Raw genomic sequence first — 56,654 nt, 5'->3', positions numbered from 1 at the left:
ACAACTGCGCGGCGAAAAGATTGCGATGATTTTTCAGGACGCGATGAGTGCCTTGAACCCCAGTCTGACCGTCGGTACACAGATCTCCGAGGTCTATCGCCTGCGCCGTAAATGTAGTCATGCCGATGCCGAGCGCAAAGCTATCGAGCTAATGGACCGGGTTAAGATTCCCTCACCTAAGGCGCGGGTTGGCAATTACCCACATGAGTTTTCCGGTGGCATGTGCCAGAGGGTTATGATTGCCACGGCGTTGGCGCTGAACCCGCAGATTCTGATCGCTGATGAGCCAACAACCGCGCTGGATGTTACGGTGCAACGCCAGATCATGACATTACTGGCAGAGTTGCAGCGCGAAGATGGTATGGCGCTGGTGCTGATCACCCATGACCTCGGATTGGTGGCCGAAACGGTGGATCGGGCGATGGTTATGTATGCTGGGCGGTTAGTGGAAAGTGCGCCAGTGTCGGCCCTCTTCGAGGCCCCATCGCACCCCTACACTCGTGGATTGATCCAGTCGATGCCGCGGATCGACGGCGCCAGTGGTAAATTGCATGCAATCGGGGGAACGCCCCCCCCCGCCGCCGGACGGATGCCCAAGGGGTATTCCTTTCACCCGCGCTGTGAAATGCGCGCCGAGCGCTGTGGTATAGATCGTCCAAAGCTGCGGTCCGTCGCAAAAAACCACGCCGCTGCTTGTCAGCTAGCCGAGGAGATCCCCCATGACTGACACCCCGGTATTCGAGGTCCGCGACATTCGCCAGGAATATGTGCTTAGCAAACCTGGCTTTTTTGGGGGCAAGCTGCGCACATTGGCCGCGGTGCGCGATGTCAGCTTCACGTTGCGCCGCGGCGAAACTGTAGGTCTCGTTGGCGAATCTGGTTGCGGCAAATCGAGTCTCGCCCGCACCGTGTTGCGTCTCAATGAGCCGACTGGGGGGGGAAGTGCGCTATCATGGGCAGAATATCCTCGATCTGCCCAAAGCAGGAATGCAGAAGCTGCGCCGTCATATTCAGGTGGTGTTCCAAGATCCCTACAGTTCGCTCGACCCGCGTTTCACCGTACGCCGCATCCTGTCCGAACCATGGCAGGTCTTTCCTGAGATCGTATCCCCCGAGAAGCGCGAGGCGCGTGTAGCGGAACTGTTGTCTCTGGTCGGACTGAATCCCTCGGACGCCGATCGCTATCCGCATCAGTTTTCTGGCGGCCAGCGTCAGCGGATCGGAATCGCCCGCGCACTGGCGCTTGAGCCTGAAGTGATCGTCTGTGATGAAGCAGTCTCGGCGCTCGATGTTTCGGTGCAGGCGCAGGTGGTGAACCTGCTAAAGAATTTGCAGGACAAGCTGGGGCTAGCCTATCTTTTCATTGCACATGACCTGTCAGTGGTGCGACATATCTCAGATCGGGTGATCGTGATGTACCTAGGCCAGGTGGTCGAGGAGGGCCCGCCCGACGAAGTGTTTCGCAACCCCAAGCACCCTTATACCGTTGCCCTGCTCTCGGCCGTGCCCCTGCCCGACCCGAAACGGCGTAACCGCGAGGTGATTGTGCTGGAAGGCGAGGTGCTGAACCCGATCTTTCCTCCCTCTGGCTGTCCGTTCCATCCCCGCTGTTCCAATGCGCGCGACATCTGCCGGTCAACGCCGCCGCCGGTTCGCAAGATTGGTGAAATCAGCGCGCGATGTCATTTCGCAGGTGAAATGGACATGGTTGGAAAGTGCCGACGGTCGAACACGAAAGTTGAGCGCAAGCGCTTTGAATCACGAAGAGGTTGGCATCGGACAGGGAGTGTGCAAAATCTGGTGATCTCTGTTGCAAATTTTGCATTGGAAACCGATAGAAATCTATCGAGGTTATTACCACGTGTGGACGGCTTCCATTTAGCAAAGAGACCAGCGCATTGCCGCGCAACACCAACCGTGGCTTCGCATTGGTTGGCTATTCGCATGGGTTTGGCCAGAACAGCACTTTGTCCGGCGTTCTCAAAGTTGGGCAGGGCGATTTTGGCAATAAAGCCAAAGCATCTGTCAATGTCACATATGGCATGCGCTTCTAAGCCATAGATCGCTATAAAACAAAATGCCCCGGCGCTAAAAGCGCCGAGGCATAGCGGGTCTTGTCGCGTTTTTGATATGCTTTCGACTGCTGTGACGCTCATCATGGAAGCAGCAGCTGGCTTCCCATGGTGCGGCCGCTCTCCAAGTCCACATATTGACGGCGGTCTCTAGGGGGCAAAACAACTTAAACGTTGACCCCTTTCATGCCTTCAGCCGTATAACGTTCGCCATGCGCAGCACCAGACGGCACCAATCTGTCGAGCCGGTCAAGATCGGCAGTGGTTAGCGTGACATCAAGCGCGCGCGCGTTCTCTTCGAGATAGGGAATGCGCTTGGTGCCCGGAATAGGCACGATGTCTTTGCCTTGCGCTAAGACCCACGCGAGGGCGATCTGTGCAGCCGTGCAATCCTTTTCTTTGGCAAGCTGCTTTACATGGGTAACTATTGCGAGGTTGTTTTGGAAGTTCCCTTCCGCGAAGCGTGGATGCGCACGGCGGAAATCGTCATCGTCCAGATCATCCGTAGTCGTCATCTGCCCTGTTAGAAAACCGCGGCCTAAAGGAGAATATGGCACGAAACCTATGCCGAGTTCGCGGCACATCGCCAGCACACCATCCTCGGGATCGCGGGTCCATAGGGAATATTCGCTCTGCAATGCAGTGATAGGGTGAACGGCGTGGGCGCGGCGCAGCGTTTCAGTGCCGACTTCGCAGATGCCAATATGCAGTATTTTACCTTCAGCCACGAGCTTCGCCAATTCGCCCATTGGTTCTTCGATCGGGCGATTGGCTGCGACGCGGTGAATGTAGAATAGATCGATTCTGTCCGTTCCGAGCCGTTTGAGCGAGGCTTCGCAAGCAGAGCGTACATAGGCGGGATCATTGTTCAGATCACGGGCATATAAACCTTTTTCGCGCTGAATGCCAAACTTGGTGGCAATCGTCATCGCGTCGCGGCCACGCTCGGTGATTAGGCGGCTAATCAGCTCTTCATTATGTCCAAGACCGTAAGTGTCTGCTGTGTCCAGAAAACGGATGCCGAGGTCGAGCGCGCGATTAAGTGTCTCCATGGATTGTGTGTCATCGCGCGCACCATAGAATTCGCTCATACCCATGCAGCCGAGGCCAAGCGCAGATACCTGCAAACCACCATTAACGGAGCCTAGAGTGCGGCTAGGAAAAGATTGGGAAATAGGCATGTTTGGTTCCTCATTATTCATCATGAATGATACTTAGCATTGCGCTGAACGTTGTTGAACGTTCACTGGTGCACTGCTATCCTGCAAATATGCAAAACATGGATTGGAACCTTGTGCGCGATTTTCTTGCTGTTGCGCGAACAGGTAGCTTAAACAGAGCCGCGCAAAAGCTTGGCGTAAACGCGTCAACCGTTGGGCGGCGAATTGAGACGCTGGAGGGAACGTTGGGGGTTCATCTTTTCCAGCGCTCGCAGACCGGCTATGTGCTGACAGATGAAGGCGAAGGCCTCATCGCCCGTGCGGAGGCGTTTGAGGAAGCCAGCATAGCGTTTGAACGTCGGGCAGAAGCAAGCGGAAACGTGGAAGGGCGCGTATTATTGGCGACCACTGAGAACCTTGCAAATTTTTTGATCATACCCGCCTTGCCTGATTTTCGCGCACAGCACCCTAAACTCAGGCTCGAAATCTTAACCGACATTCGGGCCGTAAACTTGAACCGCCGCGAAGCCGATTTGGCGTTGCGAATGGTTCGGCCAACACAAGGCAATGTATCCATTCGTAGGCTCGGTACGATGCATAATGGCCTCTATGGATCAGTAGGTTACGTTGAGCGCAGGCAAGCCGAAAGCAAGGAAAAGGATAAGGGGCGTTTTGATGAAGATGAATTTATCTCATGGCCCGAACATTACGGCGACTTGCCCGCAGCGCAGTGGATTAATCGAGTGCTACAAGGACGAGCGCCTGCACTCGTGACATCGAGTTTGTACGCACAACTTGCTGCCGCACGAGCCGGATTGGGTTTAGCGGTTCTACCGTGTTTTATGGGAGATGCTGAACCTGTTTTGCGCAATGTTCCCAGTGATGCTGATGTAATCGTGCAGGAGTTTTGGCTCGCGATCCACACCGATCTTGTCAATTCAGCGCGCGTGCGCGTTGTCGCAAATTTTCTGACAGAACTTGTCCATAACAACTCAGCCAGGCTTTGAGCGTTGCAGGCCCCTAAAGAAACAAATCGTTTGCTTCATTAAGCGACTTCTTCGTCTGTGCGAAAATCAACATGGATGTGATTGCCATCGGGATCATACACATTGATTTGTACAATCTTGAAATCTGGCAACTCGCCACGGCGGTATTCTTCTCCGCGTGACTTGAGCTTTTCTTCAAATGCAGCAAGACCAGTTGCGCTGAGAGCAAAATGTTCAAGCTTGAGCAAGGTTTCCGAACCTGCACCGGCATCATTTTCAACGCCGATCAAATGTACCACAGCATTATCGCCTGCATAAATCCAAGCGCCAGGAAAAGGAAAGTCGGGCCTTGGCCCGCTTTTCATACCCAGAACATCGCAATACCACTTCACCATCACATCAAGCTGAGTGGTACGAATATTGACATGATCGAGCTTGGTAATATGCATTGGTGATTATCTTTCCGTGATATCTATTGGTTTATGCGCCGCAAGAAGCGCTGCAAACGCTCATCTTTGGGATCGCCAAACAATTGTTCAGGCGGCGCAGCTTCAACAATACGCCCTTCATCCATAAAGACCACGCGGTCAGCAATTTCTTTAGCAAATTGCATTTCATGTGTCACGATGAGCATGGTTTGTCTGCGCTCGGCAACACGGCGCATCAAGTCAAGCACTTCGCCAACCCATTCAGGGTCGAGCGCTGATGTTGGTTCATCAAACAACATGAGACTTGATTGCAAAGCCATCGCGCGGCCAATGCCAACACGTTGTTGTTGCCCGCCAGAGAGCGCCGATGGGTAGCTGTCTGCTTTATCTGTAAGCCCTGTTTCGGCAAGCACAGACATTGCGCGTTGTTCAGCCTCCGCTTCGGGCATTTTTTGCACCGTTACCAGTGCTTCCATAATGTTTTCTTTTGCCGTTTTGTTGGCAAAAAGAGCATAGTTTTGAAACACGAAAGCGGTACTGCGCTGTAACGCAAGAATATCTGATTTTGTGGCTTTCTTGGCATCGACTTGAAGATTGTCGATTTGAATTTGCCCGCTTTGTGGCCTGTCGAGAAAATTAATGCAGCGCAATAAGGTGGATTTACCCGTACCGGACGGGCCAATAATCACAACGCGTTCGCCATCTGCAATATCCAGATCAATTTCGTTCAGCACAGTTGTTTTATCAAAACGCTTTGTCAGCCCGCGAATGCTAATCATCGTGCATAAGCCTTGTTAAGAGAAATCTCCAACCGCTTTTGTCCTTGGCTTAAAACCTCGACCATAATCCAATAGATAACGGCAACCACGAGGAAGGCTTCGAAATATAAAAAGCTGCTGGCGGCCTCTTTTTGCGCAGCACCCATCATCTCTGTGACGCCCAATGTAAACGCGAGAGATGTGCTCTTAATCATATCAATAAAATAGTTGATCAGTGTCGGCGAGGCGACACGTGCTGCTTGCGGCAGAATAATCCGGCGCATCATCTGGGCTTGGGTCATGCCAACCGAATGAGCAGCTTCCCATTGGCTGCGGTCCACGCCGGTAATTGCAGCACGAATGCTTTCAGCCATATAGGCAGAAAAATGCAGCGTCAGGCCCAAAATTGCGGCTGTAACGCCGTTGATTTGCGTCAATACTGACAGCACTTGCGGCAAACCATAATAGAACAAAAACAATTGTACCAGCAGCGGTGTGCCGCGGAAAAAGCTGATGAAGAAAACAACAAACCAATCAAGAACCGGAACTTTGACCACACGCTCTACCGCCAACAAAATGGCCAAGGCAAGCGCGAGCACCATGCTGGCGGCGGCGATGCCGATAGTGATCGGCACATAGCCCAAAATCACCGGCACCAATTCGAACATGTAGTAAAGATCCAGTCCTTGCATATTTAGTCTACTCTTCTAGGCGGGTAATGTCTGTGCCAAACCATTTCATTGAAATTTCGGTCAACGTACCATTTTCGCTTAAGGTTGTCAGCGCAGCATCAACCTTATCGTGAAGTGCTTTGCCCTGTTCTGTTTTGGCAAAGGGAAGGGCGTTGCGCAATTCAGAAAATGGCTTGCCGGATAGGGCCAAAGGCAAAGGGCTTTCTTTGATAAGCTGTGCGGATGAGACACGGTCCATGACAAAGGCATCAACACGGCCAAGCGCTACGTCTTGAGCAATGTTAGATTCATAGGTGCGAATATTGATTTCATCTGCATAGGGCAGTTCTTTGAGCAGCTCTTCAAAGTTTGAGCCAAGATTTACCGCGACGGATTTACCGCGTAAGTCTTCGACACCTTTGATCGCATCATTGCCGCGCTTGACGACAACTTGTGCGCCATCAATCACATAGGCTTGGGTAAAGTCGAACTTGGCTTCGCGCTCTGGCGTAATGGTAATCTGGTTGGCGATTGTATCAATCCGGCCAACATCAAGCGCGCCAATAAGACCGGAAAATGACATTGTTTCAAACGCGATTTCTAATCCGGCTTCTTTGCCAACGGCGTTCATCACGTCCACTTCAAAACCTTGAAGCTCACCCTTTTGAACAAAGGTAAAAGGAAAATAGCCGCCGGACATGCCAACGCGTAGTGTTTTAGCATCATCAGCAAAAGCTGAGGTTGCCATTAAAACGGCAATCGCTGCCGCAGCTCCTAATTTCTTCAACATCGAATTATCCTTATGAGTAGAGGCCGCCCACAGTAAGGTCTGTTGTGCTGTGAAATGCCAGACTATGCGCAAGCTGTTTGTTTTAGTAGGGCGGCATATAGGTATTCGTTGCGGGCTGTAAAACCAGCTTAGAGAAGAAAATTAGATCATATATTCCGTTTGGGGATCTCAAGATGCCCAAACATAGCGAGCTTGAGACTTTCTGCAATGCGTTCTGCACGCTCCATGAAATAGCCGATTGCCTCATGTGATGGTGCTGTCTCTTCCAAGGTGCTGCGGAATAGCATGAGCCATCTGTCAAAATATTCCGGTGATATACCGCTCAATTTTTGATGCGCCGGAACGGGCCTGCCGGAATAGCTTCCGGAATTTAGTGCAACGGATGACCAGAATTGCTTCATCTTAGTTAGGTGTGGGCCCCAATCGCCTGTGATCTCGGCGGCAAATATAGGCCCCAATATTTCGTCTTTGCGAATGCGATTATAAAAGCTCTCCACAAGCAGTGAAATATAATCCTCATCGATGCCCAAAGAGCTGGCGCGCGCCTGAATCTCTGCGCGACGCTCTGCTGCCGTTTTGTGAACATAAGTTTGCATCAGGCAATCTCCTGAAAAAGTAGTTGCTTTAAATCATCATTGCCTTCGACGAGGTCTGCAATGTTGTGGTCATCAAGCACGGCTAGAAAAGCCAGTACCGCATTGTTGAGAACGTTCTTTAATTTGCAGGAGGGCGTAATAACGCATTTGTTGCATTTGCCGCCTTGGTGGCATTCAGCGACTGCGAAATCTGCTTCAATACTGCGCACGACATCACCAATGATAATTTGCTTAGCGGGCAGTTTTAGCTTTAGGCCGCCGGAGCGTCCGCGCACACTATGCACGAAGCCAGCTTTGCCAGTCAGATAGGCAACTTTGATCATGTGATTGTTGGATATTTCAAAATAATCGGCAATCTCGCGGATGGTGCAAAGCCGCTCACTATTAACGGCAAGATACATCAGCTGCCGCAAGGCGTAATCGGTTTGAACATTCAGTCGCATAATGTCACCCTATAAAGAAGTATATAATATATTGCTTTTAAAGTCGCTGCAAGCTATGACTGTGAAAATCTTCATGAAGTTCGTGAAAACCAATAGGTGGAACTGCGATGACAAAATTAGGCCAAATGCTACTTAATGCCTTTCTGTACCCAGGCGATCTCGTGCGACGTAAGGTTGGTATGACTGTCGAAGAAGACGGCGGTATGTTGAGATCAATTGTTAATATGATCGTGTGGGGCACATTGGTTTTGCTCGTCTGGTTTCAGTTCTTCGCATAATAGCAAACAACGTGCCATCTGCTTAAAAATCACTTGTCGCCAAACGGATATTCTGACAGAACTCTTTATATGGTTCTGCGTACCCTTAAACGGGCAGCAGATTAAAAGGGAACATGGTGAGGTGTAGCCAACAGGCGCTAAATCCATGACTGCCCCCGCAACTGTGAGCGGTGAGTAACCTTGAGTTTGACCACTGAAACAAATGTTTCGGGAAGGTTCAAGGGAGCTGAGACCCGCAAGTCAGGAGACCTGCCATGTCAGATCAATTCAACCTGGGCGGGGTGTCCCAGCAAGGAGCATGGACATGTATAACCGGTTCACCGGATCATCGTCAGTGATTACTTGCGCGCCTCCCGCTCATTGCGGAGGGCATCATGGCCCATTCAAAAAAATCAAATCATCGTATCACCGTTTGTGTCTCATGTAGACATAAAAATACAGATTGCCGGCCGGGCTACGAGCTAATTGAGCAATTGCGTAAAGCTATTGACGCTGCAGGCGATGCTGTATGTGAGGACTTTTCTGTTTCAGGCGTTGCCTGTATGGCGGGTTGTAGCCGCCCATGCACGGTCGCCTTTCACGGTTCGAAAAAAGCGACTTATCTTTTTGGCGATATAGATCCCAATGAAGATATCAACGATCTTATCGCATTCGCAAATCAATACGCACGTCTACAAGATGGATGGTGTTCTTCTACCGATAGGCCCGGAAAATTGCGCCATTCTACATTGGCACGTGTACCAGCGGCCATGATTGCGAATGAAGAGATGGAACAGGTTTTACAATGAGCGCAGCAAAGCTGAACGTTATCAACGCGTGCTGGAATACACGCCGCGGCGACCCAATTCTAAAGCCGCTCTCTTTAAGCTTGAATGCTGGGCGCGTTATGGGTGTTGTTGGCGCTAATGGCGCAGGTAAATCGACATTTCTGCGCTTGCTGTATCGCTATCAAAAACCGTCGCAAGGGCGCATTGAGATTGATGGACGCGACATCTGGGCATTGTCACCAAGGCTGGTTGCTCAAAACGTTGCCGCCGTATTGCAAGAGCAGCCGACAGACTTTGCGCTGACGGTAAGAGAAATCGTTGAATTGGGGCGCACGCCATACCGCAGCATATTATCAGCGAAGAACGAAAACGATTCTACCATTGTGGATTCGGCACTGCGTAAACTTGAACTTTCGGAATTCGCAAGTCGTCGCTTTGGCACTTTGTCGGGCGGCGAACGTCAACGCGCAATGGTGGCCAGAGCGCTCGCGCAAGAGCCAAATTTGCTTATCCTTGATGAGCCTACCAATCACCTCGACATTAGGCATCAGTTAGAAATCATAGAGCTCATTCGCGATCTGGATATGACCATTGTAACCAGTTTGCATGATTTGAATATGGCGGCAGGGGTCTGCGACGAGATTTTGCTTTTAAAGCAAGGTTCTGTGCTTGCATTCGGGCCGCCTGAAACGGTGCTGACCAATCAATCGGTTTCCTATGCTTTTAATGTTTCTGCACAATCCGAAAAGCTCATGCCTACCGATCGTCTTCATTTTACTTATACATTGATGGGAAGAACCTGACATGAATAAAGCTGTACTCAGCCTTGCTATATTGGCATTCACTTCAACGGCAGCGATTGCCGAAACGACCGTTCAAAGTTGTAACCGCACGGTTACTTTTGATGCGCCACCAAAGCGCGCAGTTTCACATGATGTCAATTTGACCGAAATGATGTTGGTGCTGGGCCTTGCAGATCGTATGGTCGGTTATTCAGGCATTTCCGGCTGGACAAAGTTGGATGAAGAAATGCGGGCTGGTGTTAAAGAATTGCCCGAGCTTGCAAAGAAATATCCAACAAAAGAGGTACTTATCGGCGCTGATGCGGACTTTCTTTTCGCTGGTTGGAATTATGGCATGAAGGTCGGCGGTGAAGTGACGCCAGACACGCTGGAGCCATTCGGCATCAAGGTCTACGAGTTGACAGAGAGCTGCATTCACATCGGTGAAAAACCGAAAGTATCTATGGATGACATGTATAATGACTTGCTCAATCTCGGTAAAATTTTCGAGGTTGAAGAGCGCGCACAAGAGCTTGTAGACGGCTATAAATCTGAACTTGAGGCAATTACCAAAACGTTGAAACAGGGTGCCACACCACCGCGCGTATTTGTATATGACAGCGGAGAAAGCACGCCGTTTACAGCGGGCCGATACGCCATGCCAACGGCAATGATAGAAGCCGCCGGCGGGGTCAATATTCTTGAAGACCTTGAAAAAAGTTGGACAACGATAGGCTGGGAAGCCGTTGTTGAGCGGAATCCAGAAATAATAGTGATCGTGAATTATGGCGATGTAACAGCCGAACAAAAGCACGAATTCATGATGTCAAATCCAGCCTTTGCCAATCTTGATGCTGTGAAAAACGACCGCTTTATTGTTCTGGAATATATTGAGGCAACGCCGGGACCACGCAATATTAAAGCAATTAAAAAGCTCGCTTCTGCTTTTGGGAATAATTAGGCTATGAGCCAAGCAAGCAGTATAAAATCTCTACATGCATTGCCTGTGGTCTGGATCGCAGGTTTTATCGTGTTGCTGATTTCGGTAACATTTGCAATCAACGTTGGTGCCGTTTCTATCGCATCATCAACTGTTTGGGGGGTATTGGCCAACAAACTCTATCCTGGTTTGATAGACGTAACATGGTCAGCAGGCCGCGAAGCGATTATTTGGGATCTTCGTTTTCCGCGAGCATTGTTAGCTGCAATGGTTGGCGCAGGGCTGGCATTGGTCGGTGCCAGTCTCCAAGCGGTCACACGCAATCCTTTGGCCGATCCTCACTTGCTTGGCATTTCATCGGGCGGTGCTTTCGGCGCTATTTTTGCGCTTCTGCATACGGGGTTGTTTTTGGGTTTGCTCACCGTGCCATTATTGGCGTTTGCCGGTTCTCTTGCCGCAACAGCGATTGTTCTTGGCGTGGCCCGCGTAGCAGACGCATCAACGGCAGACCGCTTGGTGTTAACAGGCGTTGCAGTCTCATTCATCGTTATGGCTCTTGCCAATGTTCTTATCTTCCTTGGCGACCCACGCGCGACGCATACCGTAGTTTTCTGGATGTTAGGTGGCCTTGGTCTCGCACAGTGGTCTCAGCTGGTTTATCCGGCAGTCGTACTTGCAACGTGCGGCTTCTGGCTCTGGGTTCGCGCAGCACAGCTCAATGCAATGACAATTGGCGACGAAACCGCATCAACGCTTGGTATATCCGTTGCGCGGTTTAGATTGGAAATTTTCGTGATCGGTGCCCTGATCACAGGCGTGATGGTCGCATTTTCTGGCGTGATTGGTTTTGTCGGCCTCATGGTGCCGCATGTTGTGCGCATGTTGGTCGGCGGCGATTATTACCGCGTTTTACCCATCAGCGCACTTGTCGGAGCGATCTTTCTTCTTTGGGCGGACATCATTGCGCGCACAATTATGGCACCAGAGGATATGCCCATCGGTATCGTTACAGGCCTGATCGGCGGGATATTCTTTGTCTGGTTGCTAAGACGCAATAGAATGTGAAGCAGCTTATGCTCAGTTAAACAGGTTTCCTTGCGACGATGAATACAGTCGCATCATCTTTTGGGTGCCATGTGCTTTCAATTGTAAAGCCATGAGCCATCATGTGTTCTGCCAATTCATCTGCTTTCAGCGGTAACACTTTTGGGATTAAGCCAAGAGCACCAAAGGGCGCTAATGCAAGGTGAATTAAGGCATTCATATCGCCGAGGCATACTGTTGATGAGAAAAAATATGCACCGGGCTTCATCAATTTGTGGACCTGCGCCAGCGCATCATCAAGATCGGGTAGCAAGTGAAGAATCGACATGCCGAGCACGGCATCATAACGAGACCCGTTTTGTGGCTGGGGCCAATCTTGCAAAGTGGAAACGAAAAATTTCACATTCTGAATTTCCTTGGCGCTTGCCTTTTCGGTTGCAATCGCAATCATTTCAGATGAAAAATCAATCGCGTCAATATGTGATACACGTGGTGCATGGATGAGTGACGTTGTGCCGCTTCCGCAGCCAAACTCAAAAACCGTATCTGTGGGCTGTAAATAGCTCGCTGTAATATCCAGTTTGTGCTGGTAGGATTTGGTATCTTTTACGGGGCGGCGTGCATAACCACGCGCCATAAAATTCCAAAACCGTGCAGGGCGAATAAGCATGTGAGTATCCTTTTAAACCACGCGTTTGCACTCGATCTATTCAGATCATAGGAAACACAAGGCCGTATGATAGTTGATTGAATCCATTTTGAACGCAGCGCTGTCAGGCGGCATCTTCAATATTGAACACTTCTTCTAAGGGCTTGCCAAAGACGCGTGAAATCAAAATTGCTAACTCAAGCGTAGGGGAATATTTGGCATTTTCGATAGCAACAATTGTTTGGCGCGTTACGCCCACTTTTTCAGCTAAATCTTTTTGTGTCATTTCATTGGCGTCAAAACGAAGACGCCTAAGATTATTGGTGATGGTTAATTTGGCCATGTTTTAATAACCCCGCCGATAACTAATAAATTTTACAAAATCGGCAGTGAGCGAACCGAGCGCCATAGAAAAATAAATAATGTTGAACCCAACAACGGCAGACCAGCCCAAAGCAAGGGCAAGAATGGATGCGACAAACCCCAGCCCAATCAGTATGACGATGGCCATGGTGCCGCGTTGTTCAAACATCTTGTCACGTTCATCGACCAGAAGACTTGGGTTTTCATTTCCAGTTATAATGCCGTAACCGATGTTAAATAAAATGGTGCCGATGATCGTACTAATGATCCCAATTGGAATCATCCAGACCACCATTTGCGCCCAAACATTAATGGCATCTGGTCCATCGAATTGGCCTGCGGCGTTCATCTCAAAAAGCCGGAAGATGATGTAACTATTTACAGTCAAGCCGACAATGATCGACACGATATTGTTGCGATCTTGATAGTTCATGTGAGCCTCAATTTAGAAAAGCATAATACAGAAGGGTCTTATATATTTGTCTTTGAGTATGAAATAAATGACATTCTGTCAAATATTTTTTACATTTAAAATTCCAACAGTAAACTACGAATGTGCGATATGTCTCTATGGACGAAATGTGGCGACGCATCTATCTTGCATCATTATGGAAAGAACAGATGAAATATTGACGCTATTGCCTGCGCGCTTGAAAGAGGCGCGCCGTGCAAAGGGGCTGTCGTTGGATGCTGTCACCAAGCTGTCGGGCGTGTCGCGTAGCATGGTGAGCCAAATCGAACGTGGTGAATCATCGCCGACAATATCGACACTGTGGAACCTGACGCGCGCGTTGCAGGTTGATTTTGCTGGATTGCTTACCGATAGCCAGGGTGATCGCATTGAGGTATTGCGCGGCGATGCCGTGCCAACGATTGAAAATCATGGCAATGGTTGCGCTATCCGTATTTTATCGCCGCCCGAAGAAGTTGGAAAGCATGAAGTTTATGAACTTCGCTTTGAGGCCGGCGGCGTGCTCGCCAGCCAGCCACATACTACCGGTACGCGTGAGCATTTAACTCTTATTGAAGGTAAGCTGACGGTTGCCAGTGGATTGGCGAGCGATCATCTGATCGCTGGTGATACGGCGCGTTATCCAGCTGACGTTGAGCACAGCATTTCGGCTGATGAACCTTCCAGAGCCTTTTTAGTTGTGCAACATGGATAGTGGCGTGATAACGGATTAATATCCGGTATATTGAAATTTCTGTTTCGCACGAATATCCATTGTGGTATTGGTGTGAAAACGGAGGTGAATATGAGCCAAGCATTTCTGAAACATATTAACGACACCCTTGCGCAAATTGATGCGGATGGGATGATGAAGCGCGAACGCATGATAACGTCGCCGCAGGGCGCAGAAATAAGCGTTGGCGGACGGCAGGTTATCAATCTTTGTGCCAATAATTATTTGGGCCTTGCCGACCATCCCGACCTTATCGCAGCAGCAAAAGCTGCAATGGATCATCAAGGCTTTGGCATGGCTTCTGTTCGCTTTATTTGCGGCACTCAAGATCTTCATAGGGAACTTGAAACGCAGCTGGCGCAATTTTTAAATCAAGATGACAGCATATTGTTTGCGGCATGTTTCGATGCCAATGGAGGGCTTTTTGAACCGCTCTTAGGACCAGAAGATGCCATTATTTCTGATGCGCTGAACCACGCCTCAATTATTGACGGTATTCGTTTGTGCAAAGCAAAGCGTTATCGCTATGCCAATTCCGATATGAATGATCTTGAAGACCAGCTTAAAGCTGCCAAGGCTGATGGTGCGCGTTTCATCATGATTGCAACCGATGGCGTGTTTTCGATGGATGGTTATCTGGCCAATCTTCCAGACATTAAAAAGCTAGCTGAAAAATACGGCGCTTTAGTTATGGTCGACGATTGCCATGCAACAGGTTTCATGGGGCCAAAAGGCGCTGGTATGCCAGCACATTTTGGTGTCGAAGTTGATATTGTAACGGGCACGCTCGGCAAAGCGCTTGGCGGCGCTGTTGGTGGCTATATTGCAGGCCCGCAGCCAATTATTGATTTATTGCGACAGCGCTCGCGTCCTTATTTGTTTTCCAACTCCTTGCCACCTGCCATTGTTGCTGCGGGAATAGAAGCGCTGCGTTTGGTGAGGGAGGGCGATGACCTTCGCGCTAAGCTTTTTGAAAATGCAGCCTATTGGCGGGCGGGTCTGACACGTCTTGGCTTTGATATTTTGCCGGGCGAACATCCGATTATTCCGGTGATGTTGGGCGATGCGCAGCGCACACAAAATATGGCACAGCGATTGTTTGAAGAAGGCGTCTATGTCAGCGGGTTCTTCTTTCCTGTTGTGCCGCGCGAGCAAGCGCGTATCCGCACGCAGATGAATGCAGCGCTAACACGCGGTGATCTTGATCGTGCGCTACATGCGTTTGAAGTTGCAGGCAAAGCAATTGGAGCGCTCGCATGACCAATGAAATGAAGGCGCTTGTCAAAGCAGAACCGCGCGAAGGACTTTGGTTGCAAACGGCACCTGTGCCAGAGATTGGTCCTGACGATGTTCTGATCAAAATAAACAAAACCGGAATTTGCGGCACCGATATTCATATTTGGAACTGGGATGAATGGGCGCAAAAAACCGTGCCTGTGCCGTTGATAACAGGGCATGAATTTGCCGGTGAGATCGTTGAAGTCGGCCGTGACGTCAAGGATATTCAGTTAGGGCAGCGCTGTAGCGGTGAAGGGCACTTGATCGGAAAGCACTCGCGGCAAAGCCGCGCTGGGAAATTCCATCTTGATCCTGAAACAAGAGGAATTGGCGTTAACGAGCAGGGCGCATTTGCGCAATATCTTCGCTTGCCTGCCTTTAATGTGGTGCCACTTCCCGATGAAATAAGCGATGATATTGGTGCAATCCTCGACCCGCTTGGCAATGCTGTTCATACGGCGTTGAGCTTTGATTTGGTGGGTGAGGATGTGCTGGTAACTGGTGCTGGCCCGATAGGCATAATGGCAGCAGCCGTTGCTCGCCATGCCGGTGCCCGTAATGTCGTGATTACAGATGTAAATGCGGAGCGTTTGGCATTGGCCGCCAAGGTTGCAGATGTGCATCCGGTCAATGTTGCAAAAGAAGATTTAAACGACATCAAAGCAAAATTAAAAATGAAGCAAGGATTTGATGTTGGGCTTGAAATGTCTGGCAATCAAATGGCACTTGATCAAATGGTTGAAGCGATGGTCATGGGCGGCCGCATTGCAATGCTTGGTATTCCGCCCGGTAAAAGTCCCGTGGATTGGAGCCGTATCGTTTTCAAAGCAATTACCATTAAGGGTGTTTATGGCCGTGAAATTTTTGAAACATGGTACAAAATGATCGCGATGCTGCAAAACGGTTTGGATGTATCAGGTGTAATTACGCACCGTTTCAAAGTGGATGATTTTGAACAAGGTTTTGCGGCAATGAAATCGGGGCAATCCGGTAAGGTGGTTTTGGATTGGCGTTAGCATTTGATTGAAGGAGTGCGAATTATCGCTGACGAGCAAAGTTAGATTTCTGTATGTATTCTGTAGCCCGGTGCAAAGACGAGCCGCACAGATGTAATCGCGCCTTCTGCTTTCCAAGTGCTTCTGTCGATTACGAATAGGCCTTCGCCTGTTTTGCAGGAAAGCATTTCTGCTTCAAAATCGCCCGCGCAAAGAGCAGAAAAAGCAATGTCGCCCGATGTGAAAGGAATGTTTTCGACAAGCCATTCATTGGGGCTTTGCTTGGAAAAATCGACATCGCGAACAGCTGGAACAACATTGGAGTTGATCCAGCGATTTTCAAATACATAGGGCTCACCATTGGCCATATGCAGGCCAACAATGTGTAATATTTTTTCATCTGGTTTAAGGCGCATACGGGCGGCCATGTCGCGCGGCGGAACGACTGTTTCGGTGCTGACAAGCGCATAACGATAAGCATAGCCCTTGCCTGTGATTTCCTTACGAATAATTGGAATATCAAGTGTTGCTTTGCGCACTGGATGGGTTGCAACACGCGTTCCAGCTTTGCGCCGCCGCTCCAGCAGGCCTGTGTCAGCAAGATTTTGTAATGCGCGGTTCACTGTCGCGCGCGCGCACCCAAATTCACTGGCAAGCTGGGCTTCATTCGGAATTAAATCGCCAGGCTTCCATAATTTGGAATTGATCCTATTGAGAACCTCTTGCTGAACCGATTGCCAGTTTTTGATTGCAGTTCCAGTCAAATTGCGTCTCCGAGTTGGCGCATAATTTCCTTGAAACGGTTTGTAATTTTCTCACGTTTCATATGTGCCCCATTGGTTACCACATGGCGGCCAGCAGACCAGACTTCTTTTACCATGCGGTCATCGCCAGCAAAAATATAAGTATCAAGAATGGTGTCACCGCTCTTTGCCGCCAGATCAACGCAGTCATAATCCAATGCGATCAAATCAGCCAGATAGTCCTTGGCAATGACGCCGCATTTTCTGCCTGCTGCAATCGCGCCGCCATGATTGGCAGCTTCAAATAGCCTGCGTCCAGTGGATAGGTTCGGTGTTGCTAATGCTGCACGCGTATTATCACGTAGGCGCTGGGAGTAATCCAAAGTGCGTAGTTCTTCGCTAAGCGAAATGCGGATATTTGAATCAGAGCCAATGGCAATTGCGCCATTTTCGTTAAACCACCTAACGCCGTCAAATGTACCATCGCCAAGACTGGACTCGGTTATAGGGCAAAGTCCGACAACGGCGCCCGACTGCGCTAATCCTGCGGTTTCATGTGGTTCCATTTGGGTGCAATGGATCAAGCACCAGTTTGGGCCGGGTTCACAGTTTTCTAAAAACCATTCGACAGGGCGTGCACCATAATGCGATTTTACTTCTTCGACCTCAGGGATTTGCTCTGCAAGATGCATATGGATTGGATGATTGCCAGCAAGTTCTAAAGCTTGTTTTATATCTTCTGGCGCGACAGCGCGAAGGCTGTGCGGCGCAAGACCAAGGGTGCAGTCATTTGGCATCGAGCCAATAATGCCGCGCGCCTGATCATGAAGTTTTGCGAAACGCTCAAAATCATTGCCAAATCGAATTTGGCCCGCGCCGAGCGGACGCTTGTCACAGCCGCCATATTGATAATGCACGGGCAGTAACGTTAGGCCAATACCGGTAAGCGATGCTGCGGCGGCAATACGCTCAGACATTTCAGCAAGGTTGGCATAGGGTGTGCCGCCAGCTTGGTGGTGCAGATAATGAAATTCAACATTGGTTGCATAGCCAGCTTCCAACATTTCCATCTGAACAAAGGCTGCAATGCCTTCCACATGATCGGGCGTTAGACGGTCCAAAAAGCGGAACATCAATTGACGCCATGTCCAAAATGAATCGGAAGGGTCAGGTCCACGCCGCTCGGTAAGTCCTGCCATAGCCCGCTGAAACGCATGGCTGTGCACGTTTGGTGGTGCGGGCAGAAGAACGCCCACTTCCGTGCCTTCTTCCGGTTGATCCTTTGTCGCCGAGATAATTTTACCATTCGTATCAAATTCCACTCGGACATCATTTGCCCAGCCATCTGCAAGCAGAGCTGTTTTGGCCCAAATCACGGTCATAAAATTCTTCCTTGACAGTTTATTATGTGCAGACATATAAATTATTGGAGCGCACTTAACAACGGTAAAATTTATGCTACTGACCAACGCTACACTTGCCACGATGCATCAAGACACCCCTTATGGGCTGCTCAAAAATGGTGCTGTTCTTGTTAAAGGGCGGATGATCGAGTGGGTTGGAGCGGGGGATGATCTTCCCGCTGAAGCAAGCGGTCATGAGAAAATTGATCTTGAAGGGCGGCTGATAACCCCCGGCTTAATCGACTGCCACACGCACATTGTTCATGGCGGCAACCGCGCCAATGAATTTGAAATGCTTTTAAATGGCGCGTCCTATGAAGAGGTCGCAAGAGCTGGCGGCGGCATTGTTTCAACCGTCACAGCAACCCGTCAAGCTGATGAGACGGCCTTGCTTGAAGACGCTTTAAAACGTGTTGATGCTTTGCTAGGTGAAGGTGTCACTACGATTGAAATAAAATCCGGTTATGGTTTGGATTTAGAGACCGAGTTTAAAATGTTGCGTGTGGCGCGTAGCATTGAAAAGCACCGTGAAATTACCGTGAAAACAAGTTTCCTTGGTGCGCATGCCGTGCCTGAAGAATATAGCGGAAACGCCGATGCTTATATTGATGAAGTTTGTATACCCGCACTTGAAGCTGCGCATGCAGAAGGATTGGTGGATGCGGTCGATGGCTTTTGCGAAGGCATTGCTTTTTCGCCAGATCAAATTCGCCGCGTATTTGAAAAAGCGAACGCCTTGGGCATTCGCGTAAAACTTCACGCTGAGCAATTGTCTAACCTTGGCGGCACACAGCTTGCGGCAGAATTCGGCGCGCTGTCTGCCGATCATTTGGAATATGCCAATGATGACGATGCTGCGGCAATGGCGAAAAGCGGTAGCGTTGCTGTCATTTTGCCCGGCGCATATTACACAATTCGTGAAACTCAAGCGCCGCCAATTGAAGCTTTTCGTAAGCACAAAGTTCCGATGGCATTAGCGACAGACTGCAACCCTGGATCATCGCCAATAACCTCGCTGTTATTGACCATGAATATGGCTTGCACATTGTTCAGAATGACACCGCAAGAAACCCTTGAAGGCATCACGCACAATGCGGCTCTAGCGCTGGGCATTGATGATGCTGGCCTCATCAAAGCTGGCACCAGAGCTGACCTTGCCATTTGGGATATCGAGCATCCTGCCGAGCTATCTTATCGCATTGGATTTAACCCGCTTTACAAACGTATGTTTGGAGGAAAACTATGAGCCTCGTTCTGACACCCGGATCAGCAACACTTTCTCAGTTGCGAGAAATCTGGATGAACAATCTATCGGTTACGCTTGATTCATCAGCGCAGCCCGCGATTGAGAAAGCCGCAGAGCTTGTTGCCAAATGCGCGGCCGGAACTGAAGCGGTTTATGGCGTGAATACCGGTTTTGGTAAACTCGCTAGCATGAAGATTAAACCTGAAGACACAGCACAGCTTCAGCGCAATCTTGTGCTTTCCCACTGCTGCGGCGTTGGTGAACCATTGGAAATTTCAACGACCCGTTTGATGATGGTTCTAAAATTACTTTCCTTAGGGCGCGGCGCATCAGGCGTATCATTGGAAACCATTTCCATGATCGAGAACATGCTTGAGAAAAGCGTAACACCAATTGTCCCAGTTCAAGGTTCTGTTGGTGCGTCTGGTGATCTTGCACCTCTTGCTCATATGGCGGCAGCGATGATTGGGGAGGGCGAAGCATATTTTCAAAATGAAAGAATGACGGCTGCCGAAGCGCTGAAAAAAGCAGGCATGGCACCGCATGTGCTTGGTCCCAAAGAAGGTCTTGGTCTGATAAACGGAACGCAGTTTTCAACAGCATGCGCCTTGGTTGGCTTGTTTGAAGCGCGCAATAATTTGCAGCAATGTCTTGTGTCCGCATCATTGTCGACTGACGCAATCATGGGGTCAACAGCGCCCTTGCTAGAAGAAATTCATGCGCTGCGCGGTCATCGTGGTCAAATCCGTGTTGCGGCAGCAATGCGCGAATTGATGGCTGGCTCAGAAATCAGAGAAAGCCACCGCGAAGGCGATACACGTGTGCAAGACCCTTATTGTATCCGTTGCCAGCCACAGGTATCGGGCGCAGCGCTTGATCTACTGGATTTTGCCGGACGCACATTAGAGATTGAAGCAAATGCTGTTTCAGATAACCCGCTGGTTTTGGTTGAAAGCGGTTTGATTGTTTCGGGCGGTAATTTCCATGCCGAGCCTGTGGCATTCGCAGCCGATCAAATTGCAATTGCAATCGCTGAAATTGGTGCCATTGCACAGCGCCGTGTCGCGTTGATGGTGGATCCGACACTCTCGCATGATTTGCCGCCGTTTTTGACACCTGAGCCGGGCCTTAACTCAGGCTTTATGATTGCGGAAGTGACAACTGCGGCACTGATGAGTGAAAACAAGCATTTGGCTAATCCATGCTCTACGGATTCAACACCGACATCAGCCAACCAAGAAGATCACGTTTCTATGGCAGCCCATGGCGCAAGGCGTTTGCTGCGCATGAATGCCAATCTGAATGTGATCATCGGGGTGGAGATGCTGTGTGCGGCCCAAGGAATTGAGTTCCGCGCCCCGCTCAAAACCAGCCCAGAATTGCAAAACGTAATTAAACGCATTCGCACGGATATTCCTGCGGTCAAAGATGATCGCTTTATGGCGAGCGATTTGAAGTCTGTAACAGAATTAGTACAGGCTGGTGCGTTGTCTCAAGCAGCCGGGTTAATAGCCTCGATTGATGAGGTGCCTGCATGAAGCCGGTAGACGTCAAACAAGGCAGCAGTCCTATCGTTTTAGGGCTTCCCCACACAGGCACATTTGTTCCAAAACCCATCTTTGATGAGCTGACGGATTTAGGCAAAACACTTGCTGATACCGACTGGCATATTGATCGCCTTTATGAGGGTCTGTCATCAGATGTCACATCAGTGCGCGCTTTGTTTCACCGCTATGTTGTTGATGCTAATCGTGATCCATCTGGCGTTAGTCTTTATCCAGGGCAGAACACCACCGGACTGGTTCCTTTGACGGATTTTGATGGTGAGCGCTTATGGCTCAACGACCCAACAAGTGCTGAAATTGAAGAGCGCAGATTAGAATGGCATGCTGTATATCATGCAGCGCTTGATGCAGAGTTGAAGCGCGTCCATGCGATACATGGTTTCGTGATCCTATATGACTGCCATTCTATTCGCTCAAACATCCCATTTCTTTTTGATGGAACACTTCCCGATTTCAATATTGGCACAAATGGTGGCTTAACCTGTGATCCAATCATTGAGAAAACAGTCGTAGATATTTGTAAAAATGCAGACGGTTTCACCAACGTTCTCAATGGCCGCTTCAAAGGTGGTTGGACCACGCGTCACTACGGAAAACCGGCTGAAGGCTTCCACGCTATTCAGATGGAATTGGCACAAGCCAATTATTTACAAACAGAGCAATTGCCCTTCGATTATGATGCGCACAAGGCCAAGCGCCTGCGTGTCCATCTTGATGATATTTTAAAACAACTCGAAAAATTTTCACCTGCACAGGGAGAAAGAGCATGAACACGCCGATCAATCCTAGACACAATCAACGCGATATATATCCGCCGACCGGAACTGAGATCACCTGTAAGAGCTGGTTGACCGAAGCGCCAATGCGCATGTTGATGAATAATCTACATCCAGATGTCGCAGAAAACCCACATGAACTGGTTGTTTATGGCGGCATTGGGCGCGCAGCGCGTACATGGAAGGATTTCGATCTTATCGTCGATAGCCTCAAAAAACTGAATGAAGATGAGACCTTGCTTGTTCAATCAGGTAAGCCCGTTGCTGTTGTTAAAACCCATGTGGATGCGCCACGCGTCTTGATCGCCAATTCGAACTTAGTGCCACATTGGGCCAATTGGGATCATTTTAATGAACTCGATAAAAAAGGTCTGGCGATGTATGGCCAGATGACTGCTGGATCATGGATTTACATCGGCAGTCAGGGCATCGTGCAAGGCACATATGAGACTTTCGCAGAGGCAGGCCGTCAGCATTATAATGGTGATTTGACTGGCAAGTGGATATTGACCGGCGGCCTTGGCGGCATGGGCGGCGCGCAACCATTGGCAGCTGTCATGGCGGGTGCCTGTTGTCTGGCGGTTGAGTGTAATCCCGACAGCATCGATTTCCGCCTTCGCACCCGATACATTGATGAAAAAACAGAAAGCCTTGATGAGGCGCTTGAATTGATTGAGCGCTGGACCAAAGCTGGTGAAGCAAAATCCGTTGCGCTATTGGGTAATGCTGCAGATATTTTCCCTGAACTATACAAGCGCGGTATCCGTCCTGATATCGTAACGGACCAGACCAGCGCGCACGATCCAATCAATGGATATTTGCCGCAAGGTTGGACAATGGCTGAGTGGCGCGAAAAACGTGAAAGCGCCCCCAAAGAAGTTGAAAAAGCTGCTCGCGCCAGCATGAAAATTCATGTCAAAGCAATGGTGGATTTCTGGAATGCTGGTGTCCCGACGCTCGATTATGGCAACAACATTCGTCAGGTCGCTTTGGATGAAGGCCTAGAAGATGCGTTTGCATTCCCCGGCTTCGTTCCAGCTTACATAAGACCTCTTTTCTGCCGCGGTATCGGTCCCTTCCGCTGGTGTGCCCTGTCTGGTGATCCAGAGGATATTTATAAAACCGACGCCAAGATGAAAGAGCTGTTTCCAGATAATGAGCATCTGCACAATTGGTTGGATATGGCGCGTGACCGGATTGCGTTTCAGGGCTTGCCAGCTCGTATTTGCTGGATCGGTTTGGGCGACAGGCACAAAGCCGGATTAGCGTTCAATGAAATGGTGGCATCTGGTGAATTGAAAGCGCCCGTTGTCATTGGCCGCGATCATCTTGATTCAGGCTCGGTTGCCTCTCCGAACCGTGAAACGGAAGCCATGAAAGATGGCTCTGATGCGGTGTCTGATTGGCCGCTTCTCAATGCATTGGTCAACACAGCTTCGGGTGCAACTTGGGTGTCCATCCACCATGGCGGCGGCGTTGGCATGGGCTTCTCACAACATTCAGGTGTCGTGATTTGTGCCGATGGTACTGAGGCTGCGGCTAAGCGGTTGGAAAGAGTTCTTTGGAATGATCCAGCGTCCGGTGTTTGGCGTCATGCAGACGCAGGATATGAGGAAGCCATTGAGTGCGCGCGTGAACATAACCTTAATCTTCCAGCTATTCTCTAATCGCGCTGGCGATAGACTTTCAGCAAGTTTGAGGGTTAGCTGAACGCATTAATGAAAAAAGGACATGACATGATCGAGCGGATTGAAACCAATGCAAGAGCGTCAAAAATAGTGAAGTATAATGGCGTTGCTTACCTCACCGGGCAGGTAGGGGAAGGCGCAACGATCCAAGATCAGACCAAAGAATGTCTATCACGTGTTGATGCGCTTTTAAGTCAAGCGGGATCGTCACGCGAAAAAATGCTTCGTGCCACGATCTGGCTTGCAGATATGAGCGATTTTAACGGATTAAACGAAGTTTGGAATGCATGGGTGCCAGAAGGATTCGCGCCAGCGCGTGCATGCGGTGAAGCAAAGCTTGCACGGCCAGAACTAAAAGTCGAAATTATTATCGACGCTGCATATGACTGAATAATAACTAAAACTGGAGGAGTAAAGTTATGAAAAGAAGACAATTTATCACAACAGGACTTGCAGGGGCAGCTGCCGCTTCAACAATGGGTCTGGCTGCGCCGGCAATCGCGCAAGATATACGTCAGTGGAAAATGGTAACGGCATGGCCGAAAAATTTACCTGGCCCAGGCGTTGCAGCGCAAATGCTTGCTGACCGTATCACGGCTCTTTCTGGTGGCCGAATTGAAGTGAAGCTATTTGCTGCTGGTGAACTGGTTCCAGGCAACGGCGTGTTTGATGCCGTTAGCGAAGGAACTGCTGAACTCTACCATGCTGTGCCTGCTTATTGGGGTTCAAAGTCAAAAGGTATTTTGATGTTTGGTTCCCAGCCATTTGGTTTGCGCGCTGACGAGCAAGTTGGCTGGCTTGCTCATGGCGGCGGCCAAGAACTCTATGATGAAATGTATGGCCGTTTTGACTTGAAACCATTTCTGTGTGGCAATTCTGGCCCGCAGTGGCAGGGTTGGTTTAAAAATGAGCTAAACTCGGTCGAAGATTTGAAGGGATTGAAATTCCGCACCACAGGCCTTGCTTCGGAGATGTGTTCAAAGCTTGGTATGGCTGTTCAAGCGATGGGTGGCCGCGATATGTTTCAGGCGCTTCAATCCGGCGCTCTTGATGCTGGTGAATTTATCGGACCTTGGTCTGATAGTGCGCTTGGCTTCCATCAAGTTGCCAAGAATTACTATTGGCCAGGTGTGGGTGAGCCTTCTTCTGCAGAAGAATGTGCTGTAAACGCGAAGGTTTATAATGAATTGCCAGATGATCTGAAAATGGCGGTTAGCCTTGCTTGTGAGAGCCTCTACAATCCGGTCTGGACTGAATACACAACCAAGCATGCGCTTGCGCTTAAAAAGCTGGTTGATGAAGAAGGTGTTCAGGTCAAAAAGCTGCCCGACGATATTATCGCCGCGATGGGCAAAGCGGGCGAAGAAGTAATCTCTGATTTGCGCGATGATGATGATGAGCTGGTCAAGCGTATTGCTGAAAGCTTCGTTGCTTACCGCGATTCAGTTGGCCGCTACATGGTCTATGCCGATAACGGTCAAATGAACGCACGTGCATCTGTGCTGAATTACTGATTATAAAATCACTGCCGGCGACGTCAAAGCCGCCGGCATTTTGCCTTGGGAGAAGCAATGCAGAAGTTGATTGGAAGATTGGACGCCATCAATCGTAATGTGGGATTGGTTGTGCGTTGGGCTGCGATCCTTATGGTTCTCATTCAGTTCGCCATTGTTCTGTTTCGCTACGTTTTTGGCTTCAGCAGCATTGCTGTCAATGAAAGCGTTTTATACCTTCACTCGACGCTATTTATGTTGGGTGCCGGATATACGCTTCTGGTCGACGACCATGTGCGTGTCGATATTTTCTACGCAAGTTCCGATATAAAACGAAAAGCCACCATTGATATATTCGGGCATCTCGTCTTGCTTATTCCTTCAATGGCCATTCTTGCTTATTGGTCGTGGCCTTCGGTCGCCAATTCATGGAAGATTTTGGAAGGCCCGATTTCGGTCGGTGGCATTCCTGCTTCCTTCTTGCTGAAATCGCTTATTCCAGCTTTTTGCGGCTTGCTCATTATACAATCCATATCATGCCTATTGGCAAATATTCTGCGTCGCAGAGGAGAAGCTTTGTGACCTTGCCACTAGACCTTCTTATGTTTGCAGCCCTTATCGGCTGTATCCTAATGGGCTTTCCCGTATCGTTCAGTATTTCAGGCATTGCGATCATTTTTGCCTTTCTTGGGTGGCTGACCGGTACAATGGATATCAGTCTTCTGGGCGCACTTGGGCAACGCGTGTTTGGTGTTCTAACCAATAGCGTTCTTATCGCCATTCCATTGTTTGTCTTCATGGGCGTTGTGCTTGAAAAAAGCCGGATCGCTGAGGAGTTGCTAGAAACGATGGGGCAATTGTTCGGCGGCCTGCGCGGCGGGCTTGGATTGTCTGTTGTTATTGTGGGCGCAATGCTTGCTGCCTCAACTGGCATTGTGGGTGCTACAGTTATCGCGATGGGATTGATCGCTTTGCCGACCATGTTGCGCAGTGGATATAATCCTAGATTAGCTTCTGGCATTGTGTGTACATCCGGCACATTAGGGCAAATCATTCCGCCATCAACATTGCTGATCATCCTGTCAGATGTGATGTCTAACTCGTTTCAGCAAGCGCAATATGCGCAAGGCAAATTTAATATTGAGACGATTTCAGTGGGGCAAATTTTTGCTGGTGCATTACTGCCAGGCTTTATGCTGGTTTCGATCTATATAATTTACATTTTGCTACGAGCTTGGCTCATACCAACCGATGCGCCAGCAGCAACCGATCTGATGGAAAAGCCATCGCGTGAAGCAATCTTTACCGCTGTCGTGCCGCCGATCTTGTTGATCATAGCGGTGCTGGGCGCAATTCTTGGCGGCGTGGCAACACCAACCGAGGCTGCATCTGTCGGCGCTATGGGCGCATTGCTTATGGCTGGACACCGAAGCGGTGGTTCTGTGAAATTGATCTTGTTCGGCGCAGCAGCACTGTTTTTTCTCGGTATTGCTGCTGGTATTGCGCCTGTACGTTTCCAGCGTAATGATCTGGAAATTGCAGATTTTCTATTGGGCGGCGTTTATATCATTCTTGCGATCATAGGCGTTGCAGCAATCATTGTTTCGCTTAATCGCGCATGGCGCTCTGGTATCTTGCTACCCGCAATGACACAGACCATGACAGTCACGTCGATGATCTTTGCGACCATTGTGACCGCCAGTATTTTTTCGCTCGTTTTTATCGGCCTTGGCGGTGAAGAGCGGGTCGAAGAGTTGCTAGGACACATGCCGGGCGGTCCTCAAGGGGCGCTGCTCTTCTGCATGGTGTTGATCTTTGTTCTAGGCTTCTTCCTCGATTTTGTTGAGATCACGGTTATCTTGCTTCCGTTGATTATTCCGCCGCTGATCTTGATGGGTCATGATCCTTATTGGTTGGCAATTTTGGTTGCGATCAATTTGCAGACATCGTTTTTAACGCCGCCTTTTGGGTTTTCTTTATTCTATTTGCGCGGTGCTGCGCCTAAGGAAATTACGACCGGCATGATCTATGCAGGTGTTGCACCGTTTATCGGTCTGCAATTGTTGGGCATGATGATAATTTGGTTCGTCCCTTCAATCGCCAATTGGCTGCCCACTGTTCTTTATTAAGAACGAGCAGCATTGCTCGTTGCGTATAAGGGGCGTTTTAAAACTGCGTTCTTGGGCCAGCACATGAGCTGCGCACAATGAGATCACCGTGCAAAAGAGCGCTCTCGATAGGAATGCTCCGATCAGGTAAATTATCCAGCAAATGGTTCATGGCCATTTCGCCGATTTGGCTGCGGGGCTGACGAATAGTCGTGAGCGATGGTGTTACATTGCTCGCAAAAGGTATGTCATCAAAGCCTATGACTGAAAAATCTTTTGGCACAGTGAGGCCACGTGATTGAATAGCGCTAATCGCGCCGATGGCAGTATTGTCGTTGTAGCAAAAAAATGCCGTCGGCAGAGTATCCTTGATAAACAGGCGTTCAATCGCAGCGCGTCCGCCTTCGCTTGTGCCATTTCCATTGACTTTCCAAACCAAACTTTCGTCAAAAGCATTGGCAAGCGCCGCGCAATATCCTTGGTGGCGAAGCTCTGAAATTGTGTCTCCTTGCGGGCCTGAGATATAGGCGATACGTCGGTGGCCAAGCGAAATTAAATACTCAACGGCGAGCTTAGAGGCGCTAAAATTATCAACGCCAACATAGCTTACATCCGCATGATCTATCGGGTGTGAGACAGACACCATAGGCGGTAATCTTTTCGCAGGCCCGTGCCGCCAAGAAGACGTTGGCATGCTTCCTGTAAGCAATATCAAGCCATCGGCCATGCCAGACGCCATAAAGCGCGTATAGTTTTCTTCCAGCTCAACATTGCCTTCGGTCGAGCCAATAAGTAACCCGTAGCCGCGCGCATTTGCGACCCGTTCTAGTCCGGTTAAAATACCTGGAAAATTGGAATCAGAAATTGAACGCGCCAGCACCATGACCATCTTGGATCGCTGCATGCGAAGGTTTTGCGCCATTGCGTTTGCGCGGTAGCCTGTACGTGCAATCGCTGCTGTAACCTTCTTGCGGGTGCTCTCGGATACTTTTTCCGGCAGGTGCAAAGCGCGGCTAACCGTTGCAATCGACACACCTGCAAGTTTTGCTACATCATCGATGGTCGCTTGTTTTGCAGGGATTTTATCCAATGCCGTTCCTTCGCTTTAATGGGTTTGAATTACACCCAATCAAATCAGTTTAATCTATTGTATGCGTCCAGTGTCGAAAAAAGCATTCTTTTCCACTGCCAATAGAGACTGAGGTGATTATGTAAAGGTTTACATCGCTAATGAAAAGGTTTACATAAATGCGGCTGGCAAATGCTGGCGCCTTTGGGAGGAGGGGCTATGGAATACAGCGCAAATGCGCCTAAGTGTGTTTTGGCTGCCAATAGGATTAGCAAATCCTTCGGCGCAGTTCCCGTACTTTTTAGCGTTAGTTTTGATATATGCGAAGGTGAAGTTCACGCCCTGATCGGTGAGAATGGCGCTGGAAAATCAACGCTTATGAAAATTTTGGCTGGCTTTGAGCCGCCAACCTCTGGCAGTATTTTATTGGATGGTGCGCAGACCGATCTTCCGCCTAATGGCGAAGCAGAAGATTTAGGCATTGTTCTCATTCACCAAGAACTCAACCTTGCAGAACAGATGACTGTAGAGGAAAATATTTTCCTCGGGCGTGAGCTAACATCACGTGGATTTTTAGATCGCTTGACCATGCGCCGTCAGGTTGAAGTACTTTTAGAGCAGGTTGGATTGGATATCGCACCGACTGCGCGGATTTCTGATTTGTCTATTGCGCAAAAGCAAATGGTCGAAATCACGAAGGCGATGAACCGTAATGCGCGCATTCTTATTATGGATGAGCCAACAGCTGTTCTAACGCCGTCTGAAACAGAACTGTTTTTCCAGCAGGTTAAGCAGCTGAAAAAGCGCGGCGTTGGTATTGTCTTTGTCTCGCATAAGCTTGCCGAAGTGAAAGAGATTTCTGACCGCGTCACGATTATGCGCGACGGCCAATGGATAGGAACCAAGCCCACATCGACGTTGTCTCTAGACGACATGGCTCAAATGATGGTTGGGCGTGAATTGTCCGATTTGTATCCGCCAATGGATGAGGTGGATGTTGATGCACCTGTCATTTTGGCTGCAGAAAATCTTAGTGCTGGTAAAGTAAAAAATGTCAGCTTCGATTTACGCAAGGGCGAGATACTTGGGTTCTCCGGCCTTGTTGGTTCTGGTCGTACTGAATTGTTTGAGGCGATTTGCGGCCTTCTTCCTGTTGATTCAGGTGTTGTTCGGTTCAACAACGAAGTCGTCAATTATAAATCCGTGTCACAGGCACGTAATGCTGGCCTTTCCTATTTGACTAAAGACCGAAAAGGTAAGGGGCTTTTACTCGCGCAGAAAATGGCGCCCAATATGAGCCTGTTTTCGCTTCCTAAGTTCATCAAAAATATGATGATCGATCAGAAGGCAGAAGAAAAAGCACTTGCGCGCGGCATTCGCCGTTTTGATATTCGAACACGTGACGCAGATATAAGTGTGGGCGACTTGTCCGGCGGTAATCAGCAAAAGCTTTTGCTTGCCAAAATGATGGAAACTGACCCGCGCGTTATCATCGTGGATGAGCCGACGCGTGGTATCGATGTAGGCACGAAACAACAGATTTATCACTTCATTGCAGCGCTCGCTGCAGAAGGCGTTTCGGTTGTCGTGATCTCGTCGGAGATGCCTGAAATCATCGGCATTTGCCATCGCGTATTCGTCATGCGGGAAGGGCGAATAATGGGCGTTCTGTCTGGCAATGAAATTAATGAGAATGAAATTATGCGCTATGCAGCCGGCCTTAAGGAGGCAAGTTGATGTCCGATACTGAAGTCATAAATAAGCAAAGCAAAAGGGCATTCCGGCTTGACTTAAAAGCGATGGGTCCAGCGCTGGCACTGTTGATACTGTGCATCGTTGGCTACTCGCTCAATTCAGCCTTTTTAAGCGAAGGCAATATTACAAACTTGCTTACGCGTTCCGCCTTCATTGGCATTATTGCGGTGGGCGCAACATTTGTTATCACTGCTGGCGGAATTGACCTTTCTGTTGGGTCCATGGCAGCTGTTATTTCCGGCGTCATGATCATCATCATGAATAATCTAATCGGCACATTTGGCGCTGGCGTAACGACGATTTTAATCGGTTGCGGTTGTAGCCTTATTTTGGGCGTTGGCGCTGGCTGGATTAACGGCGTTCTGACGACAAAAGGAAAAATCGAAGCATTTATCGTGACGCTGGGAACAATGGGTATTTACCGCTCGCTTGTTACTTACTTTGCAGATGGTGGAACCTTGTCACTAAGCTTTGACCTGCGCGGCACATACCGTCCTGTCTATTATGATAGTTTCGCAGGACTGCCGATCCCTGTCTGGGTTTTCATAGGTGTAGCTGTTGCTGGCTGGGTCATTCTAAACCGCACAGCCTTTGGACGCTATTGCACGGCGATCGGTTCAAATGAGAGCGTTGCGAAATATTCAGCGGTTAATGTCGATCGTATCAAAACAACAACCTATGTCATTCAGGGATTTTGCGTTGCGCTTGCGACAATAATTTATGTGCCGCGCCTTGGTTCAGCTTCTGCCTCAACGGGTGTTTTGTGGGAGTTGGAAGCAATCGCGGCTGTGATTATCGGCGGTACAGTCCTTAAAGGCGGTTATGGCCGTGTTGGCGGCACCATTTTAGGTGCGCTGATTTTAACGACCATCGGCAATATTCTCAATTTTACAGATGTGATCTCCAACTACCTAAACGGTACGATGCAGGGCTTGATCATCATTACGGCAGTTTGGCTTCAGCGCGCAGACTGGAGCAAAAAGAAGGTTTGAGATTTTAAAAATTGCTTTGAGCGGGGCAGTCCCCGTTCATCAATAAAGTGTGTTTCGTATTAATTTTGAACTTATGAGGAGGAAACTATGTTCAAGAAATCAATAATGGCTCTGGCCTTGGGTACCGCTGTGGTGCTTTCAGGATCAGCAATTGCTCAAGATAAAATCACGATAGGTGTATCTTATCCAACGCCAACACATGCATGGGCATCCGGCATGAACTGGCATGCAGAACAGGCTGAAAAGCGTCTTGAAGCGCTTTATCCTGATATCGATCTTGTGCTTGTGAATTCGCCAGATCCAGCAGCGCAGGCGAGCGCATTAGAAGATATGGTTTCAGTCAACAAGATCGACGCGCTCGTTGTTTTGCCATTTGAATCCGACCCGCTAACGGATCCGGTTATCAATGTTAAAAAATCAGGCGCATTTATCACCGTTGTTGACCGTGGTCTGAGCAAAGAAGGCATCGAAGATATCTACGTTGCCGGCAACAACCCTGAACTTGGCCGCGTATCTGCGCAGTACATGAAAGGTCGTTTGGAATCAGGAGATAATATCGTGATCCTTCGCGGTATTCCGACAACAATCGACAATGAGCGTTATGATGCGTTCATGGCTGAAATTGAGGGCTCTGGCATTAATGTGCTTGACCAGAAATATGCAAACTGGAACCGTGATGATGGTTTCGAAGTCATGCAGGATTTTCTAAGCCGCTTCCCAGATATTGATGCTGTTTGGGCTCAGGATGATGATATCGCAATTGGTGTTGTTGCTGCACTTAAACAAGCTGGACGTGATGGCGATGGTATGTTCGTTGTCGGCGGTGCTGGTATGAAAGAAACAATCAAAGGCATTATGGATGGCAGCGAATTGCAGCCAATCGACGTGCTTTATCCACCAGCGATGTTGGCAACAGCAATGGATTTAACTGTTGCATCTTTCAAGTCTAATGGACCGGTTGCTGGCCGTTATATTCTTGGTGCCACACTCATCAACAAAGATAACGCTGAGCAGTTTTACTTCCCCGACTCACCGTTCTAAAATTAATGCTGCGGGGGCGCTGATGAACTGCGCCCCCGCATTTCACTCTTGGAGGATTTTATGAAAACGATCAAAGGCCCTGCGCTTTTCCTTGCTCAATTCGCTGGCGATGAAGCCCCTTTTAATTCTTGGGATGCTATAACCAAATGGGCCGCTGATTGCGGCTATAAGGGTGTGCAGGTTCCAAGCTGGGACGCGCGTTTGTTCGATTTGGATACAGCGTCACAATCACGCGATTATTGCGATGAGTTTAAGGGTAAGGCGAAAGAAAACGGCATTGAAGTGACAGAACTGTCAACGCATCTGCAAGGCCAACTTGTCGCCGTTCATCCTGCCTATGACGCCGCATTTGATGGTTTTGCCGCACCGCAAGTGCAAGGCAACCCAAAAGCACGTCAAGAATGGGCCGTTGATCAGGTCATGAAAGCCTTGTCCGCATCTAAGAACATGGATATTGCGCAGCATGCGACCTTCTCTGGTGCACTGGCTTGGCCTTATATCTACCCTTGGCCGCAGCGCCCTGCTGGATTGGTGGAAACAGCATTTGACGAACTGGCTAAGCGTTGGCGCCCCATCCTTGATCATGCCGATTCTTGCGGTGTTGATGTTTGCTATGAAATTCATCCGGGCGAAGATTTGCATGACGGTGTGACATTCGAGATGTTTTTAGAACGTGTGGGTAATCATGCGCGTTGCAACATGCTCTATGATCCGTCGCATTTTGTTTTGCAGTGTTTGGATTATATCGATCACATCGACATCTACAAAGATCGCATCAAAATGTTCCATGTAAAGGATGCCGAATTTAATCCTACAGGCCGCCAAGGTGTGTATGGCGGATTTCAAAATTGGGTAGATCGCGCTGGTCGCTTTAGAAGCCTTGGCGATGGCCAGGTTGATTTCGGCGCAATTTTCTCAAAAATGGCAGCCAATGATTTTGACGGCTGGGCCGTGGTCGAATGGGAATGCTGTTTGAAACATCCTGAAGACGGGGCACGTGAAGGCGCGCAATTCGTGAGCGATCATATCATTCGCGTTACAGAACGTGCATTTGACGATTTTGCCGATGGTGGGACGGACGAAGCCGCAAACCGCGCAATGCTAGGACTGGAGAACTAATTATGGCTATCCAAGGTCGAGACGAAAAGCATGAAGGCCCAATTCGTTTGGGAATGGTTGGCGGCGGCAATGATGCATTCATTGGCGGTGTTCACCGTATCGCTTCACGCATTGATGATAAGTACCGGCTTGTTGCTGGCGCTTTGTCATCAACACCTCAAAAAGCTCAAGCATCTGGGGCAGCATTAGGTCTTGCGCCTGACCGCATTTATGATGACTTTAAACAGATGGCCATTCGTGAGGCGCGTTTAAAAGATGGCATTGAAGCGGTGGCTATCGTTACGCCGAACCATGTGCACTATGCGGCAGCACGCGAGTTTTTAAAACGCGGCATTCATGTCATTTGCGATAAACCGCTGACATCCAATGTCGCTGATGCCGTGAGAATGGTAAAGGCGTCAGAAGCTTCAGATGCTTTGTTTATTTTAACGCATAACTATACGGGTTACCCGATGACGCGTCAGGCGCGTGAGATGGTTCAAAACGGCCTGCTTGGCAAAATAAGGGTTGTTCAAGTTGAGTATGCGCAGGATTGGCTGGCAGAGCATCAAGACGTTAAACAGGCAGAGTGGCGAACAGATCCAAGCCGTTCCGGTGCTGGTGGTTCCACGGGCGATATAGGAACGCATGCGTTCAATCTTGCCGCCTTTGTTTCAGGGCTTGAGCTTGAAAGTCTGTCTGCTGACTTGCAGGCCTTTGTTGACGGTCGTCCGGTCGATGACAACGCACATGTGATGTTGCGTTATAAAGGCGGTGCGCGCGGGATGCTTTGGTGCAGCCAAGTAGCACCGGGTAACGAGAACAATTTGCGCCTTCGCATCTATGGTGAAAAAGGCGGTCTAGAATGGGCGCAAGAAGACCCGAACTATCTTTGGTACACGCCATTTGGTGAGCCAAAACGCTTGATTACGCGCAATGGTGCAGGCGCTGGCGAAGCTGCAGGACGCGTAAGCCGCGTGCCAGCCGGTCATCCAGAAGGTTATCTAGAAGGGTTTGCGAACATCTATAGCGATGCAGCAGAGGCGATTATTGCCAAGCGCAATGGTACTGTCTGCCCAGAGGGCGTGATATACCCAACGGTTGATGATGGGCTTTTGGGTGTTCGCTTTGTGGATGCCTGTGTCAGATCTTCCAGCCGTGATAGCAAATGGGTTGGCCTGACTTAAGTATAAATACCATATAATTTATCCGGCTATTCAACATGCCTCTAGCCGGATAAATTTATTTTAATCTGCAGCATCCAGCTGTAGCTATTTAGTTATACTTGGCAATATTCGATGTTAATGTGACTAAATTGAATTGACACACTCGCCTTTAGTAATGAATGCCCTATTCTTATTATTGGTGACGACTTGTCACATTCGATTTTGTTAAACATACACATTAGTTGAGAGCCATGCGCTATATTCCGCCAGCAATAAAACAACGTCTCCAATCAATCCGAGGATTGGTCACCGTACCCGGCGGTATCGTATTGGTTTTGTGGATGTTTGCTGCTTTATCTGTGCTGATAGACAGCTGGTTACGTACAGACATCTATTTAACAAAAACAAATGTTTTCGCCGTTGATTATAACACAGCGCTTTCAGTTCTTGGTACGATTGCCGCTGGCGCAATCACAACCTTAAGCCTTGTTTATTCACTGATGCTTGTTGTTTTCACATTGGCTGCTGGCAACATCGCGCCGCGGCTTTTGCAGCGGTTTACCCGTGATAGCGTAAGTCAAGTAACCGCTGGTCTCCTCGGCGGCACATTTATGTTCTCTTTGTCAGTCTTGCATCAAACAAGACCTGATTTTGTACCCGGTTTTTCAATTGCCGTTGCATTTGCCTTAAGTGCTATCTCTGTTCTCCAGCTTATTTACTTCGTTCATGAAGTTTCGCGCAGCGTTACGATTGACGAAGAAATAGCGGAAATATCCGTCGGTTTAGAAGAGCGGCTAAGCAAACTGATTAATTTGGAGGCTGACCAAACCGCATCAGAAGAGGCGGAACTACCCGCGCTTAATTATGAAATATTTGCACATAAATCCGGTTATCTAACAAATATGAACGAAGATGCGCTGCTATCGATGGCCGTTGAGCGCGACTTGAAATTTAAGATCATTGAAAAGCCGGGGGATTTTGTTCTGAAAGGACAAAAGATAGCGTGCTGTAATTTTGACGGCGCCACTTCCGAGTTGGATGAAGATGCGTTTAGCGAGATATTCTTGAACACGTTGACGATCGCCGAATCCAGAGGGTCGGCACATGATGATGTTGAGTATGCAATCAACATGCTGATAGAAATTGCACTACGCGCACTCTCGCCGGGCGTAAATGATACATTTACAGCGATTGCCTGTGTGGACCAGATGAGTGCCGCCTTTAATGGCATGGTCAAATCGGAACTTCGCAATAATGAACTTGTTGATGAAAATGGCACCTTGCGCGTGGTGATTAACGGCTATGAAGCAGAAGATATATTCAACACTGCCTTTAGCTCAATCCGCCGTACTTGTCGGGATAATTTCTTGATGGCTCAAAATTTAGGGGATGCCATTCTTAGATTGCACAATGCTGCAACCAGCGAACATAAAGTACTGCTTGAAAACCAATTAAAACTCTTGAGACAAGAATGCGAATTAGCCTCATGGCTGCAAGAGGATCATGACTTTATTGCTAAGCGGTACACTCTTTCTCATTAGACAATTCCAGGCTTGTTCAGACTGCAACACTGCGGCACAATCTTGTGATGAAAAAACACATACTCAAGCCGCTTGCTGCATTCGATATTCTGCCAGATTCAGTAAGGCCAATTACGGATGATTGGCCGACTGTCAGTACGAATGTTGGTTATCGTTGGCTTCATTTGAAACGAAGTGAGCCGAGCGTCGAGGCTTGGATAAAAAGCAACCTTCCAACAATTGCTGGTAGAACTTTGCTGCAAGCTGAAACGCGCCCACGTTGTGACCGGCTTGATGATGGATTGTTGCTCAATCTGAGAGCTGTAAATCTGAACCCAAAATCAGCACCAGAAGATATGGTGTCACTGCGAATGTGGGTGACCAAGGATGGAATCATCTCTACGCGCGGCCGCAAAGTTTATGCCGCTGACGCGTTAAAGGAAGCGGCGATTGCAGGTAATGCGCCGTCAACAGTTGGCGCTTTTATTGCCGACCTGGTCCACAACCTAACAGACAGAATTGAAAAGATTTCGATTGAGCTAGAAGATCGAACCGACGACCTCGAAGAACATATGCTTGAAGGGGCAAAGGTGGATACAGCAGAACTTGCCGATTTAAGGCAAGGGGTCTTGAGAATGCGCCGCTTTATAAACCCGCAGCGAGAAGCGCTAAGCAATCTGGCAACCATTAAAGATTGGATATTCTCCAAGGGAGAAATCGCAAGTTTGCGTGAGAGTAGCAATAGAACGCGCCGAATTATTGAAGAGCTGGATGCAGCCAAAGAGCGGCTTGCTTCTGTGCAAGATAAGCTTGATGCGGATCATGCTAATGCGATTGGGCGCAACAGTTATTTACTTTCTATTATTGCTGCAATTTTTCTCCCTTTGACTTTTTTTACCGGACTATTCGGCGTCAATGTAGGCGGAATGCCGGGGTTAGATTCGCCGTCAGCATTTTGGGTTTTAACGGCTATATCCATCATTGGCGGCATTGTGCTTTATCTGGTTTTCAAACTAGCAAAATGGCTGTGAGGATAAAGCCAGCAGCGAGACGCCATCGTTCTTAAAATACGCTCTTTGCTCTCGATTTTAGTGCAGTAAATGCTTGGCTGTATGGGTAAAACTGATATGACAAAAAGAACGTTATGCAGGAAAAAATAAACGGGAGAGCATCTTGAAAAAAGACCAATTTTATTTGCCAGAAGGGGTCATCTATCTTGATGGAAACTCTTTAGGTCCAATGCCAAAGGCAGCATCATCACGCGTGAACAAAACAGTCGAAGATGAGTGGGGCGAAATGCTCATCAAGGGCTGGAATGACGCAGGCTGGATGAAGCAGCCAAGTATTCTTGGTGATAAGATTGGAAAGCTTTTGGGATGCGCGGCAGGATCAACTGTCCTCGGCGATACCCTGTCTGTCAAAGTATATCAGGCATTGGCCGCAGCACTGGCAATGCGCCCTGATCGCAAAATTGTGCTTTCTGATAGCGGTAATTTCCCAAGCGATCTTTATATCGCCGATGGGCTGTTGCGAACATTGAAAAGCGGACATGAATTGCGTGTGGTCGCGCCCGAAGATGTATATGACAACATCACAGAAGATGTTGCCGTTGTCATGTTGACGCAAGTCGATTACCGCACCGGACGCATGCATGATATGAATGCGCTGACGAAAGCAACGCATGATGTTGGTGCCGTATCGATTTGGGATTTGGCGCATTCAGCTGGTGCCGTGCCTGTCGATATGGCCGCAAGCAATGCCGAGTTTGCAGTCGGTTGTACCTATAAATATTTAAATGGCGGGCCCGGTGCTCCGGCCTTTATTTACATCCGCCCCGACATTGCAGATAGCGTCGAACCATCTTTGGCTGGTTGGCTTGGTCACGCGCAACCCTTCGCATTTGATTTAGATTATCGACCAGCTCCGGGCATCGAACGTATGCGTGTTGGTACGCCGCCGATTTTACAGCTGGCTGCATTGGAAACGGCACTCGCTATTTGGGATGGTGTTTCGATGGATGATGTGCGTGCAAAATCAATCGCACTATCTGAATTGTTCATTGAAGGAGTTGAGGCTACTTGTCCGCAGCTCAAGCTGATAAGTCCACGCGATTCTAGTCAGCGCGGCTCTCAAATATCCTTTGCATTTGAGCATGGTTATCCAGCTATGCAGGCTTTGATCGCGGCAGGTGTAATCGGTGATTTTCGCGCGCCAGACACTATGCGTTTCGGGTTCACGCCGCTTTATCTCGATGAGAATGATGTAAAGCGCGCTGTCGAAATTCTAGCGGACATCATGAAAAACGATACATGGAAACAACCTCGTTTTCAAAAGAAGGGTGATGTCACATGAGCGATCAAAAACCATATGACCCATCCGCTGAAGGCGCTCAGATGGATTTCGACGGGCGCATGTCCTATGCCGATTATCTCGGTTTAGACACGCTGTTTGCCGCGCAAAAACCTTTGACGCAAACTCATGATGAATTGCTTTTCATTATTCAGCATCAAACGTCTGAACTTTGGATGCATCTCATCCTTCATGAACTCGTTACGGCACGCCAAGCGATCATTGATGATGAGTTTTCGATGGCGTTTAAAATGCTATCACGGGTCTCAAAAATATTTGAACAGCTTAACAATGCTTGGGATGTTCTTCGCACAATGACGCCGAGCGAATATACAGCATTTCGTGATGATCTTGGTCAGTCTTCCGGCTTTCAATCTTGGCAATATCGTATGATTGAATATTCGGTTGGTAACCGTAATGCGGCCATGTTGAGCCCGCATAAGCACAAGAGCGAAACGATTGCGAAGCTTAAAGCAGAGCTCAGCGTGCCAAGTCTTTATGATGAAGCAATATCGGCGTTAGCGCGTCATGGTTTTGATATTTCTAAAGCTTGTTTGACACGCGATACATCGCAAACACATGTCTTTGATGAGACGGTTCAGGAAGCGTGGAAGGTTGTTTATCAATCACCCAAAACGCATTGGGAGTTTTATGAACTTGCCGAAAAGCTGGTTGATCTTGAAGATTACTTCCGGCGCTGGCGGTTCAATCATGTAACCACTGTGGAACGTGTCATTGGTTTTAAACGTGGAACCGGCGGTACAGGCGGCGTTAGTTACCTCAAACGGATGCTTGAAGTTGAACTCTTTCCAGAGCTATGGCGCGTAAGAACAATTTTGTAATGACGCTATGGGCGCTCAAGTATCATTGCGATACCTTGCCCGACACCAATACACATTGTGCAAAGGGCATAGCGTCCCTTTGTGCGACGTAATTGATACGCGGCAGCCATAACCAATCGGGCACCCGACATACCAAGCGGGTGTCCAAGTGCAATTGCACCGCCATTCGGATTTACATGTGGTGCATCATCGGGCAGCCCTAGTTCTCTCAAACATGCAAGACCTTGGCTCGCAAATGCTTCATTGATTTCGATGACGTCCATTTGATCAATCGTAAGGCCGGTTAGTTCAAGTACTTTGCGCGTTGCAGGCACTGGCCCAATACCCATGATACGCGGCGCGACACCAACAACGGCTGTTGCCAGGATACGCGCGAGCGGCTCGAAATCTTGCGCAATCATTTCATTGGCAATCAGCAAGGCAGCAGCACCGTCATTAACACCGGAAGCATTGCCCGCAGTGACTGATTTTTCTGCGCCGTTAATGCCTTTGAGTTTTGCTAATTTTGCCGCGTCAGTATCCGCGCGTGGATGCTCATCCTTGTCAAAGACAATAGGCTCACCTTTACGCTGCGCGATGGAAACCGTGATAATCTCATCTGCAAAATTGCCAGCTTGCAGTGCAGCTTGATAACGTTGCTGGCTACGCGCGGCAAAAGCATCTTGGTCTTGCCGGTTAATCCCATATTCTTCAGCGACATTGTCTGCGGTTTCAGGCATTGAATCGATGCCATGTTCAGCTTGCATTTTTGGATTTACAAAACGCCAGCCAATGGTCGTATCGTATGTTTCACTCGAACGGGAAAATGCACTGGTTGCTTTTGGCGTGACAAAAGGTGCACGGCTCATGCTTTCCACACCGCCTGCAATTGCTAATCGATAGTCGCCGGATTTTATCGCGCGCGCAGCCATGGCAACGGCATCAATGCCTGAGCCGCAAAGTCTGTTTATCGTCGTGCCCGGTGCTTCAACGGGAAGACCACCGAGGAGTGCAGCCATACGTGCGACATTACGATTGTCTTCGCCTGCTTGATTGGCATCACCCAAAATAACATCATCAATCTTTGACCAATCCATATTGGGATTGCGATCCATGAGTGCGCGAATTGGCAAGGCAGCCAAATCATCGGTGCGGATGGATGAAAGCATGCCGCCGTAACGACCAATTGGTGTGCGTACAGCATCAAGAATATAAGCAGACATTCAGCAATCCTTACGTCGAGTTGTGCAATCTATAACGGACATTAAGCGCTAGACTTGGATTGATACATCGGGCCGCCGCGCCATCTGGGAAATCCGTATCCATTGACCATAACGACATCAATTGCTTCAGGTGACGCAGCAATGTTTTCACTTAAAAGTGCAGCGCCTTCATCGGCCATAGCAGCTAGGAGACCACCCATGATGTCAACTTCGGTCATGGATGTGCGTGCAATGTTTTTACGCTTTGATTCAGCTATAACCAGCGCATCAATGTCAGGGTCATGTATTGGTGTTTTGCCGTCTTCATAAATGTAGAAGCCAGCACCATTCTTGCGGCCTAAACGGTCCATACGGTAAATTTTGTCGGCAATATCGACATAGCGCTCGTTCGGATCACGCGTAGCATCTTTGCGGCGGCGCATGGCATAGCCAATATCAAGGCCAGCTAAATCCTGCATTTCAAACAGGCCCATCGCAAATCCATAAGACTTCATCGCGGCATCAATTTGATGAGGCAAAGCGCCGTCCTCAAGCATATATTCAGCAGCACGGCGATAAGCTGACATGATGCGGTTGCCAATAAATCCATCGCAAACACCGGCAGGCACAGCGAGTTTTCGCAGTTTTTTCGCAAGCGCCATGCTGGTTGCGAAAACATCATCGCTCACATGATCTGTATGGATAACTTCAACCAGCTTCATAATATGAGCAGGTGAAAAGAAGTGTAGTCCGATGACACGTTCGGGGTGAACTGTGGCAGCAGCTAGCGCGTTCATATCCAAATAAGATGTGTTGCTCGCCAATATGGCGTCAGGTTTAACGACGGCATCTAATTTGGCAAAGACATCTTTCTTAACATTCATGTCTTCAAAAACGGCTTCGATGACAAAGTCCGCATTCGCAATATCGATGTAATCCGTGCTGCTAGAAAGATTGCCTGTCAGCGCATCATATCGCGCTTGATCGATCAGCCCGCGTTTCATGCTCGCGTGCAAAATTGCAATAATGCGCTCGACACCTTTTTCAAGCGATGCTGTGTCGCGCTCGATGAGCGTTACATTTAAATTAGCCAGTAAACATGAAGCTGCGATACCTGCGCCCATTGTGCCGCCGCCAATTATGCCGATGGTGGTAATTGGTTTTGTTATCGCGCTTTTTATCGATGGTATTTTTGAGACAGAACGTTCTGCAAAGAAAATATAGCGAAGGGCATCTGACTGCTCGTCAGCTTTTAATTTAAGAAAGTTTTCCCGCTCAAGCGTTAGGCCGGATTGTGCGTCTAACGCTTGAATAGAGATCATGGTTTCAGCTGCAATTTTCGGTGAAAGCTGCCCGCGCGATTTAGATGCTGTCGCTTTTGATTTTGCACTGATCTCATCATCCGCCAGAGGCTCTTTGATCGGCTTGGCTGAAAGCGCAAGTGGCTTTGGAAGATCAATAATTGTTTTCGTAAAGGCTACGGCGTCACGCAGAAGATCTGTGTTTGAAACCGCATCAATCAAACCCGTTGATTTAGCTGTGGTGACTGTGGCAGGCTTTCCCGATGTGATCATCGCAAATGCGTCCGCCATAGGGATGAGCCGTGGCAGGCGCACGGTGCCGCCGGCACCTGGAATAAGTCCCAGATTAACTTCGGGTAGGCCAAGCATCGTGCCCACTTGCGCAATTCGGTAATGGCATCCAAGCGCCACTTCTAGGCCGCCGCCAAGGGCGTTGCCGTGAATTGCTGCGACCCAAGGTTTTTGTGCGGCTTCTAGCGCTGTAACGACATCAGGAAGAAGCGGAGGAACCGCAGGCTTGCCAAATTCCTTGATATCGGCACCCGCCATAAAGGTGCTGCCATTGCAAATAAGAATAACAGCACGGATATTGGCATCTGCATCCGTTTCCTGAATAGCAGACACGATACCAGTGCGAACACTCTGTGAAAGAGCGTTAACCGGCGGGTTGTCGATACGAACGATGGCTATCGTGCCATCGATATCTATGTGAACCGGATTACTCACCACAGCGCCTATTGAAACGCTTGAATGCCGGTTTGCCCACGTCCCAAAATTAGGGCGTGAATATCATGTGTACCCTCATAGGTGTTCACCGCTTCAAGGTTCATCACATGTCGCATAACCGGATACTCGTCGCTAATACCATTGCCGCCGTGCATATCGCGTGCAGCGCGTGCAATATCGAGCGCTTTCCCGCAATTGTTACGCTTCATCAAACTGATCAGTTCAGCAGACGCAGAGTGGTCATCAAGCATCCTGCCCAAACGCAAGCTACCCTGTAGCCCAAGCGAGATTTCAGTTTGCATGTCCGCCAATTTCTTCTGAATGAGCTGGTTTGCAGCAAGCGGTTTGCCAAACTGTTTGCGGTCCATCGTATATTGACGAGCAGCGTGCCAGCATGCTTCTGCAGCCCCCATCGCTCCCCATGAAATGCCGTAACGTGCACGGTTAAGACAGCCAAATGGCCCTGCGAGACCGGATACATTTGGCAGTAAGTTTTCTTCTGGTACAAAAACCTCATCCATCTGGATCATGCCGGTAATTGAAGCGCGTAATGAAAACTTACCTTCGATCTTTGGTGCGACGAGGCCCTTCATTCCTTTTTCAAGAATAAAGCCCTTGATCTTACCGTCATGGGCGTCAGATTTCCCCCAAACAACAAAAACATCAGCGATTGGTGAGTTGGTAATCCAGTTCTTTGCACCGGAGAGCAAATAGCCGCCATCAACTTGTTTAGCGCGGGTCAACATGCCGCCGGGGTCAGAGCCGTGGTCCGGTTCGGTCAGGCCAAAACATCCGACAAATTCACCTGATGCGAGTTTTGGTAGAAACTTATTGCGCTGCTCATCGGTGCCGTAAGCAAAGATAGGGTGCATCACCAAGGATGATTGGACGGACATGGCTGAACGGTAGCCACTATCAACACGTTCAACCTCGCGGGCAACCAAGCCGTAGGAGACATAGTTTGCGCCAACGCCGCCAAATTCTTCTGGAATAGTTGCGCCGAGCAAACCAAGCTCGCCCATTTCGCTCATGATCTCGCGGTGGAAGATTTCATTGCGATTGGCCTCAATGACACGTGAAAGCAGTTTGCTCTGGCAATAATTTTCCGCTGTGTCGCGGATCATGCGCTCTTCATCGGTCAACTGATTTTCAAGTAAAAATGGATCTTGCCAAGTCAGTGATGCAGGCTTGGCGCGTGCGCTTTCCGGTGTGGCTACTTCGTGTTCTTCCGAGTTGGTTTGCAACATGTTGAGTTCCTCGCACTGTTCTGGTGTGCATCATGGATGCGGATTTATTATATTTCAAGCTTAAAATATTTTTGCTTGAAATATAATAAATCTGTGTCTACGCTTTCAAATATTGGGAGCCTGCTCCCTGAAATGTCAACGTATCGGGAGACATTATGCGTATTGCATGCTTGGGAGGCGGGCCAGCTGGTCTTTATTTTGCAATTTCTGCGAAGTTGCGTATGCCTGACGCTGAGGTCGTTGTTTTTGAACGTAATAAAGCAGACGATACTTTTGGCTGGGGCGTTGTCCTGTCCGATGAAACGCTCGGCAATTTGCATGCCAATGACCCTAAAAGCGCAGCGACGATTAAAGAACATTTTGCCTATTGGGATGATGTTGCACTGGTTCATCAGGGGCGTAAAACAGTATCTTCTGGTCACGGCTTTTGCGGCATAGGGCGCAAGCGCCTTCTTCTTATCTTGCATGAACGTGCAGCTGAACTTGGTATAGATCTGCGCTTTGAAACAGAAGTTGAGAGCGCCTCTAAATACGCCGATGAATTCGATGTTGTGGTCGCCTGCGATGGCTTGAACTCTAAAACCCGCAATGAATTTGCAGACGTTTTTGAACCGGATGTCGATACGCTGCAATGTCAGTTCGTTTGGCTAGGCACACACCAAAAATTTGATGATGCCTTCACATTCATTTTCGAGGACACGGATAAGGGGTGGGTTTGGGCGCACGCTTATCAATTTGATGATAAAACAGCGACATTCATCGTTGAGTGCAGTCAAGAAACCTATGATGCTTATGGATTCGCAAAGCTGAGCCAGCAGGAAAGCATCGCCATTTGCGAGAAAATCTTCGCAAGCCACCTTGGCGGCCATTCGTTGATGACCAACGCCAACCATATTCGTGGTTCGGCGTGGATACGTTTCCCCCGTGTCATGTGCGAAAAATGGAGCCATAAAAATATGGTTCTATTGGGCGATGCTGCGGCAACAGCTCATTTTTCCATCGGGTCAGGCACCAAGCTTGCGCTAGAAAGTGCGATCAGTTTAGCAAAGCACGTAACGTCTGATGTACCGCTTGAAACAGCTTTTGAACGCTACGAAGAGGACCGCCGCTTAGAAGTTTTGCGCTTGCAATCAGCAGCCCGAAATTCCGTCAATTGGTTTGAGGATGTAGAGCGGTATCTGCATCTTGATCCTGTCCAATTGAACTATTCTTTGCTGACACGCTCACAGCGTATCAGTCATGAAAACTTGCGTGCACGCGATCCAAAATGGTTGAGCTCGGCAGAAAAATGGTTTCAGGAGCAATCGGGTGTAGATGCGAATGCGCCTGTTCGTGCGCCCATGTTTACACCATTCAAGCTTCGCCAAATGCAGCTTAAAAACCGTATCGTTGTATCGCCAATGGCGCAGTACAAAGCTGTTGATGGTGCGCCAACAGATTGGCATCTGATCCACTACGGCGAACGAGCCAAGGGCGGTGCAGGGCTGGTTTATACGGAAATGACATGCGTTTCAGCCGAAGGCCGCATCACCCCGGGTTGCCCCGGTCTTTATGCGCCTGAACATGAGATAGCATGGAGACGCCTAACGGATTTCATCCACGCAGAAACAGATGCAAAGGCTTGCTGCCAGATAGGCCATTCAGGCCGCAAAGGGTCAACCAATCTTGGTTGGGAAGGCATGGATTTGCCTCTTAAACAGGGCAATTGGCCGCTTGTTTCAGCATCGCCTATAGCTTGGTCTAGTAAAAACGCCACGCCGCAAGAAATGTCGCGTGCGCAAATGGATGAAGTACGCGATCAATTTGTTGCAGCCGCTCAAATGGCAGATCGCGCTGGTTTCGATATGATCGAACTCCATGCAGCGCACGGTTATTTAATATCTTCCTTTATCTCGCCGCTCTCCAATATTCGCAGTGACGAATATGGCGGTTCGCTGGAAAACCGGATGCGCTACCCGCTGGAAGTTTTCAATGCAATGCGTGCTGCATGGCCTAAAAATAAACCGATGTCTGTGCGAATATCGGCCACGGATTGGGCGGGCGATGATGGCGTTACGCCCGAAGAGTCCGTAGAAATTGCAAAGCTCTTCCACGTCGCTGGCGCCGATATTATTGATGTATCGGCAGGTCAAACATCGACTGAAGGCCAACCTGTTTATGGCCGCATGTTTCAAACGCCGTTCTCTGATCGTATCCGCAATGATGCAGGCATTGCGACAATGGCTGTCGGCAATATTTTTGAGGCCGATCATGTCAATTCGATATTGATGGCTGGACGTGCGGATTTGGTATGTCTTGCGCGGCCGCATTTAAACGATCCTTATTGGACGTTGCATGAAGCAACGAAACTTGGCGACCGTCATGAGGTTTGGCCAAAACCTTACGAAGCTGGCCGCGATCAGGCTTGGCGCTTGGCTGATAAACTGGCGCAAATGTCGGAGGATCAATCGTGACCAATCCGTCTAAACATGTTGTCGTGACTGGTGGTGGAACGGGCGTTGGTGCCGCGATTGCAGAAGCGTTTGCAGAAGCAGGTTTTAAGGTCAGTATAATAGGGCGGCGCGAAGAACCACTTCAACAAATTAGCGCTAAAACAGGCGCAGCCTATGCGGTTGGCGATGTGACGGACCGCGCTTCTATTGACCATGCTTTGGATAAACTTCGTGCGCAAAATGGCCCGATCACAATTGCGATTGCCAATGCGGGGGCTGCGTTAAGTAAACCTTTTGCTGCGATGTCGCAGGCCGACATGTCAAGCATGCTCGATATCAATGTCACGGGTGTTTTTAATGTCTGGCAAGCTTGTCTTGCAGATATGCGTGATGAAAAATGGGGCCGTATGTTGGCCGTTGCGTCAACAGCAAGCTTGAAGGGCTATCCCTACGTTTCAGGTTACTGCGCAGCAAAGCATGGCGTTTTAGGTTTGACGCGGGCCGTGTCGCTGGAAATGGCGAAAAACAACATAACGGTCAATGCTGTTTGTCCGGGCTTTGTTGAAACCCCAATGTTGGAGGCTTCGATTGAAAACATCGTTGAAAAAACGGGCATGTCTGCGCAGGCAGCACAAGACAGTCTTAAGGCTGGAAATCCAATGAAACGGTTTATTCAGCCAAGTGAAGTTGCCAATACCTTGTTGTGGCTCGCAAGCGCAGGTGCTTCTTCTGTTAATGGGCAGGCGATTTCAATTAATGGCGGTGAGATATGAGCATGTCTTCAGCAGAAACGGCATACGCAATGTCGACAAAAACCAAACTTCGCCTTTGGTTGCGCCTGCTTAAAGTAACCCGAAGCGTCGAAAACGATATACGTGAGAAACTGCGCGTTGAATTTGATTCAACATTGCCGCGCTTTGATGTTTTAGCCGCGCTTTATCAGTTCCCAAAAGGTTTGCGTATGAGTGAACTGTCCGGCCTTCTAAAGGTTTCAAATGGTAACGTGACGGGCATTGTCGATAGGCTTGTAAAAGATGGCCTTATCATAAGAACACCAGTCCCTGGCGACCGCCGTGCATTGCGCGTGAGGCTCACAAAGCGCGGCGAAGAAGAATTTGCTCTTCAAGCCGCAGCACATGAGCAATGGATAGATGATCTCCTATCCGACGTATCCATGAACGAAGCTGAGAATATGATCAGTTCCTTCGACAGAATTTTGGTTGAATTGCACGGTACTAAAAGCGAGGAAGCATGACAGATTGCAAAACAGATGTGGTGCACTTCAATTGCCGTGTTGAAAACCGGATTGCACATATTTCACTCAACCGGCCCGAGCGCAAAAATCCGCTGACATTTGAAAGCTATGCAGAAATGCGGGATTGGTTCCGCGACCTTCATTACGCTGAAAATGTTGACGCTGTGATTATTGCTCCAAATGGCGGCAATTTTTCATCAGGTGGCGATGTCCATGAAATCATTGGACCGCTGACTAAGATGAGCATGAAAGAGCTTTTGCAATTCACGCGAATGACGGGCGATCTTGTCAAAGCGATTATCAATTGCGGCAAGCCTGTCATATCGGCTGTCGATGGTATTTGCGTGGGCGCAGGTGCGATCATAGCGATGGCGTCGGATCTTCGCATTGCGACACCAGAGGCTAAAACCGCGTTCCTGTTTGCCCGTGTGGGGCTTGCTGGATGCGATATGGGCGCATGCGCTATCCTGCCGCGCATCATAGGACAGGGACGCGCTGCTGAGCTGTTTTATACAGGTCGCTCAATGAGTGCCGATGAGGGTGAGCGCTGGGGTTTTTATAATAAGCTGGCGAGTGCCGATACGCTAGAAGCTGAGGCACTTTCATTGGCGGAACGTATCATAGAAGGTCCAAACTTCGCACACATGATGACTAAAACTATGCTCCAGCAAGAATGGTCAATGTCTATAGACCAAGCCATTGAAGCTGAAGCGCAAGCGCAAGCGCTGTGCATGCAAACTGGGGATTTCAAACGAGCCTTTGAAGCATTTGCGAATAAACAAAAACCAGTATTTGAGGGTAACTAATGGCAGATCGCAGCTTTCTTGATTGGCCATTTTTTGAAGACAAACACAGAGCTTTGTCGGCTGATTTGGAAGCTTGGGCAAGTAAGCATATTGATGCCATTGACCACACGGATACCGATGCTGCATGCCGTCATTTAGTCAGCGCTTTAGGCGAGGCCGGTTGGGCAAGTTATAGTGGTGTTGATCCATTAGATGAGAACGCTAAACTGGATGTGCGAAGCCTTTGTTTAATCCGTGAGACTTTGGCCCGCTATGATGGCTTGGCCGATTTTGCATTCGCGATGCAGGGCTTGGGAACCGGCGCGATTTCACTGTTTGGCAACAAGTCACAAAAAGAAAAGTGGTTGCCCTTAACGCGGTGCGGTAAAGCAATTGCCGCTTTTGCGCTAACCGAGCCGCAATCAGGTTCCGATGTTGCAAATTCGGCAATGACCGCAACACCTGATGGTGATGATTATGTGTTGAACGGCGAAAAAACATGGATATCAAATGGCGGCATTGCTGACATTTATACTGTGTTTGCACGCACGGGCGATGCGCCCGGCGCAAAGGGGCTCTCGGCATTTATTGTGCCAGCAGAAACAATAGGGCTAAACATTGCAGAGCGGTTGGAAACAATTGCACCGCACCCTCTAGCGACATTGAAATTTGACGATTGCCGTATTCCAAAATCATCATTACTTGGAAAATCAGGTGATGGTTTTAAGATCGCTATGTCTGTGCTTGATGTTTTCAGACCGACCGTGGCAGCAGCAGCGCTTGGCTTTGCGCGGCGTGCTTTGGATGAAGCTTTGAGCCGCGCGCAGTCGCGTGAAATTCAAGGGCAAAAATTATTCGATATGCAATTGGTGCAAGGTCATTTGGCCGATATGGCGCTCAATGTCGATGCGAGTGCTTTGCTGATCTATCGCGCGGCTTGGGCAAAAGATAGCGGCGCACCGCGTATCACGCGTGAGGCCGCTATGGCAAAACTGTTTTCAACAGAACAAGCGCAAAAAATCATCGATCAAGCGGTGCAAATTCATGGCGGTGACGGTGTTAAATCCGGTCAAAAAGTCGAGCAGCTTTATCGAGAAATTCGCGCTTTGAGAATTTATGAAGGGGCGTCAGATGTGCAAAAAATCATCATCGCCCGTCAAACACTGGTACAGTTTCAGGGAGGAAACTAATGCTCGGACCTTCCAATCATATAGACAGTTTTGCGCGTGATAATCTGCCGCCACAAAGTCAGTGGCCAGAATTTTTACTAAACGGTTTTGAGTATCCTGATTATATCAATGTTGGTGTCGAACTAACAGACAAAATGGTTGAGCAGGGTTTTGGCGATAATACCGCTCTGATCGGAAATGGCCGCCGCCGCACCTATAAGGAATTGGCGGATTGGACAAACCGTATCGCACATGTGCTGGTTGAAGACTTTGGATTGAAGGCGGGTAATCGCGTGATGATCCGCTCAGCCAATAATCCTGCAATGGTTGCGTGTTGGCTTGCCGCGACAAAGGCAGGTGCCGTTGTTATCAACACAATGCCCATGCTGCGTAGCGTCGAGCTTGAACCAATTGTCGATCTGGCTCAGATCAGCCACATTTTGTGCGACACGCGGCTTATCGAAGAGGTTGCAGGCTTTGCGGCAGATAACAAACATGTAAAACATGTCATTGGCTTTGATGGCACATCAAACCATGAGGCAGAACTTGACCGACTTGCGCTTGAAAAGCCGGTTAAATTTGATGCTGTGAAAACGGGCCGTGATGATGTTGCATTACTCGGCTTTACATCTGGCACGACAGGTAAGCCGAAAGCCACCATGCATTTTCACCGTGATTTGCTGATGATTGCTGATGGATATGCAAAAGAGATTTTAGGTGTTGTGCCAGACGATGTGTTTGTCGGCTCACCGCCTTTGGCTTTCACATTTGGCCTTGGCGGCCTTGCGATATTTCCGCTGCGTTTTGGCGCAACCGCAACGCTGCTCGAAAATGCCAGCCCGCCCAATATGATTGAGATCATTGAGAAGTATAAGGCTACGGTCTGTTTTACTGCTCCAACGGCTTACCGGGCCATGTTGGCGGCGATGGCAGAGGGCGCAGATTTGTCCAGTTTGCGCGCGGCTGTTTCTGCAGGCGAAACTTTGCCTGCCCCTGTCTACGAGGAATGGATTGCTAAAACTGGCAAACCGATGCTTGACGGCATCGGGGCAACTGAGATGTTGCATATCTTTATATCGAACCGCTTTGACGATCATCGCCCCGCATGCACAGGTAAACCGGTCACAGGCTATGAAGCAAAAGTAGTCGATGATGAGGGTAATGAGGTGGCCGTCGGAACCGTAGGCCGCTTGGCGGTTCGGGGACCAACTGGATGTCGCTATATGGCCGATGATAGGCAGAGCAATTATGTTCAGAACGGCTGGAATATCACCGGCGATAGTTTCATGATGGATGCTGAGGGATATTTGCATTTTGCCGCGCGCAATGACGATATGATTATTTCCAGCGGATACAATATTGCTGGACCAGAAGTTGAAGCAGCATTGCTAGGGCACCCTGCGGTGCGTGAATGTGCTGTTATTGGGGTCGCAGATGAATCAAGAGGCTCGATAGTTCAAGCGCATATTGTTCTGAATGAAGGACAAAATGCAGATGATGCGCAAATCAAACACCTACAAGAGCATGTAAAACAAACAATTGCGCCGTATAAGTATCCACGATCTATTGTGTTTTGCACAGAACTGCCAAAAACTCAGACCGGAAAAATACAGCGATTTTTGCTGAAACAAACTGGTCAATAATTACCGCCTCAAGGAGACTTAAACATGCAGTGCGTATTCGTTCAAATTAGGTGCAAACCGGGTACAGGCTATGAAGTCGCCGATGAAATTGCCAAGCGCGAAATACATTCTGAACTTTATTCGACAAGCGGTGACTACGATTTATTGATGAAGATGTATCTGTCGGAGGACAAGGATATTGGCAAATTCATCAATGATCACGTGCTCGATATTAAGGGAATCGAGCGCACTTATACGACGTTAACGTTCAAAGCTTTTTAAGCGACTGAAACTGAGGGAAAAAAAATGAAAATTAAATCAATATTACTGGCAGCGGTATCCGTTGCAGCATTGGCATCAAGCGCAATTGCGGAAGGTCATGGCAAATTAAAGGTTGGCATGATTACGACTTTGTCTGGCGGCGGTGCTGGACTTGGTATTGATGTGCGTGATGGCTTCATGCTTGCGATCAAAGAATCCGGCAATGATAATGTAGAAGTTGTGATCGAAGACGATCAACAAAAACCTGACATCGCCGTTCAGCTAGCCGACAAAATGATTCAGTCTGAAAAGGTTGATGTGATGACCGGTATCATCTGGTCAAATTTGGCAATGGCGGTGGTGCCGTCAGCTGTCGCACAGGGAAAATTCTATCTTTCGCCGAATGCGGGTCCATCTGCGCTTGCCGGTAAAGCCTGTAACCCGAACTACTTTAACGTCGCTTGGCAGAACGACAACTTGCATGAAGCCGCAGGTGCCTATGCGACTGAAGCTGGCTTGAAAAATTCGTTTATTATGGCACCGAACTATCCTGCAGGTCAGGATGCGTTGAACGGCTATAAGCGCTTTTATAAAGGTGAGTTGGCAGGCGAAGTTTTCACCAAGCTTGGTCAAACAGATTACGCAGCTGAGATTGCGCAAATTCGTGCTTCGGGCGCTGATAGCGTTTACTTCTTCCTACCAGGCGGCATGGGCATTTCTTTCATGAAGCAATATGCGGGCTCTGGTGTAGATATTCCATTGATCGGTCCGGCATTTTCCTTTGATCAAGGTATTTTGCAAGCCGTTGGCGATGCTGCGCTCGGTGTTAAAAACACATCACAGTGGGGCAAAGACCTCGACAACGAAACCAATGTTGCATTCGTAAAAACCTTCCAAGCTGAGTATGGCCGTTTGCCATCACTTTATGCTTCTCAAGGTTTTGACACAGCAAATCTGCTCTTGAGTGCTATGGGCAAAGCAGATGTTAAGGACGCTGATGCATTCCGTGCCGCGTTAAAAGAAGCTGATTTTAAATCGACACGAGGTGATTTCAGTTTTGGTAACAACAACCATCCAATTCAGGACATCTATGTTCGCGAAGTGATCAAAGAAGGTGATGTTTTCACCAACAAGATCATTGGCACAGCACTTAAAGATCATGCAGATGCTTTCGCAACTGAATGTGACATGTAATTAGTAAACTGATCAATCGGGCGCTTGCGTCCGGTTGATTTATTAGGCGTACATTATGTCCACCGTTCTCATTATCGAACAAATTTTAAACGGCCTGCAATTCGGCGTCATGCTATTTTTAATGGCGGCCGGCCTGACGTTGATTTTCGGCGTCATGGGTTTAATCAATCTCGCTCACGGCTCGCTATATATGGTCGGCGCATTTGCTGCGGCTGCCGTTGCTGCATCAACAGGATCGTTTCTGTTGGCGCTTGCGGCAAGTCTTGCGGCAGCTGCTATTGTTGGTGCGGTGGTTGAGCTGGTTGTCATTCGCAGATTGTATGACCGCGATCATCTTGATCAGGTACTTGCGACTTTTGCTTTGATTTTGATCTTTTCTGAAAGCACGCGTTGGCTTTTCGGATCCTTTCCGCTTTTTCTTGATGTGCCTAAAGCTCTATCGGGCACGGTTACGTTGCCCGGCGGTATTGCCTATTCATCCTACCGCCTGATGATTATTTTGGTGGGCGTAGCGGTGGCAATCGGATTGTTCTTACTTATTTCAAAGACCCGCATTGGCATGCGTATTCGTGCGGGCGAAAATGACCGCGAAATGATTGGTGCATTGGGCGTTGATATTTCCAAACTCTACACACTTGTCTTTGCGCTTGGCGCAGCGCTTGCGGGTTTGTCTGGGGCACTCGTCGGTGCCATTCAGTCCGTACAAGTTGGCATGGGCGAGCCGGTGTTAATCCTTGCATTTGTCGTCATCGTTATAGGCGGTATTGGTTCAATCAAGGGCGCGCTTGTTGGCGCATTGCTCGTCGGTTTAACCGACACGCTTGGCCGCGTGATGCTACCACTCTTCTTTGCAAATTTTATGGAGCAGTCATCGGCCACATCTGTTGGCTCGTCACTTGCGTCAATGTCGATTTACATTTTGATGGCTGCGGTTTTGATTTTCAAACCAACCGGCCTATTTGGGAGAGCGTAAGTGATTAGCGAACGTTTTCTCAACTATACGGTGGCGCTTTTAATTCTTGGCATGGCTCTAGGTGCATGGGTCATGGACGAGCCATTTCTGATAACACTGACCACGAAGGCCGTAATTTTGGCCCTTGCTGGCGTGGGCTTAAATTTAGCGCTAGGCCAAGGTGGATTGATCAGTCTTGGGCATGCTGCATTCTTCGGGCTTGGCGGCTATGCAATGGGTGTATTGGCCAGCCATGCGCAGAATTTTACGCCTATTATGGAAACACCGTTCCTTATTGAAGGAACAAACTCAATGCCGATCATTTGGTTGGTTGCGATCGTTGTCAGTAGCTTCTTTGCATTCGTGATTGGCTTGTTCAGCTTGAGAACATCGGGCGTCTATTTTATTATGGTCACGCTCGCCTTTGGCCAGATGCTCTATTATTTTTCTATCAGCTGGCCTGCCTATGGCGGCGAAGACGGGTTGTCGATTTATGTGCGCAACAGTTTCCCAGGCTTAAACACACTCGATCCGATCCAGTTCTTTGGCATCTGCTTTGTTGTTTTGATGGTGGTCATCTACGGCGTGAACCGCTTGACCCATTCATCCTTCGGTTTGGCGCTTAATGGTGCACGTCAAAATGCGCAGCGTATTCGCACAGTCGGCCTTAATCCGTTTAAGATTCAACTCATCGCTTTCACAATATCAGGAGCCATTACAGGCTTGGCTGGCGCTTTGTTTGCAGACCTTAATCGCTTCATTAGTCCGACAATGTTTAGCTGGCAAACAAGCGGCGAGATTATGGTGTTTATCATTCTTGGTGGTGTGGCCAGATTATATGGCCCTGTTGTTGGCGCTGCACTGTTCATCCTTCTGGAGCATTGGCTGGGCGGACTATCAGAGTTCTGGCACATTTACCTTGGGGTTATTTTGCTGTCTGTCGTTCTTTTCGCACGCGGCGGGTTGATTGGCGCTCTTTCCAAAAAGGAGAACGCCGATGCCTGATACAGTGCTGAATATACAAAATATCTCAAAGTCATTTGGCGCACTAAAAGCCAGCGATGGCGTCTCGCTTGATTTACGTGAAGGTGAAATCCATGCGCTTATTGGGCCCAATGGTGCGGGGAAATCCACGCTTATTTCGCAAATAGCCGGCAAACTAAAACCAGATACAGGCAAAATCGATTTGCTTGGGTATGACGTTACCAAGCTGTCTATTGCAGAGCGGGCGAAGCTTGGTTTAGGGCGCACTTTCCAAATCTCAGAACTGGCTATGGACTACACAGTTCTAGAAAATGTAATGCTGGGCGCACTTGGCAAACGCGGTGGCGCTTTCCGGTTTTTTATGCCTGTTATGAAGGACGCAGAACTGCGTGAATGCGCTCAAAGTGCAATCGAGCGCGTAGGACTAAGCCACCAAATGCATAAAGTCACTTCGGAACTTTCACACGGGCAACGCAGACAGTTAGAAGTGGCGGTTGCGCTGACGCTTGAACCGAAAGTGTTTTTGATGGATGAGCCAATGGCTGGCATGGGCGCTGAAGGTTCAAAAATGCTCACAAGCTTTTTGGATAATTTGCGTCAACAGGCACCAATTCTTCTTGTGGAGCATGACATGGATGCGGTCTTTGCATTGGCTGACCGCATTAGTGTTCTTGTCTATGGCAAGGTGATCGCGACGGGCAATGTTGATTTTATCCGTAATCACGATGAAGTGCGCCGTGCTTATCTAGGCGAGGAGGCAGCGTAATGGCACTTCTCAAGATCAGCGATATACAAGCTTCATATGGCGCGTCTCAAGCGCTCTTTGGTGTTGATTTAGAAGTTGGAGACGGCGAAGTTGTAGCCTTAATGGGCCGCAACGGCATGGGGAAATCAACAACCATAAAAGTCATTTGCCGTTTGCTGAAAAATAGTAGCGGTACAATTGATTTTGCTGGAGCAAGCATCACAAAACTACCCGGTCACCGCGTGGCGCGCATGGGCATCGGTCTGTGCCCAGAAGGTAGGCGCTGTTTTTCAAATCTTACAGTATATGAAAACTTAGTTGCGGCATCACGAAGCGGTGAATGGAATTTCGAGCGTGTAGTCGAATTATTCCCGCGCCTTGGTGAACGACGTAATCAATATGCAAATTCCTTGTCAGGCGGCGAACAGCAAATGCTTGCAATAAGCCGTGCACTTATGACCAACCCACGCCTGCTTATATTAGATGAAGCAACGGAGGGGCTTGCACCCGTTGTGCGCCAAGAGATTTGGGCGGCGATATCTAAGCTGAAAGCTGAGACGGGGCTTTCGATTTTGGTGGTTGATAAAACAATTGCGGAACTGGCCAATGTTGCTGACCGTGCTGTCATTTTAGAGCGCGGAAAAAGTGTGTGGTCAGGTGATTTCACCGCATTAACACCAGAGATATCAGAACAATATTTGGGTGTTTGATGATGGTATTTAATTTTCCTCAAAAAGTTCTTTTCAAACATTGCGACCCTGCGGGTATTGTTTTTTATCCGCGATATTTTGAAATGATCAATGACGTCATTGAGGCGTTTTTTGCCGATGTTGTTAAAGCGCCTTTCGAGGAGATGCATCAGCATGCGGCAGTACCGACAGCAGAAATTCAATGCAAGTTTTTGAAGCCAAGCAGACATGGTGATCAACTAAATCTACAACTTGCAGCAATCAGAGTTGGGCGTTCAAGTTTTGAATTGACTGTGGATGCTTACTGCGGTGATGAGCATCGCTTTTCTGCAAGAGCTACAATTGTCTATGTGAATGAAAATGGACGGCCTACATCATGGCCGGATGCTATGCGCATCGTATTAGAAAAAAATATAAAAGGGGACGGTGCATGACACACCAAGTCATTCAACCTGAAGGTTGGTTAAAAGCGAGAGGCTATTCTAACGGTATCGTCGCATCTGGAAAAACACTTTATGTGGGCGGCCAGATAGGCTGGAATGCCCAGCAAGAATTTGAAACCAATGACTTTATTGGGCAGATGGAACAAGCATTGCGCAATATCGTAGATGTTGTTGAAGCTGCAGGGGGCAAGGTGACGGATCTTGTGCGTTTAACGTGGTACGTTATCGACAAGAAAGAATATGTCGCACGCCAGCGTGAGGTTGGTGAAGCTTATCGCCGTGTGCTGGGCAAACACTTCCCTTCAATGACTATGGTTGTTGTGTCTGCGCTGGTTGAAGACGCAGCACTTATTGAAATTGAAGCAACGGCTGTACTGGCTGATTAATTTTGAAATCAATAATTACCGGCTCGTTTTACGTCTGAAATGAGCCGGCGTCATTGATGTCATTTTTTTGAACGAGCGGCAAAAATAGGATGTGTCACTATATCCGAGCTCGTGTGCGATTTCTGAAACAGATAGCCGGGTAAGTTTGAGCATGCGTTTGGCTTCAAGCACTCTTCTCTTGGAAATAAACCGCTGCGGCGACGAGCCTAAAATTGTGCGAGCACGGCGGTTTAAAGAGGCCAGA

General features: G+C 48.8%; 59 protein-coding genes, 1 pseudogene and 1 riboswitch (2 of these 61 running past the window's edge). Of the genes and pseudogenes, 43 read left to right on the top strand and 17 right to left on the bottom strand.

Features of this window, described 5'->3' with window-relative positions; genetic code table 11:
• The 3 genes and pseudogenes from C504_RS0109250 to C504_RS17520 form a co-directional block, all read left to right on the top strand.
• Positions 1-727, top strand: partial view of an ABC transporter ATP-binding protein gene (locus tag C504_RS0109250; protein ID WP_018689055.1) — the 3' portion only. 293 nt of this gene lie to the left of the window's left edge; 727 of the gene's 1,020 nt are visible here — the last part of the coding sequence; the start codon falls outside the window, past its left edge; the stop codon is at positions 725-727.
• Positions 720-887, top strand: a pseudogene (locus C504_RS19035) (oligopeptide ABC transporter ATP-binding protein OppF); the annotation flags it as partial. The gene C504_RS0109250 and the pseudogene C504_RS19035, both read left to right, overlap by 8 nt.
• 34 nt (positions 888-921) lie before the next feature.
• Positions 922-2,061: an ABC transporter ATP-binding protein gene (locus C504_RS17520; protein ID WP_245555149.1), complete on the top strand. Its 1,140-nt coding sequence runs from the start codon at positions 922-924 to the stop codon at positions 2,059-2,061.
• Positions 2,062-2,239: 178 nt separating this feature from the next.
• Here C504_RS17520 and C504_RS0109240 read toward each other — a convergent pair whose 3' ends face one another.
• Positions 2,240-3,253 (bottom strand): aldo/keto reductase, encoded by a 1,014-nt coding sequence (locus tag C504_RS0109240; RefSeq protein WP_018689053.1) that lies wholly within the window; start codon positions 3,251-3,253, stop codon positions 2,240-2,242.
• 26 nt (positions 3,254-3,279) lie between these two features.
• Here C504_RS0109240 and C504_RS0109235 point away from each other — a divergent pair, with 26 nt between their 5' ends.
• Positions 3,280-4,239, top strand: coding sequence for a LysR family transcriptional regulator (locus tag C504_RS0109235; protein ID WP_018689052.1), 960 nt, complete (start codon positions 3,280-3,282; stop codon positions 4,237-4,239).
• Between the two features lie 38 nt (positions 4,240-4,277).
• Here the strand turns inward: C504_RS0109235 and C504_RS0109230 are convergent, their stop codons facing one another.
• The 6 genes from C504_RS0109230 to C504_RS0109205 all read right to left on the bottom strand — a co-directional run bounded on the left by C504_RS0109230 (position 4,278) and on the right by C504_RS0109205 (position 7,904).
• A complete protein-coding gene (locus tag C504_RS0109230) occupies positions 4,278-4,667 on the bottom strand; it encodes a VOC family protein (RefSeq protein ID WP_018689051.1) in 390 nt (129 codons plus the stop codon).
• A gap of 23 nt (positions 4,668-4,690) precedes the next feature.
• Positions 4,691-5,425 carry an amino acid ABC transporter ATP-binding protein gene (locus tag C504_RS0109225; protein WP_018689050.1) on the bottom strand — a complete coding sequence of 245 codons (735 nt, stop codon included), beginning with the start codon at positions 5,423-5,425 and terminating at the stop codon, positions 4,691-4,693.
• The gene (locus C504_RS0109220) at positions 5,422-6,096 is read right to left on the bottom strand and encodes an amino acid ABC transporter permease (protein ID WP_018689049.1); all 675 of its coding nucleotides are present in this window, start codon (positions 6,094-6,096) and stop codon (positions 5,422-5,424) included. The genes C504_RS0109225 and C504_RS0109220 overlap by 4 nt, the downstream gene beginning before the upstream one ends.
• A 7-nt stretch (positions 6,097-6,103) precedes the next feature.
• Entirely contained in the window at positions 6,104-6,865 is a 762-nt protein-coding gene (locus tag C504_RS0109215) for an amino acid ABC transporter substrate-binding protein (RefSeq protein ID WP_018689048.1), read from the bottom strand.
• Positions 6,866-7,011: 146 nt separating this feature from the next.
• Complete coding sequence (locus tag C504_RS0109210) at positions 7,012-7,461, bottom strand: group III truncated hemoglobin (RefSeq protein WP_018689047.1); 450 nt, start codon at positions 7,459-7,461, stop codon at positions 7,012-7,014.
• Complete coding sequence (locus C504_RS0109205; RefSeq protein WP_026317348.1) at positions 7,461-7,904, bottom strand: Rrf2 family transcriptional regulator; 444 nt, start codon at positions 7,902-7,904, stop codon at positions 7,461-7,463. Before C504_RS0109205 ends, C504_RS0109210 begins: the two co-directional genes overlap by 1 nt.
• Before the next feature lie 107 nt (positions 7,905-8,011).
• Between C504_RS0109205 and C504_RS18755 the strand changes: the two genes are divergently transcribed.
• The 5 genes from C504_RS18755 (at position 8,012) to C504_RS0109180 (ending at position 11,736) form a co-directional block, all read left to right on the top strand.
• Entirely contained in the window at positions 8,012-8,182 is a 171-nt protein-coding gene (locus tag C504_RS18755) for a hypothetical protein (RefSeq protein WP_018689045.1), read from the top strand.
• Between the two features lie 53 nt (positions 8,183-8,235).
• Positions 8,236-8,453, top strand: a riboswitch (cobalamin riboswitch).
• A 103-nt stretch (positions 8,454-8,556) separates the two neighbouring features.
• Entirely contained in the window at positions 8,557-8,970 is a 414-nt protein-coding gene (locus C504_RS0109195; protein WP_018689044.1) for a DUF1636 family protein, read from the top strand.
• Positions 8,967-9,752 carry an ABC transporter ATP-binding protein gene (locus C504_RS0109190; RefSeq protein ID WP_018689043.1) on the top strand — a complete coding sequence of 262 codons (786 nt, stop codon included), beginning with the start codon at positions 8,967-8,969 and terminating at the stop codon, positions 9,750-9,752. The genes C504_RS0109195 and C504_RS0109190 overlap by 4 nt, the downstream gene beginning before the upstream one ends.
• A 1-nt stretch (position 9,753) precedes the next feature.
• Positions 9,754-10,692 (top strand): ABC transporter substrate-binding protein, encoded by a 939-nt coding sequence (locus C504_RS0109185; RefSeq protein WP_018689042.1) that lies wholly within the window; start codon positions 9,754-9,756, stop codon positions 10,690-10,692.
• 3 nt (positions 10,693-10,695) lie between these two features.
• Positions 10,696-11,736: a FecCD family ABC transporter permease gene (locus tag C504_RS0109180; protein ID WP_018689041.1), complete on the top strand. Its 1,041-nt coding sequence runs from the start codon at positions 10,696-10,698 to the stop codon at positions 11,734-11,736.
• Between the two features lie 16 nt (positions 11,737-11,752).
• On the opposite strand, the gene C504_RS0109175 is transcribed toward C504_RS0109180, so the two are convergent.
• The 3 genes from C504_RS0109175 to C504_RS0109165 all read right to left on the bottom strand — a co-directional run bounded on the left by C504_RS0109175 (position 11,753) and on the right by C504_RS0109165 (position 13,160).
• The gene (locus tag C504_RS0109175; RefSeq protein ID WP_018689040.1) at positions 11,753-12,385 is read right to left on the bottom strand and encodes a class I SAM-dependent methyltransferase; all 633 of its coding nucleotides are present in this window, start codon (positions 12,383-12,385) and stop codon (positions 11,753-11,755) included.
• A 103-nt stretch (positions 12,386-12,488) separates the two neighbouring features.
• Positions 12,489-12,707: a helix-turn-helix transcriptional regulator gene (locus tag C504_RS0109170; protein ID WP_018689039.1), complete on the bottom strand. Its 219-nt coding sequence runs from the start codon at positions 12,705-12,707 to the stop codon at positions 12,489-12,491.
• A gap of 3 nt (positions 12,708-12,710) precedes the next feature.
• The gene (locus C504_RS0109165; RefSeq protein ID WP_018689038.1) at positions 12,711-13,160 is read right to left on the bottom strand and encodes a hypothetical protein; all 450 of its coding nucleotides are present in this window, start codon (positions 13,158-13,160) and stop codon (positions 12,711-12,713) included.
• Between the two features lie 175 nt (positions 13,161-13,335).
• Between C504_RS0109165 and C504_RS0109160 the strand changes: the two genes are divergently transcribed.
• The 3 genes from C504_RS0109160 (at position 13,336) to tdh (ending at position 16,205) form a co-directional block, all read left to right on the top strand.
• Positions 13,336-13,893 carry a helix-turn-helix domain-containing protein gene (locus tag C504_RS0109160; protein WP_018689037.1) on the top strand — a complete coding sequence of 186 codons (558 nt, stop codon included), beginning with the start codon at positions 13,336-13,338 and terminating at the stop codon, positions 13,891-13,893.
• A 90-nt stretch (positions 13,894-13,983) separates the two neighbouring features.
• Positions 13,984-15,171 carry a glycine C-acetyltransferase gene (locus C504_RS0109155; protein WP_018689036.1) on the top strand — a complete coding sequence of 396 codons (1,188 nt, stop codon included), beginning with the start codon at positions 13,984-13,986 and terminating at the stop codon, positions 15,169-15,171.
• Positions 15,168-16,205: an L-threonine 3-dehydrogenase gene (gene tdh, locus C504_RS0109150; RefSeq protein ID WP_018689035.1), complete on the top strand. Its 1,038-nt coding sequence runs from the start codon at positions 15,168-15,170 to the stop codon at positions 16,203-16,205. Before C504_RS0109155 ends, tdh begins: the two co-directional genes overlap by 4 nt.
• Positions 16,206-16,246: 41 nt before the next feature.
• Here the strand turns inward: tdh and C504_RS0109145 are convergent, their stop codons facing one another.
• Both C504_RS0109145 and C504_RS0109140 read right to left on the bottom strand, forming a co-directional pair.
• Positions 16,247-16,948 (bottom strand): histidine utilization transcriptional repressor HutC, encoded by a 702-nt coding sequence (locus C504_RS0109145; protein ID WP_018689034.1) that lies wholly within the window; start codon positions 16,946-16,948, stop codon positions 16,247-16,249.
• On the bottom strand, positions 16,945-18,309 hold the full coding sequence (locus C504_RS0109140) for a formimidoylglutamate deiminase (protein ID WP_018689033.1): 1,365 nt from the start codon (positions 18,307-18,309) through the stop codon (positions 16,945-16,947). The genes C504_RS0109145 and C504_RS0109140 overlap by 4 nt, the downstream gene beginning before the upstream one ends.
• A gap of 73 nt (positions 18,310-18,382) precedes the next feature.
• Here C504_RS0109140 and hutI point away from each other — a divergent pair, with 73 nt between their 5' ends.
• The 8 genes from hutI to C504_RS0109100 all read left to right on the top strand — a co-directional run bounded on the left by hutI (position 18,383) and on the right by C504_RS0109100 (position 27,227).
• The gene (hutI, locus tag C504_RS0109135; protein WP_018689032.1) at positions 18,383-19,576 is read left to right on the top strand and encodes an imidazolonepropionase; all 1,194 of its coding nucleotides are present in this window, start codon (positions 18,383-18,385) and stop codon (positions 19,574-19,576) included.
• Positions 19,573-21,114 carry a histidine ammonia-lyase gene (hutH, locus tag C504_RS0109130; protein WP_018689031.1) on the top strand — a complete coding sequence of 514 codons (1,542 nt, stop codon included), beginning with the start codon at positions 19,573-19,575 and terminating at the stop codon, positions 21,112-21,114. The genes hutI and hutH overlap by 4 nt, the downstream gene beginning before the upstream one ends.
• Entirely contained in the window at positions 21,111-21,911 is an 801-nt protein-coding gene (gene hutG / locus C504_RS0109125; RefSeq protein ID WP_018689030.1) for an N-formylglutamate deformylase, read from the top strand. The genes hutH and hutG overlap by 4 nt, the downstream gene beginning before the upstream one ends.
• Positions 21,908-23,584 carry a urocanate hydratase gene (gene hutU / locus C504_RS0109120; RefSeq protein ID WP_018689029.1) on the top strand — a complete coding sequence of 559 codons (1,677 nt, stop codon included), beginning with the start codon at positions 21,908-21,910 and terminating at the stop codon, positions 23,582-23,584. Before hutG ends, hutU begins: the two co-directional genes overlap by 4 nt.
• Before the next feature lie 69 nt (positions 23,585-23,653).
• Entirely contained in the window at positions 23,654-23,995 is a 342-nt protein-coding gene (locus tag C504_RS0109115; RefSeq protein WP_026317346.1) for a RidA family protein, read from the top strand.
• A 29-nt stretch (positions 23,996-24,024) separates the two neighbouring features.
• Positions 24,025-25,119 carry a TRAP transporter substrate-binding protein gene (locus C504_RS0109110; RefSeq protein ID WP_018689027.1) on the top strand — a complete coding sequence of 365 codons (1,095 nt, stop codon included), beginning with the start codon at positions 24,025-24,027 and terminating at the stop codon, positions 25,117-25,119.
• Between the two features lie 57 nt (positions 25,120-25,176).
• Complete coding sequence (locus tag C504_RS0109105) at positions 25,177-25,680, top strand: TRAP transporter small permease subunit (RefSeq protein ID WP_018689026.1); 504 nt, start codon at positions 25,177-25,179, stop codon at positions 25,678-25,680.
• Complete coding sequence (locus C504_RS0109100; protein ID WP_026317345.1) at positions 25,677-27,227, top strand: TRAP transporter large permease; 1,551 nt, start codon at positions 25,677-25,679, stop codon at positions 27,225-27,227. The genes C504_RS0109105 and C504_RS0109100 overlap by 4 nt, the downstream gene beginning before the upstream one ends.
• A gap of 37 nt (positions 27,228-27,264) precedes the next feature.
• Here C504_RS0109100 and C504_RS0109095 read toward each other — a convergent pair whose 3' ends face one another.
• Positions 27,265-28,296, bottom strand: a complete 1,032-nt coding sequence (locus tag C504_RS0109095) for a LacI family DNA-binding transcriptional regulator (RefSeq protein ID WP_018689024.1) — start codon at positions 28,294-28,296, stop codon at positions 27,265-27,267.
• A 198-nt stretch (positions 28,297-28,494) separates the two neighbouring features.
• Here C504_RS0109095 and C504_RS0109090 point away from each other — a divergent pair, with 198 nt between their 5' ends.
• From C504_RS0109090 to kynA, 9 genes are all read left to right on the top strand, one after another.
• On the top strand, positions 28,495-30,012 hold the full coding sequence (locus tag C504_RS0109090; RefSeq protein WP_018689023.1) for a sugar ABC transporter ATP-binding protein: 1,518 nt from the start codon (positions 28,495-28,497) through the stop codon (positions 30,010-30,012).
• Entirely contained in the window at positions 30,012-31,022 is a 1,011-nt protein-coding gene (locus tag C504_RS0109085; protein WP_018689022.1) for an ABC transporter permease, read from the top strand. The genes C504_RS0109090 and C504_RS0109085 overlap by 1 nt, the downstream gene beginning before the upstream one ends.
• 87 nt (positions 31,023-31,109) lie before the next feature.
• Complete coding sequence (locus C504_RS0109080; protein ID WP_018689021.1) at positions 31,110-32,063, top strand: substrate-binding domain-containing protein; 954 nt, start codon at positions 31,110-31,112, stop codon at positions 32,061-32,063.
• Between the two features lie 60 nt (positions 32,064-32,123).
• Complete coding sequence (locus C504_RS0109075; RefSeq protein ID WP_018689020.1) at positions 32,124-33,182, top strand: sugar phosphate isomerase/epimerase family protein; 1,059 nt, start codon at positions 32,124-32,126, stop codon at positions 33,180-33,182.
• 2 nt (positions 33,183-33,184) lie between these two features.
• Complete coding sequence (locus tag C504_RS0109070) at positions 33,185-34,348, top strand: Gfo/Idh/MocA family protein (RefSeq protein WP_018689019.1); 1,164 nt, start codon at positions 33,185-33,187, stop codon at positions 34,346-34,348.
• 230 nt (positions 34,349-34,578) lie between these two features.
• Complete coding sequence (locus C504_RS0109065) at positions 34,579-35,868, top strand: DUF2254 domain-containing protein (protein WP_018689018.1); 1,290 nt, start codon at positions 34,579-34,581, stop codon at positions 35,866-35,868.
• Between the two features lie 47 nt (positions 35,869-35,915).
• The gene (locus C504_RS0109060) at positions 35,916-36,878 is read left to right on the top strand and encodes a zinc transporter ZntB (RefSeq protein ID WP_018689017.1); all 963 of its coding nucleotides are present in this window, start codon (positions 35,916-35,918) and stop codon (positions 36,876-36,878) included.
• A gap of 142 nt (positions 36,879-37,020) precedes the next feature.
• Positions 37,021-38,199 (top strand): kynureninase, encoded by a 1,179-nt coding sequence (kynU, locus tag C504_RS0109055; protein ID WP_018689016.1) that lies wholly within the window; start codon positions 37,021-37,023, stop codon positions 38,197-38,199.
• A complete protein-coding gene (kynA, locus tag C504_RS0109050) occupies positions 38,196-39,038 on the top strand; it encodes a tryptophan 2,3-dioxygenase (protein WP_018689015.1) in 843 nt (280 codons plus the stop codon). The genes kynU and kynA overlap by 4 nt, the downstream gene beginning before the upstream one ends.
• Before the next feature lie 5 nt (positions 39,039-39,043).
• Here the strand turns inward: kynA and pcaF are convergent, their stop codons facing one another.
• From pcaF to C504_RS0109035, 3 genes are read right to left on the bottom strand one after another with little or no spacing between them, the layout of a single operon-like run.
• Positions 39,044-40,240: a 3-oxoadipyl-CoA thiolase gene (gene pcaF, locus C504_RS0109045; protein ID WP_018689014.1), complete on the bottom strand. Its 1,197-nt coding sequence runs from the start codon at positions 40,238-40,240 to the stop codon at positions 39,044-39,046.
• Between the two features lie 41 nt (positions 40,241-40,281).
• On the bottom strand, positions 40,282-42,246 hold the full coding sequence (locus C504_RS0109040) for a 3-hydroxyacyl-CoA dehydrogenase NAD-binding domain-containing protein (RefSeq protein WP_018689013.1): 1,965 nt from the start codon (positions 42,244-42,246) through the stop codon (positions 40,282-40,284).
• Between the two features lie 8 nt (positions 42,247-42,254).
• Positions 42,255-43,493 (bottom strand): acyl-CoA dehydrogenase, encoded by a 1,239-nt coding sequence (locus C504_RS0109035; protein WP_018689012.1) that lies wholly within the window; start codon positions 43,491-43,493, stop codon positions 42,255-42,257.
• Positions 43,494-43,648: 155 nt separating this feature from the next.
• Between C504_RS0109035 and C504_RS0109030 the strand changes: the two genes are divergently transcribed.
• Genes C504_RS0109030 through C504_RS0108965 form a run of 14 tightly spaced genes read left to right on the top strand, consistent with a single transcriptional unit; the run spans position 43,649 to position 56,410 of the window.
• Positions 43,649-45,946 carry a bifunctional salicylyl-CoA 5-hydroxylase/oxidoreductase gene (locus C504_RS0109030; protein WP_018689011.1) on the top strand — a complete coding sequence of 766 codons (2,298 nt, stop codon included), beginning with the start codon at positions 43,649-43,651 and terminating at the stop codon, positions 45,944-45,946.
• Positions 45,943-46,698 (top strand): SDR family NAD(P)-dependent oxidoreductase, encoded by a 756-nt coding sequence (locus C504_RS0109025; RefSeq protein ID WP_018689010.1) that lies wholly within the window; start codon positions 45,943-45,945, stop codon positions 46,696-46,698. Before C504_RS0109030 ends, C504_RS0109025 begins: the two co-directional genes overlap by 4 nt.
• Positions 46,695-47,180 (top strand): MarR family winged helix-turn-helix transcriptional regulator, encoded by a 486-nt coding sequence (locus C504_RS0109020; RefSeq protein ID WP_018689009.1) that lies wholly within the window; start codon positions 46,695-46,697, stop codon positions 47,178-47,180. Before C504_RS0109025 ends, C504_RS0109020 begins: the two co-directional genes overlap by 4 nt.
• Complete coding sequence (locus C504_RS0109015) at positions 47,177-47,986, top strand: enoyl-CoA hydratase family protein (RefSeq protein ID WP_018689008.1); 810 nt, start codon at positions 47,177-47,179, stop codon at positions 47,984-47,986. The genes C504_RS0109020 and C504_RS0109015 overlap by 4 nt, the downstream gene beginning before the upstream one ends.
• On the top strand, positions 47,986-49,155 hold the full coding sequence (locus C504_RS0109010; protein WP_018689007.1) for an acyl-CoA dehydrogenase family protein: 1,170 nt from the start codon (positions 47,986-47,988) through the stop codon (positions 49,153-49,155). The genes C504_RS0109015 and C504_RS0109010 overlap by 1 nt, the downstream gene beginning before the upstream one ends.
• Positions 49,155-50,777, top strand: coding sequence for a benzoate-CoA ligase family protein (locus C504_RS0109005; RefSeq protein WP_018689006.1), 1,623 nt, complete (start codon positions 49,155-49,157; stop codon positions 50,775-50,777). The genes C504_RS0109010 and C504_RS0109005 overlap by 1 nt, the downstream gene beginning before the upstream one ends.
• Positions 50,778-50,801: 24 nt before the next feature.
• Complete coding sequence (locus C504_RS0109000) at positions 50,802-51,038, top strand: Lrp/AsnC ligand binding domain-containing protein (protein WP_018689005.1); 237 nt, start codon at positions 50,802-50,804, stop codon at positions 51,036-51,038.
• A gap of 24 nt (positions 51,039-51,062) precedes the next feature.
• Positions 51,063-52,211: an ABC transporter substrate-binding protein gene (locus C504_RS0108995; RefSeq protein ID WP_018689004.1), complete on the top strand. Its 1,149-nt coding sequence runs from the start codon at positions 51,063-51,065 to the stop codon at positions 52,209-52,211.
• Positions 52,212-52,266: 55 nt separating this feature from the next.
• Positions 52,267-53,184: a branched-chain amino acid ABC transporter permease gene (locus tag C504_RS0108990; protein WP_018689003.1), complete on the top strand. Its 918-nt coding sequence runs from the start codon at positions 52,267-52,269 to the stop codon at positions 53,182-53,184.
• On the top strand, positions 53,185-54,168 hold the full coding sequence (locus C504_RS0108985) for a branched-chain amino acid ABC transporter permease (RefSeq protein WP_018689002.1): 984 nt from the start codon (positions 53,185-53,187) through the stop codon (positions 54,166-54,168).
• Positions 54,161-54,913, top strand: a complete 753-nt coding sequence (locus tag C504_RS0108980; protein WP_018689001.1) for an ABC transporter ATP-binding protein — start codon at positions 54,161-54,163, stop codon at positions 54,911-54,913. The genes C504_RS0108985 and C504_RS0108980 overlap by 8 nt, the downstream gene beginning before the upstream one ends.
• Positions 54,913-55,602, top strand: coding sequence for an ABC transporter ATP-binding protein (locus C504_RS0108975; protein WP_018689000.1), 690 nt, complete (start codon positions 54,913-54,915; stop codon positions 55,600-55,602). Before C504_RS0108980 ends, C504_RS0108975 begins: the two co-directional genes overlap by 1 nt.
• Positions 55,602-56,015 carry an acyl-CoA thioesterase gene (locus C504_RS0108970; RefSeq protein ID WP_018688999.1) on the top strand — a complete coding sequence of 138 codons (414 nt, stop codon included), beginning with the start codon at positions 55,602-55,604 and terminating at the stop codon, positions 56,013-56,015. The genes C504_RS0108975 and C504_RS0108970 overlap by 1 nt, the downstream gene beginning before the upstream one ends.
• Positions 56,012-56,410 carry a RidA family protein gene (locus C504_RS0108965; protein ID WP_018688998.1) on the top strand — a complete coding sequence of 133 codons (399 nt, stop codon included), beginning with the start codon at positions 56,012-56,014 and terminating at the stop codon, positions 56,408-56,410. The genes C504_RS0108970 and C504_RS0108965 overlap by 4 nt, the downstream gene beginning before the upstream one ends.
• Positions 56,411-56,425: 15 nt before the next feature.
• On the opposite strand, the gene C504_RS0108960 is transcribed toward C504_RS0108965, so the two are convergent.
• Positions 56,426-56,654, bottom strand: partial view of a helix-turn-helix domain-containing protein gene (locus C504_RS0108960; RefSeq protein WP_018688997.1) — the 3' portion only. It continues 644 nt past the right edge of the window; only the last 229 of its 873 coding nucleotides appear in the window; the start codon falls outside the window, past its right edge; it ends in the stop codon at positions 56,426-56,428.

The organism is Ahrensia kielensis DSM 5890, assembly GCF_000374465.1.
GTDB lineage: Bacteria > Pseudomonadota > Alphaproteobacteria > Rhizobiales > Rhizobiaceae > Ahrensia > Ahrensia kielensis.
This window is presented reverse-complemented; position numbering and strand designations above follow the sequence as displayed.

What these genes read in the sequence shown, in the direction of transcription:
- C504_RS17520 (WP_245555149.1), top strand. Translation starts at nt 922, where the DNA reads ATGAGCCGACTGGGGGGGGAAGTGCGCTATCATGGGCAGAATATCCTC.
- C504_RS0108995 (WP_018689004.1), top strand. Translation starts at nt 51,063, where the DNA reads ATGAAAATTAAATCAATATTACTGGCAGCGGTATCCGTTGCAGCATTG.
- C504_RS0109225 (WP_018689050.1), bottom strand. Translation starts at nt 5,425, where the DNA reads ATGATTAGCATTCGCGGGCTGACAAAGCGTTTTGATAAAACAACTGTG.
- C504_RS0109080 (WP_018689021.1), top strand. Translation starts at nt 31,110, where the DNA reads ATGTTCAAGAAATCAATAATGGCTCTGGCCTTGGGTACCGCTGTGGTG.
- C504_RS0109020 (WP_018689009.1), top strand. Translation starts at nt 46,695, where the DNA reads ATGAGCATGTCTTCAGCAGAAACGGCATACGCAATGTCGACAAAAACC.
- C504_RS0109210 (WP_018689047.1), bottom strand. Translation starts at nt 7,461, where the DNA reads ATGCAAACTTATGTTCACAAAACGGCAGCAGAGCGTCGCGCAGAGATT.
- hutI (WP_018689032.1), top strand. Translation starts at nt 18,383, where the DNA reads ATGCTACTGACCAACGCTACACTTGCCACGATGCATCAAGACACCCCT.
- C504_RS0109195 (WP_018689044.1), top strand. Translation starts at nt 8,557, where the DNA reads ATGGCCCATTCAAAAAAATCAAATCATCGTATCACCGTTTGTGTCTCA.
- C504_RS0109085 (WP_018689022.1), top strand. Translation starts at nt 30,012, where the DNA reads ATGTCCGATACTGAAGTCATAAATAAGCAAAGCAAAAGGGCATTCCGG.
- C504_RS0109110 (WP_018689027.1), top strand. Translation starts at nt 24,025, where the DNA reads ATGAAAAGAAGACAATTTATCACAACAGGACTTGCAGGGGCAGCTGCC.
- C504_RS0109165 (WP_018689038.1), bottom strand. Translation starts at nt 13,160, where the DNA reads ATGAACTATCAAGATCGCAACAATATCGTGTCGATCATTGTCGGCTTG.
- C504_RS0109010 (WP_018689007.1), top strand. Translation starts at nt 47,986, where the DNA reads ATGGCAGATCGCAGCTTTCTTGATTGGCCATTTTTTGAAGACAAACAC.
- C504_RS0109205 (WP_026317348.1), bottom strand. Translation starts at nt 7,904, where the DNA reads ATGCGACTGAATGTTCAAACCGATTACGCCTTGCGGCAGCTGATGTAT.
- hutU (WP_018689029.1), top strand. Translation starts at nt 21,908, where the DNA reads ATGAACACGCCGATCAATCCTAGACACAATCAACGCGATATATATCCG.
- hutG (WP_018689030.1), top strand. Translation starts at nt 21,111, where the DNA reads ATGAAGCCGGTAGACGTCAAACAAGGCAGCAGTCCTATCGTTTTAGGG.
- C504_RS0109190 (WP_018689043.1), top strand. Translation starts at nt 8,967, where the DNA reads ATGAGCGCAGCAAAGCTGAACGTTATCAACGCGTGCTGGAATACACGC.
- C504_RS0109105 (WP_018689026.1), top strand. Translation starts at nt 25,177, where the DNA reads ATGCAGAAGTTGATTGGAAGATTGGACGCCATCAATCGTAATGTGGGA.
- C504_RS0109240 (WP_018689053.1), bottom strand. Translation starts at nt 3,253, where the DNA reads ATGCCTATTTCCCAATCTTTTCCTAGCCGCACTCTAGGCTCCGTTAAT.
- C504_RS0109220 (WP_018689049.1), bottom strand. Translation starts at nt 6,096, where the DNA reads ATGCAAGGACTGGATCTTTACTACATGTTCGAATTGGTGCCGGTGATT.
- kynA (WP_018689015.1), top strand. Translation starts at nt 38,196, where the DNA reads ATGAGCGATCAAAAACCATATGACCCATCCGCTGAAGGCGCTCAGATG.
- C504_RS0109115 (WP_026317346.1), top strand. Translation starts at nt 23,654, where the DNA reads ATGATCGAGCGGATTGAAACCAATGCAAGAGCGTCAAAAATAGTGAAG.
- C504_RS0108990 (WP_018689003.1), top strand. Translation starts at nt 52,267, where the DNA reads ATGTCCACCGTTCTCATTATCGAACAAATTTTAAACGGCCTGCAATTC.
- C504_RS0109170 (WP_018689039.1), bottom strand. Translation starts at nt 12,707, where the DNA reads ATGGCCAAATTAACCATCACCAATAATCTTAGGCGTCTTCGTTTTGAC.
- hutH (WP_018689031.1), top strand. Translation starts at nt 19,573, where the DNA reads ATGAGCCTCGTTCTGACACCCGGATCAGCAACACTTTCTCAGTTGCGA.
- C504_RS0109090 (WP_018689023.1), top strand. Translation starts at nt 28,495, where the DNA reads ATGGAATACAGCGCAAATGCGCCTAAGTGTGTTTTGGCTGCCAATAGG.
- C504_RS0109160 (WP_018689037.1), top strand. Translation starts at nt 13,336, where the DNA reads ATGGAAAGAACAGATGAAATATTGACGCTATTGCCTGCGCGCTTGAAA.
- tdh (WP_018689035.1), top strand. Translation starts at nt 15,168, where the DNA reads ATGACCAATGAAATGAAGGCGCTTGTCAAAGCAGAACCGCGCGAAGGA.
- C504_RS0109140 (WP_018689033.1), bottom strand. Translation starts at nt 18,309, where the DNA reads ATGACCGTGATTTGGGCCAAAACAGCTCTGCTTGCAGATGGCTGGGCA.
- C504_RS0109060 (WP_018689017.1), top strand. Translation starts at nt 35,916, where the DNA reads ATGAAAAAACACATACTCAAGCCGCTTGCTGCATTCGATATTCTGCCA.
- C504_RS0109030 (WP_018689011.1), top strand. Translation starts at nt 43,649, where the DNA reads ATGCGTATTGCATGCTTGGGAGGCGGGCCAGCTGGTCTTTATTTTGCA.
- C504_RS0109035 (WP_018689012.1), bottom strand. Translation starts at nt 43,493, where the DNA reads ATGTTGCAAACCAACTCGGAAGAACACGAAGTAGCCACACCGGAAAGC.
- C504_RS0108965 (WP_018688998.1), top strand. Translation starts at nt 56,012, where the DNA reads ATGACACACCAAGTCATTCAACCTGAAGGTTGGTTAAAAGCGAGAGGC.
- C504_RS0109175 (WP_018689040.1), bottom strand. Translation starts at nt 12,385, where the DNA reads ATGCTTATTCGCCCTGCACGGTTTTGGAATTTTATGGCGCGTGGTTAT.
- C504_RS0109015 (WP_018689008.1), top strand. Translation starts at nt 47,177, where the DNA reads ATGACAGATTGCAAAACAGATGTGGTGCACTTCAATTGCCGTGTTGAA.
- C504_RS0109235 (WP_018689052.1), top strand. Translation starts at nt 3,280, where the DNA reads ATGATACTTAGCATTGCGCTGAACGTTGTTGAACGTTCACTGGTGCAC.
- C504_RS0109000 (WP_018689005.1), top strand. Translation starts at nt 50,802, where the DNA reads ATGCAGTGCGTATTCGTTCAAATTAGGTGCAAACCGGGTACAGGCTAT.
- C504_RS0108970 (WP_018688999.1), top strand. Translation starts at nt 55,602, where the DNA reads ATGATGGTATTTAATTTTCCTCAAAAAGTTCTTTTCAAACATTGCGAC.
- C504_RS18755 (WP_018689045.1), top strand. Translation starts at nt 8,012, where the DNA reads ATGACAAAATTAGGCCAAATGCTACTTAATGCCTTTCTGTACCCAGGC.
- C504_RS0109185 (WP_018689042.1), top strand. Translation starts at nt 9,754, where the DNA reads ATGAATAAAGCTGTACTCAGCCTTGCTATATTGGCATTCACTTCAACG.
- C504_RS0109075 (WP_018689020.1), top strand. Translation starts at nt 32,124, where the DNA reads ATGAAAACGATCAAAGGCCCTGCGCTTTTCCTTGCTCAATTCGCTGGC.
- pcaF (WP_018689014.1), bottom strand. Translation starts at nt 40,240, where the DNA reads ATGTCTGCTTATATTCTTGATGCTGTACGCACACCAATTGGTCGTTAC.
- C504_RS0109065 (WP_018689018.1), top strand. Translation starts at nt 34,579, where the DNA reads ATGCGCTATATTCCGCCAGCAATAAAACAACGTCTCCAATCAATCCGA.
- C504_RS0109180 (WP_018689041.1), top strand. Translation starts at nt 10,696, where the DNA reads ATGAGCCAAGCAAGCAGTATAAAATCTCTACATGCATTGCCTGTGGTC.
- C504_RS0109215 (WP_018689048.1), bottom strand. Translation starts at nt 6,865, where the DNA reads ATGTTGAAGAAATTAGGAGCTGCGGCAGCGATTGCCGTTTTAATGGCA.
- C504_RS0109155 (WP_018689036.1), top strand. Translation starts at nt 13,984, where the DNA reads ATGAGCCAAGCATTTCTGAAACATATTAACGACACCCTTGCGCAAATT.
- C504_RS0108975 (WP_018689000.1), top strand. Translation starts at nt 54,913, where the DNA reads ATGGCACTTCTCAAGATCAGCGATATACAAGCTTCATATGGCGCGTCT.
- C504_RS0109230 (WP_018689051.1), bottom strand. Translation starts at nt 4,667, where the DNA reads ATGCATATTACCAAGCTCGATCATGTCAATATTCGTACCACTCAGCTT.
- C504_RS0108980 (WP_018689001.1), top strand. Translation starts at nt 54,161, where the DNA reads ATGCCTGATACAGTGCTGAATATACAAAATATCTCAAAGTCATTTGGC.
- C504_RS0109005 (WP_018689006.1), top strand. Translation starts at nt 49,155, where the DNA reads ATGCTCGGACCTTCCAATCATATAGACAGTTTTGCGCGTGATAATCTG.
- C504_RS0109070 (WP_018689019.1), top strand. Translation starts at nt 33,185, where the DNA reads ATGGCTATCCAAGGTCGAGACGAAAAGCATGAAGGCCCAATTCGTTTG.